The 55933-nt window shown below is 72.4% G+C and carries 50 protein-coding genes (2 of these 50 cut by a window edge); 15 read left to right on the plus strand and 35 right to left on the minus strand.

Going from position 1 to position 55933, the window contains the following annotated elements; translation table 11 throughout:
* The 11 genes from pyrF to ACZCAH_RS03455 form a co-directional block, all read right to left on the minus strand.
* Nucleotides 1–245, minus strand: partial view of an orotidine-5'-phosphate decarboxylase gene (gene pyrF, locus ACZCAH_RS03405; RefSeq protein ID WP_464339716.1) — the 5' portion only. It extends 619 nt beyond the left edge of the window; the window shows 245 of its 864 coding nt (coding positions 1–245); it begins with the start codon at nucleotides 243–245; its stop codon lies beyond the left edge, outside the window.
* Nucleotides 242–3592 (minus strand): carbamoyl-phosphate synthase large subunit, encoded by a 3351-nt coding sequence (carB, locus tag ACZCAH_RS03410; protein WP_464339717.1) that lies wholly within the window; start codon nucleotides 3590–3592, stop codon nucleotides 242–244. Before carB ends, pyrF begins: the two co-directional genes overlap by 4 nt.
* Nucleotides 3592–4851 carry a glutamine-hydrolyzing carbamoyl-phosphate synthase small subunit gene (gene carA / locus ACZCAH_RS03415; RefSeq protein ID WP_464339718.1) on the minus strand — a complete coding sequence of 420 codons (1260 nt, stop codon included), beginning with the start codon at nucleotides 4849–4851 and terminating at the stop codon, nucleotides 3592–3594. The genes carB and carA overlap by 1 nt, the downstream gene beginning before the upstream one ends.
* Complete coding sequence (locus ACZCAH_RS03420) at nucleotides 4848–5339, minus strand: PH-like domain-containing protein (RefSeq protein ID WP_464339719.1); 492 nt, start codon at nucleotides 5337–5339, stop codon at nucleotides 4848–4850. The genes carA and ACZCAH_RS03420 overlap by 4 nt, the downstream gene beginning before the upstream one ends.
* Nucleotides 5339–6664, minus strand: a complete 1326-nt coding sequence (locus tag ACZCAH_RS03425; protein ID WP_464339720.1) for a dihydroorotase — start codon at nucleotides 6662–6664, stop codon at nucleotides 5339–5341. The genes ACZCAH_RS03420 and ACZCAH_RS03425 overlap by 1 nt, the downstream gene beginning before the upstream one ends.
* On the minus strand, nucleotides 6661–7617 hold the full coding sequence (locus tag ACZCAH_RS03430; protein ID WP_464339721.1) for an aspartate carbamoyltransferase catalytic subunit: 957 nt from the start codon (nucleotides 7615–7617) through the stop codon (nucleotides 6661–6663). Before ACZCAH_RS03430 ends, ACZCAH_RS03425 begins: the two co-directional genes overlap by 4 nt.
* Complete coding sequence (gene pyrR, locus ACZCAH_RS03435; RefSeq protein WP_464339722.1) at nucleotides 7614–8222, minus strand: bifunctional pyr operon transcriptional regulator/uracil phosphoribosyltransferase PyrR; 609 nt, start codon at nucleotides 8220–8222, stop codon at nucleotides 7614–7616. Before pyrR ends, ACZCAH_RS03430 begins: the two co-directional genes overlap by 4 nt.
* 189 nt (nucleotides 8223–8411) lie before the next feature.
* Nucleotides 8412–8945: a transcription antitermination protein NusB gene (locus ACZCAH_RS03440; protein ID WP_464339723.1), complete on the minus strand. Its 534-nt coding sequence runs from the start codon at nucleotides 8943–8945 to the stop codon at nucleotides 8412–8414.
* Complete coding sequence (gene efp / locus ACZCAH_RS03445) at nucleotides 8942–9502, minus strand: elongation factor P (protein ID WP_329746820.1); 561 nt, start codon at nucleotides 9500–9502, stop codon at nucleotides 8942–8944. Before efp ends, ACZCAH_RS03440 begins: the two co-directional genes overlap by 4 nt.
* 75 nt (nucleotides 9503–9577) lie before the next feature.
* The gene (locus ACZCAH_RS03450) at nucleotides 9578–10198 is read right to left on the minus strand and encodes a MarR family transcriptional regulator (protein WP_464339724.1); all 621 of its coding nucleotides are present in this window, start codon (nucleotides 10196–10198) and stop codon (nucleotides 9578–9580) included.
* 90 nt (nucleotides 10199–10288) lie between these two features.
* Nucleotides 10289–11893 carry an ABC-F family ATP-binding cassette domain-containing protein gene (locus ACZCAH_RS03455; RefSeq protein WP_464339725.1) on the minus strand — a complete coding sequence of 535 codons (1605 nt, stop codon included), beginning with the start codon at nucleotides 11891–11893 and terminating at the stop codon, nucleotides 10289–10291.
* A gap of 198 nt (nucleotides 11894–12091) precedes the next feature.
* Here ACZCAH_RS03455 and ald point away from each other — a divergent pair, with 198 nt between their 5' ends.
* Complete coding sequence (ald, locus tag ACZCAH_RS03460; RefSeq protein ID WP_464339726.1) at nucleotides 12092–13207, plus strand: alanine dehydrogenase; 1116 nt, start codon at nucleotides 12092–12094, stop codon at nucleotides 13205–13207.
* Between the two features lie 185 nt (nucleotides 13208–13392).
* Here the strand turns inward: ald and ACZCAH_RS03465 are convergent, their stop codons facing one another.
* The 6 genes from ACZCAH_RS03465 to ACZCAH_RS03490 all read right to left on the minus strand — a co-directional run bounded on the left by ACZCAH_RS03465 (nucleotide 13393) and on the right by ACZCAH_RS03490 (nucleotide 18483).
* On the minus strand, nucleotides 13393–13725 hold the full coding sequence (locus tag ACZCAH_RS03465; RefSeq protein WP_329746824.1) for a metal-sulfur cluster assembly factor: 333 nt from the start codon (nucleotides 13723–13725) through the stop codon (nucleotides 13393–13395).
* Between the two features lie 91 nt (nucleotides 13726–13816).
* On the minus strand, nucleotides 13817–14578 hold the full coding sequence (gene sufC / locus ACZCAH_RS03470; RefSeq protein WP_464339727.1) for a Fe-S cluster assembly ATPase SufC: 762 nt from the start codon (nucleotides 14576–14578) through the stop codon (nucleotides 13817–13819).
* A gap of 74 nt (nucleotides 14579–14652) precedes the next feature.
* Nucleotides 14653–14991, minus strand: coding sequence for a non-heme iron oxygenase ferredoxin subunit (locus ACZCAH_RS03475; RefSeq protein WP_464339728.1), 339 nt, complete (start codon nucleotides 14989–14991; stop codon nucleotides 14653–14655).
* On the minus strand, nucleotides 14991–16322 hold the full coding sequence (gene sufD / locus ACZCAH_RS03480; RefSeq protein ID WP_464339729.1) for a Fe-S cluster assembly protein SufD: 1332 nt from the start codon (nucleotides 16320–16322) through the stop codon (nucleotides 14991–14993). Before sufD ends, ACZCAH_RS03475 begins: the two co-directional genes overlap by 1 nt.
* Nucleotides 16322–17749, minus strand: coding sequence for a Fe-S cluster assembly protein SufB (sufB, locus tag ACZCAH_RS03485; RefSeq protein ID WP_464339730.1), 1428 nt, complete (start codon nucleotides 17747–17749; stop codon nucleotides 16322–16324). The genes sufD and sufB overlap by 1 nt, the downstream gene beginning before the upstream one ends.
* Nucleotides 17746–18483, minus strand: a complete 738-nt coding sequence (locus ACZCAH_RS03490; protein ID WP_464339731.1) for a helix-turn-helix transcriptional regulator — start codon at nucleotides 18481–18483, stop codon at nucleotides 17746–17748. The genes sufB and ACZCAH_RS03490 overlap by 4 nt, the downstream gene beginning before the upstream one ends.
* 223 nt (nucleotides 18484–18706) lie before the next feature.
* Between ACZCAH_RS03490 and ACZCAH_RS03495 the strand changes: the two genes are divergently transcribed.
* The 5 genes from ACZCAH_RS03495 to map all read left to right on the plus strand — a co-directional run bounded on the left by ACZCAH_RS03495 (nucleotide 18707) and on the right by map (nucleotide 23432).
* The gene (locus ACZCAH_RS03495) at nucleotides 18707–19801 is read left to right on the plus strand and encodes a glutathione S-transferase family protein (RefSeq protein ID WP_464339732.1); all 1095 of its coding nucleotides are present in this window, start codon (nucleotides 18707–18709) and stop codon (nucleotides 19799–19801) included.
* Between the two features lie 39 nt (nucleotides 19802–19840).
* Nucleotides 19841–20716, plus strand: coding sequence for an ABC transporter ATP-binding protein (locus tag ACZCAH_RS03500; protein ID WP_464339733.1), 876 nt, complete (start codon nucleotides 19841–19843; stop codon nucleotides 20714–20716).
* Nucleotides 20713–21546, plus strand: coding sequence for an ABC transporter permease (locus ACZCAH_RS03505; protein ID WP_464339734.1), 834 nt, complete (start codon nucleotides 20713–20715; stop codon nucleotides 21544–21546). The genes ACZCAH_RS03500 and ACZCAH_RS03505 overlap by 4 nt, the downstream gene beginning before the upstream one ends.
* Before the next feature lie 75 nt (nucleotides 21547–21621).
* Complete coding sequence (locus ACZCAH_RS03510) at nucleotides 21622–22614, plus strand: COX15/CtaA family protein (RefSeq protein WP_464339735.1); 993 nt, start codon at nucleotides 21622–21624, stop codon at nucleotides 22612–22614.
* Complete coding sequence (gene map / locus ACZCAH_RS03515; protein WP_464339736.1) at nucleotides 22611–23432, plus strand: type I methionyl aminopeptidase; 822 nt, start codon at nucleotides 22611–22613, stop codon at nucleotides 23430–23432. Before ACZCAH_RS03510 ends, map begins: the two co-directional genes overlap by 4 nt.
* Here map and ACZCAH_RS03520 read toward each other — a convergent pair.
* The 6 genes from ACZCAH_RS03520 to dut all read right to left on the minus strand — a co-directional run bounded on the left by ACZCAH_RS03520 (nucleotide 23386) and on the right by dut (nucleotide 32220).
* Nucleotides 23386–25290, minus strand: a complete 1905-nt coding sequence (locus tag ACZCAH_RS03520; RefSeq protein ID WP_464339737.1) for a 1-deoxy-D-xylulose-5-phosphate synthase — start codon at nucleotides 25288–25290, stop codon at nucleotides 23386–23388. The two genes, map and ACZCAH_RS03520, sit on opposite strands and share 47 nt — an antisense overlap.
* A 424-nt stretch (nucleotides 25291–25714) precedes the next feature.
* On the minus strand, nucleotides 25715–28504 hold the full coding sequence (acnA, locus tag ACZCAH_RS03525) for an aconitate hydratase AcnA (RefSeq protein ID WP_464339738.1): 2790 nt from the start codon (nucleotides 28502–28504) through the stop codon (nucleotides 25715–25717).
* Nucleotides 28505–28736: 232 nt separating this feature from the next.
* A complete protein-coding gene (locus ACZCAH_RS03530; RefSeq protein WP_464339739.1) occupies nucleotides 28737–30053 on the minus strand; it encodes a class I SAM-dependent RNA methyltransferase in 1317 nt (438 codons plus the stop codon).
* Nucleotides 30054–30206: 153 nt separating this feature from the next.
* On the minus strand, nucleotides 30207–30926 hold the full coding sequence (locus ACZCAH_RS03535; protein WP_464339740.1) for a DUF3159 domain-containing protein: 720 nt from the start codon (nucleotides 30924–30926) through the stop codon (nucleotides 30207–30209).
* Nucleotides 30923–31702 carry a DUF3710 domain-containing protein gene (locus ACZCAH_RS03540; RefSeq protein ID WP_464339809.1) on the minus strand — a complete coding sequence of 260 codons (780 nt, stop codon included), beginning with the start codon at nucleotides 31700–31702 and terminating at the stop codon, nucleotides 30923–30925. The genes ACZCAH_RS03535 and ACZCAH_RS03540 overlap by 4 nt, the downstream gene beginning before the upstream one ends.
* A gap of 2 nt (nucleotides 31703–31704) precedes the next feature.
* Nucleotides 31705–32220, minus strand: coding sequence for a dUTP diphosphatase (gene dut, locus ACZCAH_RS03545; RefSeq protein WP_464339741.1), 516 nt, complete (start codon nucleotides 32218–32220; stop codon nucleotides 31705–31707).
* 107 nt (nucleotides 32221–32327) lie between these two features.
* Between dut and ACZCAH_RS03550 the strand changes: the two genes are divergently transcribed.
* Nucleotides 32328–32846 carry a DUF3093 domain-containing protein gene (locus tag ACZCAH_RS03550; protein WP_464339742.1) on the plus strand — a complete coding sequence of 173 codons (519 nt, stop codon included), beginning with the start codon at nucleotides 32328–32330 and terminating at the stop codon, nucleotides 32844–32846.
* Between the two features lie 118 nt (nucleotides 32847–32964).
* On the opposite strand, the gene ACZCAH_RS03555 is transcribed toward ACZCAH_RS03550, so the two are convergent.
* Nucleotides 32965–33267 carry a DUF4193 domain-containing protein gene (locus tag ACZCAH_RS03555; RefSeq protein WP_329746842.1) on the minus strand — a complete coding sequence of 101 codons (303 nt, stop codon included), beginning with the start codon at nucleotides 33265–33267 and terminating at the stop codon, nucleotides 32965–32967.
* Between the two features lie 365 nt (nucleotides 33268–33632).
* On the opposite strand from ACZCAH_RS03555, the gene sepH reads away from it, so the two are divergent.
* A complete protein-coding gene (gene sepH, locus ACZCAH_RS03560; RefSeq protein ID WP_464339743.1) occupies nucleotides 33633–34925 on the plus strand; it encodes a septation protein SepH in 1293 nt (430 codons plus the stop codon).
* 84 nt (nucleotides 34926–35009) lie between these two features.
* Here sepH and ACZCAH_RS03565 read toward each other — a convergent pair whose 3' ends face one another.
* From ACZCAH_RS03565 to ACZCAH_RS03575, 3 genes are all read right to left on the minus strand, one after another.
* A complete protein-coding gene (locus tag ACZCAH_RS03565) occupies nucleotides 35010–36146 on the minus strand; it encodes an alkaline phosphatase family protein (protein WP_464339744.1) in 1137 nt (378 codons plus the stop codon).
* 8 nt (nucleotides 36147–36154) lie between these two features.
* Nucleotides 36155–36730 (minus strand): DUF5998 family protein, encoded by a 576-nt coding sequence (locus ACZCAH_RS03570; RefSeq protein ID WP_464339745.1) that lies wholly within the window; start codon nucleotides 36728–36730, stop codon nucleotides 36155–36157.
* A gap of 98 nt (nucleotides 36731–36828) precedes the next feature.
* The gene (locus tag ACZCAH_RS03575) at nucleotides 36829–39567 is read right to left on the minus strand and encodes a GNAT family N-acetyltransferase (protein WP_464339746.1); all 2739 of its coding nucleotides are present in this window, start codon (nucleotides 39565–39567) and stop codon (nucleotides 36829–36831) included.
* A gap of 102 nt (nucleotides 39568–39669) precedes the next feature.
* On the opposite strand from ACZCAH_RS03575, the gene ACZCAH_RS03580 reads away from it, so the two are divergent.
* The 4 genes from ACZCAH_RS03580 (at nucleotide 39670) to ACZCAH_RS03595 (ending at nucleotide 44893) form a co-directional block, all read left to right on the plus strand.
* On the plus strand, nucleotides 39670–42126 hold the full coding sequence (locus tag ACZCAH_RS03580) for a DNA gyrase/topoisomerase IV subunit A (protein ID WP_464339747.1): 2457 nt from the start codon (nucleotides 39670–39672) through the stop codon (nucleotides 42124–42126).
* A gap of 14 nt (nucleotides 42127–42140) precedes the next feature.
* Nucleotides 42141–43283, plus strand: coding sequence for a DUF998 domain-containing protein (locus tag ACZCAH_RS03585; RefSeq protein WP_464339748.1), 1143 nt, complete (start codon nucleotides 42141–42143; stop codon nucleotides 43281–43283).
* Between the two features lie 42 nt (nucleotides 43284–43325).
* Complete coding sequence (locus ACZCAH_RS03590) at nucleotides 43326–44201, plus strand: D-hexose-6-phosphate mutarotase (protein ID WP_464339749.1); 876 nt, start codon at nucleotides 43326–43328, stop codon at nucleotides 44199–44201.
* A 431-nt stretch (nucleotides 44202–44632) separates the two neighbouring features.
* Nucleotides 44633–44893 (plus strand): hypothetical protein, encoded by a 261-nt coding sequence (locus ACZCAH_RS03595; RefSeq protein ID WP_464339750.1) that lies wholly within the window; start codon nucleotides 44633–44635, stop codon nucleotides 44891–44893.
* A gap of 130 nt (nucleotides 44894–45023) precedes the next feature.
* On the opposite strand, the gene hisF is transcribed toward ACZCAH_RS03595, so the two are convergent.
* Together hisF and ACZCAH_RS03605 are read right to left on the minus strand one after the other, a co-directional pair.
* On the minus strand, nucleotides 45024–45809 hold the full coding sequence (hisF, locus tag ACZCAH_RS03600) for an imidazole glycerol phosphate synthase subunit HisF (protein ID WP_464339751.1): 786 nt from the start codon (nucleotides 45807–45809) through the stop codon (nucleotides 45024–45026).
* Nucleotides 45806–47923, minus strand: a complete 2118-nt coding sequence (locus ACZCAH_RS03605; RefSeq protein ID WP_464339752.1) for a DNA gyrase/topoisomerase IV subunit B — start codon at nucleotides 47921–47923, stop codon at nucleotides 45806–45808. The genes hisF and ACZCAH_RS03605 overlap by 4 nt, the downstream gene beginning before the upstream one ends.
* Before the next feature lie 205 nt (nucleotides 47924–48128).
* Here ACZCAH_RS03605 and ACZCAH_RS03610 point away from each other — a divergent pair, with 205 nt between their 5' ends.
* A complete protein-coding gene (locus ACZCAH_RS03610) occupies nucleotides 48129–48347 on the plus strand; it encodes a DUF7455 domain-containing protein (protein WP_329746853.1) in 219 nt (72 codons plus the stop codon).
* Between the two features lie 125 nt (nucleotides 48348–48472).
* On the opposite strand, the gene ACZCAH_RS03615 is transcribed toward ACZCAH_RS03610, so the two are convergent.
* The 5 genes from ACZCAH_RS03615 to ACZCAH_RS03635 all read right to left on the minus strand — a co-directional run bounded on the left by ACZCAH_RS03615 (nucleotide 48473) and on the right by ACZCAH_RS03635 (nucleotide 53522).
* Entirely contained in the window at nucleotides 48473–49051 is a 579-nt protein-coding gene (locus tag ACZCAH_RS03615; RefSeq protein ID WP_464339753.1) for a GNAT family N-acetyltransferase, read from the minus strand.
* Nucleotides 49052–50317 (minus strand): RNA polymerase sigma factor, encoded by a 1266-nt coding sequence (locus ACZCAH_RS03620; RefSeq protein ID WP_464339754.1) that lies wholly within the window; start codon nucleotides 50315–50317, stop codon nucleotides 49052–49054.
* Nucleotides 50318–50626: 309 nt separating this feature from the next.
* Nucleotides 50627–51043, minus strand: coding sequence for a universal stress protein (locus tag ACZCAH_RS03625; protein ID WP_464339755.1), 417 nt, complete (start codon nucleotides 51041–51043; stop codon nucleotides 50627–50629).
* A gap of 63 nt (nucleotides 51044–51106) precedes the next feature.
* Nucleotides 51107–52297 carry a homoserine O-acetyltransferase MetX gene (gene metX / locus ACZCAH_RS03630; protein ID WP_464339756.1) on the minus strand — a complete coding sequence of 397 codons (1191 nt, stop codon included), beginning with the start codon at nucleotides 52295–52297 and terminating at the stop codon, nucleotides 51107–51109.
* Between the two features lie 55 nt (nucleotides 52298–52352).
* Nucleotides 52353–53522 (minus strand): hypothetical protein, encoded by a 1170-nt coding sequence (locus ACZCAH_RS03635; protein ID WP_464339757.1) that lies wholly within the window; start codon nucleotides 53520–53522, stop codon nucleotides 52353–52355.
* Nucleotides 53523–53671: 149 nt separating this feature from the next.
* Between ACZCAH_RS03635 and ACZCAH_RS03640 the strand changes: the two genes are divergently transcribed.
* On the plus strand, nucleotides 53672–54805 hold the full coding sequence (locus ACZCAH_RS03640; RefSeq protein WP_464339758.1) for a polyprenyl synthetase family protein: 1134 nt from the start codon (nucleotides 53672–53674) through the stop codon (nucleotides 54803–54805).
* 75 nt (nucleotides 54806–54880) lie between these two features.
* On the opposite strand, the gene ACZCAH_RS03645 is transcribed toward ACZCAH_RS03640, so the two are convergent.
* Entirely contained in the window at nucleotides 54881–55234 is a 354-nt protein-coding gene (locus ACZCAH_RS03645) for an Rv2175c family DNA-binding protein (RefSeq protein WP_464339759.1), read from the minus strand.
* Nucleotides 55235–55393: 159 nt separating this feature from the next.
* On the opposite strand from ACZCAH_RS03645, the gene pknB reads away from it, so the two are divergent.
* On the plus strand, nucleotides 55394–55933 hold the start of the coding sequence (gene pknB / locus ACZCAH_RS03650) for a Stk1 family PASTA domain-containing Ser/Thr kinase (protein ID WP_464339760.1). Its footprint extends 1560 nt past the window's final position; 540 of the gene's 2100 nt are visible here — the first part of the coding sequence; its start codon is at nucleotides 55394–55396; its stop codon lies beyond the right edge, outside the window.

The raw sequence follows: 55933 nt of genomic DNA on the forward strand, positions 1-55933 counted from the left end.
GCCGAGCCGTGACGCTCGTAGAAGGCCGACTGGGGCTTGATCGCCGCGACCCGTCCCGCGGTCGCGGCGAGCACCGCGCGGGAGAACTCCCGCACACCGTCGGCCGAATCGGGCAGGCCCCAGGCCGCGAGCAGCGCGGCGTGCGGGTCGACGCCGGCCAGGAGCGGCCCGTGCTCGGCCACGGCCCGCTGCAGGCGGGCACCGAAGGACTCCCCCGCCGGGATCCCGGCGGTGCGCTCGCTCATGCGCTTACCGCCGCGGCGCGCGCCTCGACGAGCCGACGGGTGTGCTCCTGCAGGCTGCCGACGCTGAACGGCTCCTCCGGGCGGGCCTCGATCGCCTGGACGGCGGCCTGGAACTCCTGGAGGGTCGTCACCAGCGGGACGTCCATGCTGGTCGCGGCCGCGCGGATGGCGTAGCCGTCGACTCGCGCGTTGGAGCCGGAGGGCGTGTTCAGCACCAGGGCCACCTCCCCGGACTCGATCAGTTCGATCACGCTCGCGTCCTCGCCGCGCTCCGAGGCCTTGCGCAGCACCCGGCAGGGGATGCCGCTGCGACGCAGCACCCGGCCGGTGCCGGCGGTGGTGAGGATCTCGAAGCCGAGGGCGGCGAGGCGGGCGGCCGGCAGGGAGAGGGCGCGCTTGTCGCGGTCGGCGACCGAGACGAAGACGGCGCCGGAGGTCGGCAGGCCGTTGCCGGAGATCGCCAGCTGCGACTTCGCGAACGCGAGAGGGAAGGTCGCGTCCAGACCCATCACCTCGCCCGTGGAGCGCATCTCGGGGCCGAGCACCGAGTCGACGGCGCGCCCCTCGCGAGTGCGGAAGCGCTTGAAGGGCATCACCGCCTCCTTCACCGCGATCGGGGCGTCGTCGGGCAGGTCGGCGCCGTCACCCGCGGGCAGCACGCCCGCGCCGCGCAGCTCGGAGATCGTCTCCCCCGCCATCACCCGGGCCGCGGCCTGGGCGAGGCGGACGCCGGTGGCCTTCGCGACGAAGGGGACGGTGCGGGAGGCGCGCGGGTTGGCCTCGAGGACGTAGAGGATGCCCTGGGAGAGGGCGTACTGCACGTTGAGCAGGCCCCGCACGCCGACGCCGGCGGCGATCGCGAGGGTCGAGGTGCGGATGCGCTCGAGCACCTCGTCGCCGAGGGACACCGGGGGCAGGGTGCAGGCCGAGTCGCCCGAGTGCACGCCGGCCTCCTCGATGTGCTCCATGATCCCGGCGAGGTACAGCTCCTCGCCGTCGTAGAGGGCGTCGACGTCGATCTCGATCGCGGTGTCCAGGAAGCTGTCCAGCAGGATCGGGGCCTCCGCCCGGCCTCCCTCGGGGAGGTTCCGGCTCACGTAATCGACGAGACCGTCCTGGTCGTAGACGATCTCCATGCCGCGGCCGCCGAGCACGTAGCTGGGGCGGACCAGCACGGGATAGCCCACCTCCTCGGCGACCTCGATCGCGTCGGCGAGGCCCCAGGCGGTGCCGTAGGGAGGGGCGGGCAGCTCGGCCTCGGCGAGGACGGCACCGAAGTGACCGCGGTCCTCGGCGAGGTCGATCGCGGCGGGGCTGGTGCCGATGATCGGCAGCCCCGCGGCCTCGAGGCGGCGCGCGAGGGACAGCGGGGTCTGCCCGCCGAGCTGCACGATGACACCCGCGACGGGGCCGGCGGCCTTCTCCGCCTCGTACACCTCGACGACGTCCTCGAAGGTGAGCGGCTCGAAGTAGAGGCGATCGGCGATGTCGTAGTCGGTCGAGACCGTCTCCGGGTTGCAGTTGACCATCACGGTCTCGTAGCCACCGCCGGGCAGGTCGCGATCGCCGAGCGCGATCGCGGCGTGCACGCACGAGTAGTCGAACTCGATGCCCTGACCGATGCGGTTCGGGCCCGACCCGAGGATCAGCACGGCCGGACGCTCGCGCGGCTCGACCTCGGTCTCCTGATCGTAGGTCGAGTAGTGGTACGGGGTGCGGGAGGCGAACTCGGCCGCGCAGGTGTCGACGGTCTTGTAGACCGGGTTGATCCCCAGCGCCTCGCGGACCCCCTTGATCACGTCCCCGCTCTGCCCGCGCAGCTGGCCGATCTGGTCGTCGCTCAGGCCGCGGCGCTTGGCGAGGGCCAGCAGCTCCGCGTCGAGCACGGAGGAGGAGCGGATCTCGGCGGCCAGCTCGGCGACCTGCAGCATCTGGTCGAGGAACCAGCGGTCGATCGCCGTGGCCTCGACGAGGCGGTCCAGAGTCTCCTCGGGATCGAGGATTCCCTCGGCCGCGGACCACAGCACCCGGGCGATCGCCACGAGGCGGCCGTCGGTCGGGGTGCGGGAGGCGTCGATCAGCTCGGCGACCTCGGCGGGGGCGGGCGGCTCCCCGACGTAGGAGGGCACCGCGGTCTTCACGTCGAGGGAGCGCTGGGCCTTGCCGAGCGCCTCGGTGAAGCTGCGTCCCATGGCCATCGCCTCGCCCACCGACTTCATGGTGGTGGTGAGGGTCGGATCGGCGGCCGGGAACTTCTCGAAGGCGAAGCGCGGCACCTTGACGACCACGTAGTCCAGCGCGGGCTCGAAGCTCGCGGGGGTGGTGCCGGTGATGTCGTTGCGGATCTCGTCGAGGGTGTAGCCGATCGCGAGACGCGCGGCGATCTTCGCGATCGGGAACCCGGTCGCCTTCGAGGCGAGCGCCGAGGAGCGGGACACGCGCGGGTTCATCTCGATGACCACGACGCGGCCGGTCTCGGGATGGGTCGCGAACTGGACGTTGCAGCCGCCGGTGTCGACGCCGACCTCGCGGATGATGCCGATCCCGAGGTCGCGCAGATGCTGCAGCTCCACGTCGGTGAGGGTCAGGGCGGGGGCCACCGTCACCGAGTCGCCGGTGTGCACGCCGACGGGGTCCACGTTCTCGATCGAGCAGACCACCACGCAGTTGTCGTTGCGGTCGCGCATCAGCTCGAGCTCGAACTCCTTCCACCCGAGGATCGACTCCTCCAGGAGCACCTCGGTGGTCGGCGAGTAGTGCAGCCCGTCGCCGCCGATCCGGCGCAGGTCCGCCTCGTCGTAGGCCATGCCGGAGCCGAGCCCGCCCATGGTGAAGCTGGGGCGCACCACCATCGGGTAGCCGAGCTCCTCGGCGGCCTCGAGCAGCTCGTCCATGGTGTGGCAGATCCGCGAGCGCGCGGACTCGCCGCCCACCCGCTCGACGACCTCCTTGAACTTCTGGCGGTCCTCGGCCTTCTGGATCGCGTCGAGGCTCGCGCCGATCATCTCGACGCCGAACTCCTCGAGGGTGCCGTTCTCGGCCAGCGCGATCGCGGCGTTGAGAGCGGTCTGGCCGCCGAGCGTCGGCAGGATCGCATCGGGACGCTCCGCGGCGATGATCGAGCGGATGATGTCCGGGGAGATCGGCTCGACGTAGGTGGCGTCGGCGACCTCGGGGTCGGTCATGATCGTGGCCGGGTTCGAGTTGACGAGGATGACGCGCAGGCCCTCCTCGCGCAGCACGCGGCAGGCCTGGGTGCCGGAGTAGTCGAACTCCGCCGCCTGGCCGATGACGATCGGACCGGAGCCGATGACGAGGACGGACTGGATGTCTGTGCGGCGGGGCATCAGGACTCCTTCTGCGAGGTCTGGCCATCCGCGACCGACGCGGACGAAGCGGCGGGGGCGGAGGTCGGCGCTCCGGCGCGCCGTTCGCGGACGAGGTCGGCGAGGCGGTCGAAGAGGTACGAGGCGTCGTGCGGGCCGCCGGCCGCCTCGGGGTGGTACTGGACCGAGAAGACGGGGCGGTCGAGGCAGCGCAGCCCCTCGACGACGTCGTCGTTCAGCCCGACGTGGGAGACGACCACGCGGCCGTAGCGGCCGCCGTCGTGCGGGGCGAGGTGCTCGCCCTCCAGGGGGACGTCCACGGCGAAGCCGTGGTTGTGGGCCGTGATCTCGACGGTGCCGGTCTCGCGGTCGAGCACGGGCTGGTTGATGCCGCGGTGGCCGAACTTCAGCTTGTAGGTGTCGAAACCGAGGGCGCGGCCCAGCAGCTGGTTGCCGAAGCAGATGCCGAAGAAGGGCAGGTCCGCGTCGAGGACGCCGCGGAGCAGCTCGACCTGGGCGTCGGCCGCGGCGGGATCGCCGGGGCCGTTGGAGAAGAACACCGCATCGGGCTGGATCGCGAGCAGGTCCTCGAGGGAGGTGCTCGCGGGCAGCAGGTGCACGCGGAGGCCGCGCTGCAGCATGCTGCGCGGTGAGGCGCCCTTGATCCCGAGGTCGACGGCGGCGACGGTGCCGATCGCCTCGCCCTCGGGCTCGAGGACGATCGGCTGGGCGATCGTGACCTCGTCGACGAAGCTCGATCCGCTCATCTCGGGCTGCGCGCGCACCTGCGCGAGCAGCGCCTCCTCCCCCTCCTCGAGGACATCTCCCGAGAAGACGCCGCCGCGGAGGGAGCCGGTTTCCCGCAGGATGCGGGTGAGCATGCGGGTGTCGATGTCGCTGATGCCGACCACGTCGGCGCCGACCAGCAGCTCGTCGAGGGTCTGCTCGGCGCGGAAGTTGGAGGCCAGGCGGCTCGCCTCGCGCACGGCGTAGCCGCGCACCCACACGGTGCGGGACTCCATGTCCTCGGAGTTCGCGCCGGTGTTGCCGATGTGCGGGGCGGTCTGGACCACGATCTGGCCCGCGTAGGAGGGATCCGAGAGGGTCTCCTGGTAGCCCGTCATGCCGGTGGAGAAGACGACCTCTCCGAGGCGGGCGCCGCGGGCGCCGTAGGCGGAGCCGCGCAGCACGGTGCCGTCCTCGAGGATCAGCAGGGCGCGCTCGCGACGGGCGCGGCGGGACGGGGACGCGGGGTCCCTCGGGGCGGTGGCGGTGGTCATGCGTGCTCCTTCCGGGAGAGCAGGAGGTCGTGGTCGGCGCGGCGGTCGAGCCGCAGGCCGGTGTCGAGGAGCTGGTCGCCGAGGCGCCAGCGGAGGACGAGGAGCCCGTCGCCGCCGACGAACTTGCCGGCCATGCCGGGGCTCGTGGTGATCTCGGCGAGGGCGGAGGAGGGCACGGTCAGCGGGGCGAGGCCCTGACGTCGGATGTGCCAGGTGCCCTGCTCCCCCACCTCGACCGAGGCGGTGGCGCGCTGTCCGAGCCCGTGGGCGACGACCCGCTCGAGCGGCTGCTCGGCGAGGACCGTGTCCACGTAGACGGCGTCGAAGGGTCCCGCCGCCCGCTGCTCGCCGAGGGCGGCGAGATCGCGGCTGTCGGGTGCCGGGAGATGCTGCTGCGAGCGGCGTCGTCCGCGCCAGCCGAGCACCATCAGCCCCAGGAGCAGGACGAAGACGAGGACCAGGAGCAGGACCGGGACGAGGCGGTCCATCAGGCGCCCGCCAGCGCGCCGTCGCGGACGGTGATGCGTCCGGCGTGGACGGTGAGGCGGTTGCGGCCCGGCAGCTCGCGCCCTGCGACCGGGGAGTTGCGGCTGCGGGAGGCGTGCTCGGCGGGGTCGACGGGCTGCGAGGGGCGCGGGTCCCAGACGAGCACATGCGCCGGGGAGCCGGGCTCGAGCGGTCGGCCCTGGTCCTCGTCGCGACCGATCTCGGCGGGCTTCTCGCTCATCACCCGGGCGACGTCCCGCCAGCTCAGCCGCCCCTCGTCGACCATGGTCGCCTGGACGAGGGAGAGGGCGGTCTCGAGCCCGGTCATGCCCATCGCGGCCTGGTCCCACTCGCGGTCCTTCGCGTCCCGCGGGTGCGGCGCATGGTCGGTCGCGACGATGTCGATCGTGCCGTCGGCGAGCCCCGCCCGCACCGCCTCGACGTCCGCCGCGGTGCGCAGCGGCGGGTTCACCTTGAAGACCGCGTCGAAGCCGCGCACCTCCTCGTCGGTGAGCAGCAGGTGGTGCGGGGTGACCTCGGCGGTCACCTCGATGCCGCGCTGCTTGGCCCAACGGATGATGTCGACGCTGCCCGCCGTCGACAGGTGGCACACGTGCAGGCGCGAACCGACGTGCTGGGCGAGCAGCACGTCGCGGGCGATGATCGACTCCTCGGCGACCGCCGGCCAGCCCGCGAGGCCGAGCTCCGCGGAGACGACGCCTTCGTGCATCTGGGCGCCCTCGGTGAGCCGCGGGTCCTGGGCGTGCTGGGCGATGACTCCGTCGAAGGACTTCACGTACTCGAGGGCGCGGCGCATCAGCACCGGGTCGTGCACGCACTTGCCGTCGTCGCTGAAGACCCGCACCCGGGCGCGGGAGGAGGCCATCGCGTCCAGCTCGGCGAGGCGCTCGCCCTGCAGGCCGACGGTGACGGCGCCGACGGGCCGGACGGTGCACCATCCGGCCGTCTCGCCCTGGCTCGCGACCTGCTCGACCACGCCGGCGGTGTCCGCGGTGGGGGTCGTGTTGGCCATCGCGTGCACGGCGGTGTATCCGCCGCGGGCCGCGGCGCGGGTGCCGGTCTCGACGGTCTCGGCCTCCTCACCGCCGGGCTCGCGCAGGTGGGTGTGGAGGTCGACCAGACCGGGCAGCACGATGCACCCGTCGGCGTCGACCACCTCGGCGCCCGCGGGCGCTTCCAGGTCCACTCCGACGGCGGTGATCTCTCCGCTCTCGAGGAGGAGGTCGGCGACGTCCTCACCGTAGGGGCGGCCGCCCCGGATCAGCACGACGGGCACGGCAGTGGTGGTGGAGACGGCGGAGTTCATCGGGCGTCCTCCCGGGTGTCGGTGGCGAGCAGGTGGTACAGGACCGCCATCCGCACGAACACGCCCGAGGCGACCTGTTCGACGATGACGCTGCGGGGGCCGTCGGCCACGTCCCCCGCGATCTCGAAGCCGCGGTTCATCGGCCCGGGGTGGAGCACGAGGGAGTGCTCGGGCAGCGCGGCGGCGCGGGCCGTGGTGAGCCCGTAGCGGCGGGCGTACTCCCCCTCGGTCGGGAAGAAGCCGCCGCCGACCATCCGCTCTCGCTGGACGCGGAGCATCATCACGGCATCGGGCCCGGTGGCCAGCGCCGTGTCGAGGTCGTAGGTGATCTCGCAGGGCCAGGCGCCCGCGCCGACGGGCACCAGGGCGGGCGGGGCGACGAGGGTCACCCGGGCGCCGAGCAGGGTCAGCAGCAGCACGTTCGAGCGGGCCACGCGCGAGTGGAGGATGTCGCCGACGATCACCACGTGGAGGCCCGCGAGGTCCGCCCGGGGATCCCCGGGACGGAGGTGGCGGCGCAGGGTGAAGGCGTCGAGCAGCGCCTGGGTGGGATGCTCGTGGGCACCGTCCCCGGCATTGACGATCGGCTGGTCGATCCAGCCGGCGTGGGCGAGCTGGTGCGCCGCGCCCGAGGAGGCGGAACGGACCACGACGGCGTCGGCGCCCATCGCCTGGAGGGTCAGCGCGGTGTCCTTGAGCGACTCCCCCTTGGACAGGCTCGAGCCCTTGGCGGAGAAGTTGATGACGTCCGCGGAGAGCCGCTTCGCGGCCGCCTCGAAGCTGATCCGGGTGCGGGTCGAGTCCTCGAAAAAGAGGTTCACGACGGTGGTGCCCACGAGCGTGGGCAGCTTGCGGATCTGCCGGGACTGGGTCTCGGCCATGTGCTCGGCGGTGGCGAGCAGGTCGAGGGCTTCGGTGCGGTCGAGGTCCGCGATGGAGATGACGTGCCTCATGCGCGTGCCTCCCCCGGGGTCGCCGCGGGACGGACGATGTCGACCGCGTCGATCCCGTCGGTCTCGGCGAGCTGCACGTGGACCCGCTCGCTGCGCGCGGTGGGCAGGTTCTTGCCGACGTGGTCGGCGCGGATGGGGAGCTGCCGGTGGCCGCGGTCCACGAGGACGGCGAGGCGCACGGCGGCGGGCCGGCCGATGGCCCCGAGGGCGTCGAGGGCGGCGCGGACGGTGCGGCCCGAGTAGAGCACGTCGTCGACCAGGACGACGGTGCGCCTGTCGATGCCGCCCTTCGGGATCCGCGTGGGACCAGGGACCCGAGTGCGCTGGGTGCGCAGGTCATCGCGGTACATGGTGATGTCGAGGCTGCCGACCAGGTCCTCGAGGGGACGCTCCCCGCCCTCGGAGCGGGCGATGCGCTCGGCGAGCCGATGGGCGAGCGGCACGCCGCGATGCGGGATGCCGAGGAGGACGAGGTCGTCCGCGCCGTGGCCGCTCTCGAGGATCTCGTGCGCGATCCGGGTGAGGGCGCGGCGGATCTCCTCAGCGCCCAGGACGCGCAAGGCCTCCGGATCCGGAGGGGCGTCGGTGTCGTGCGGGATGGTCATGCGTCTCCCTTCCACGCCTCACGGGACGTGTCGTTAAAGGGTGGTGATGCTCTGCCGGGCCGTCCCGGGGTGACCCGGTGCGCGGACCCGTGCGAGCCGTGCTGCGCGGCCGAGTCTAGCGTCCGCCGCGGCGGCGCCCCGACCTCGCCCGCCCCTCGGACGGGGCGGGGAGGAGGGGCCAGCAGGTCCTCAGGACGTCAGGCCCCGGATGTCGAGCAGGCGCTGGAGCAGCCCGTTGACGAAGCGCGGCGAGTCGTCGGTCGAGAGCACCTCGGCGATCTTGGTGTACTCGCCGATGATCGCCCCGCGACCGGCGCTCTCCTCGCCGTACAGCACCTCGGCGCTGCCCAGGCGCAGGATCGCGCGGTCCACGGCGGGCATGCGGTGCAGCGGCCAGTCCCGCGAGTGGGTCTCGAGGTCCTCGTCGATGTCGGTCGCATAGGGCGCGTACAGCTCGACGAGGTCGCGCGAGCGCACCGGCAGCGGGGTCTGCGCGGCGGTGATCCGCTGCCGGTCCCGGAGCACGTCGAGGACGTCACGGCGCTGGGCGTCGGCCTCGAAGAGCACGTCCAGCGCGCGGATCCGGTCGCGCGAGCGCGCGCCGAGACGATCCGCGGGCGCGGGGATCGTGCGCTCGAACTCGATCTCCCCCTCCATCACCGGGAGCGGGAGGCCGGGTCCCTTGGGGGCCGGGGCCCCCTCGGGGCGGGGGGCATCGGTCACTTGACGCGCTCGATGTAGTCGCCGGAGCGGGTGTCGACCTTGACCTTGTCGCCCTGGTTGAGGAACAGGGGCACCTGGATCTCGCGGCCGGTCTCCAGGCGCGCGGGCTTGGTACCGCCGCTGCTGCGGTCGCCCTGCAGGCCCGGCTCGGTGAACTCGATGGTCAGCACGACCGAGGCCGGGAGCTCAACGAAGAGCGCCTCGCCCTCGTGGAAGGCGATGATGACGTCCTGGCCCTCGAGCATGAAGTCCTTGGCGTCGGCCACGGTCTCGCCGGAGACGTTGGTCTGCTCCCAGTTGCTGGGGTCCATGAAGACGTACATCTCGCCGTCGAGGTACGAGTACTGCATGTCGCGGCGGTCGACGGTGGCGGTCTCCACCTTGACGCCGGCGTTGAAGGTCTTGTCGACGGTCTTGCCGGACAGGACGTTCTTCAGCTTGGTGCGCACGAAGGCCGGGCCCTTGCCGGGCTTGACGTGCTGGAACTCGACCACGCTCCACAGGCCGTTGTCCTGCTTGAGGACCATTCCGTTCTTGAGGTCGTTCGTCGTCGCCATGGGTCTCCTCGGAAGTCGTCGGGGCGTCCCAAGGATACCGTCACGCCGCCCCGCTCCCCCGGGGCTCCCGGTGGATCAGCGCTCGGAGGTGAGGTCGATCATGCTGAGCAGTCGCTCGGCGAGCGGGTGCGCGGCGGACTCCTCCCGCCACCCTCCGGTCTGCACGGCGCGGGAGACGGTCTGCTGCGTGACGCCGAGGCGCTCGGCGAGCTGAGCCTGCGTGGCCGTCGGATCCTCGCGCAGGGCTCGCACCGCCCGCCACTGACCGCGGTTGCGGGTGCGGACCATCCAGCCGATCAGGCGCAGCACGGCCTCGGCGTCCTCGGCGGTGCCGGCCTGGCGCGGATCGGCGGCGCGGACGGCGACGGGCACGGTGGAGGTGACCTCCGCGGCCCGGAGGGCCTCGGCCGCGGCGGAGGCCGCTCCCCCGGTGAGCTCCCGCACGGAGGCGGGCAGCGGCGCGGGCACCGTCCCGATCCCGAGGCCGACGGCGAAGCCGCCCGTCTCGAAGGTCCGCAGCAGGACCTCGAGGGCGATCTCGGAGCGCGGGGCCAGGGCGAGGACGTGCCATCCGGCGGTGCGCTCGGCCGGCAGGGCGAGCGGCAGCGGGGCGAGGGCCGCGAGCAGCGCGGGGACCGGGTCCTCGCCGCCGCGGCGACGGAGCGCCCGGGTCGCGGTCAGGGACAGCAGGTGCATGGCGGCCTCCTCCGGCACGGACGGCGCTCTGCCGCTGTGCCGGACGATACAGCGGAAACCCGCTGAGCTCTCCAGGACGCGCCGGGCCGATCAGGCGAGCTCGATGAGCTCCATGTACGAGGCGTTCCAGAGGTCCTCGACCGCGTCGGGCATGAGCAGCACCCGCTCCGGGGAGAGCGCCTCGACGGCGCCCGGATCGTGGGAGACCAGGATGACGGCCCCTTCGAAGGCGGACAGCGCCCCGAGGATCTCGGCGCGGCTGGCGGGGTCGAGGTTGTTCGTCGGCTCGTCCAGCAGCAGCACGTTCGCGCTGGAGACGACGAGGGTCGCGAGCGCCAGGCGCGTCTTCTCGCCGCCGGAGAGCACGCCGGCCGGCTTGTGCACGTCCTCGCCGGTGAAGAGGAAGGAGCCCAGGATCTTGCGCGCCTCGACCTCGGGCAGCTCATAGGCCGCGGTCATCATGTTCTCGAGCACGGTGCGCTCGAGGTCGAGGGTGTCGTGCTCCTGCGCGTAGTAGCCGACGCGCAGCCCGTGCCCGGGGAGGATCTCCCCCGTGTCGGACTCGTCGGCGCCGGCGAGGATCCGCAGCAGGGTGGTCTTGCCCGCGCCGTTCAGACCGAGGATCACGACCCGAGAGCCGCGGTCGATCGCGAGGTCGACGTCCGTGAAGATCTCGAGGCTGCCGTAGGACTTCGAGAGTCCCTTCGCCATGAGCGGGGTCTTGCCGCACGCGGCGGGCTTGGGGAAGCGGAGCGAGGCGACTTTGTCGCTGCGGCGCTCCTCCTCGACCCCGTCGAGCATCCGCTCGGCGCGCTTGAGCATGTTCTGGGCGGCGACGGCCTTGGTGGCCTTCGCCCGCATCTTCTCGGCCTGGGCGGTGAGGGCGCTGGCCTTCTTCTCGGCGTTGCTGCGCTCGCGCCGGCGCCGCTTCTCGTCGTCCTCGCGCTGGCGCAGGTACTGCTTCCAACCCATGTTGTAGATGTCGATGACCTGGCGGTTCGCATCGAGGTAGAAGACCTTGTTGACCACCTGCTCGACGAGCATCACGTCGTGGCTGATGATGATCAGCCCGCCGCGGTAGGTCATCAGGTACTCGCGCAGCCACACGATCGAGTCGGCGTCGAGGTGGTTGGTCGGCTCGTCGAGGATCATCGTCGTCGCCTGCGAGAACAGGATGCGGGCGAGCTCGACGCGACGGCGCTGGCCGCCGGAGAGGGTGCCCAGCGGCTGCTCGAGGAGACGGTTGGGGATGCCGAGGTTCGCCGCCATGCGCTTCGCCTCCGCCTCGGCCGCGTAGCCGCCCGCGGCGTCGAGCTCCGCCTCGAGGCGGGGATAGCGGTTCATCGCCTTCTCGCGCTTGGCCTCGGAGAGGGACATGTCCCCCATCTCCTCCTCGGCACGGCGCAACCGGCGCAGCACGTCGTCGAGACCCCGCGCGGAGAGGATGCGGTGCAGCACCGGCTCGGTGTCGTCGCCGGAGTGGGTGTCCTGCGGGAGGTAGCCCAGCTCCCCGCTCACCTCGACGCTCCCCTCGGTGGGCTGCAGGGTCCCCGAGAGCACCTTCGTGAGCGTGGTCTTCCCGGCGCCATTGCGGCCCACCAGCCCGACGCGGTCACCGTCGGTGATCTGGAAGGACACCCCGCTCATGAGCAGTCGGGCGCCGACGCGGACGGCGAGGTCGTGCACGGTGATCACGGCGGGTACTCCTAGCGAGCGGGGGCGGCCCGGAGGAGGGCCGGATCGAGTCTAGGGCCGGGGCGTCGCGGGGTCCCGCGGATTCCTGCCGACGGTGCCACGGACCACAGCGGATCCCGCGACCCGGCGCGCTCCGGGATGTCATCCTGGGTCCGTGGCCGTGACCACGGCCACGGAGGCTCAGCAGAGAGGCTGGACATGCGCATCGGGGTGCCCCGCGAGGTCAAGAACAACGAGAACCGGGTGGGTCTGGGGGCCGCCGGCGTCCACGAGCTCGCGGTGCGCGGGCACGAGGTCCTCGTCGAGACCGGAGCCGGTCTCGGCTCGCGCGTGAGCGACGAGGACTATGTCGCGGCGGGCGCGAGGATCCTGCCGACGGCCGACGAGGTCTGGGAGCAGGCCGAGATGATCGTCAAGGTGAAGGAGCCGCTCCCCGAGGAGTACGGGCGCCTGCGGAGGGGCCAGATCCTCTTCACCTACCTGCATCTGGCGGCGGATCGCGGGCTCACCGAGGCCCTGCTCACCTCCGGCACCACCGCGATCGCCTACGAGACGGTGCAGCTGCCGGATCGCTCCCTGCCGCTGCTGGCCCCGATGAGCGCGATCGCGGGCCGTCTCGCGGCACAGGTCGGCGCGTACCACCTGATGGCTCCGCTCGGCGGCTCGGGCGTGCTGATGGGCGGCGTCCCCGGCACCTCCGAGGCGAACGTGCTGGTCGTGGGCGGCGGTGTGGTCGGCGAGCAGGCCGCGATGATGGCGCACGGACTGCACGCGAACGTCACCGTGATGGATCTGAACGTCGCGCGGCTGGGCCAGATCGCGACGATGCACCACGGCGGGATCCTCACCCGCTACTCGACGACCCTCGACCTCGCCGAGCAGGTCGAGCGGGCCGACGTGGTGGTCGGCTCGGTGCTGATCCCGGGCAAGCGCGCCCCGAAGCTCGTGACCGACGAGATGGTGTCCCGGATGAAGCCGGGCTCCGTCCTCGTGGACGTCGCGATCGACCAGGGCGGCTGCTTCGAGAACTCCCGGCCGACCACGCATTCCGATCCGACCTTCCGCGTGCACGACGCGGTGTACTACTGCGTCGCGAACATGCCCGGCTCGGTCCCGGTCACCGCGACCGCGGCGCTCAACAACGCGACGCTGCCCTACATCCTTCGTCTGGCCGCCTCGGGCTGGCGGGACGCGCTGCGGGCCGACGGCGCTCTCGCCCTGGGCCTGCACACCCACGAGGGTGCGCTCACCCATGCGGGCACCGCCGAGGCGCACGAGCTGGAGCTCACGGAGGCGACCGCGGTCATCGGCTGACCCAAAGCGGAGGCTCCGCTGCCCCGCCCCCGCCCAAGGGGCTCCGCGGCCCCGCCCCCGCCCAAGGGGCTCCGCGGCCCCGCCCCGCCGCAGAAATGCCACAGACTTGGGGGAATTCTTCGCGAATTCCCCCAAGTCTGTGGCATGACCCGCCGGTCACCGCGCGCGGGGGCGGGGAGGGCGGCTCAGAGGTTGAAGCCGATGGCGCGCAGCTGCTCGCGGCCGTCCTCGGTGATCTTCTCCATGCCCCACGGCGGCATCCACACCCAGTTGATGCGGTGGGACTCCGTGATGGGATCCAGTGCCGCGAAGGTCTGCTCCTCGAGCAGATCGGTCAGCGGGCAGGCGGCGGAGGTCAGGGTCATATCGATGACGGCGCTGCCGTTCTCGACGGTGATGCCGTAGACGAGTCCGAGGTCGACGACGTTGATCCCGAGCTCGGGGTCGATCACGTCCTTCATGGCCTCGGTGACGTCCTCGACGGTGACCGTCGAGGCCGGGGTCTGCTGGTCGGTCATGGGTCCTCCCGGTGGGGTGCGAGCGCTCGGCCCGCGGCGTGGGATGGGCTCCGTCGGTCCGGACGCGGCGGTCCGGACCGACGGACGGGGGTCAGCTGTCGGCGCCGACGAGGAAGCGGTCGTAGCCCTCGGCCTCGAGACGCTCGGCGAGCTCGGGGCCGCCCTGCTCGGCGATCTTGCCGTTCACGAAGACGTGGACGAAGTCCGGCTTCACGTAGTTGAGGATGCGGGTGTAGTGGGTGATCAGCATGATGCCCACCTCGGTGTTCTCCTTCGCGCGGTTGACGCCCTCGGAGACGATGCGCAGCGCGTCCACGTCGAGGCCGGAGTCGGTCTCGTCGAGGATCGCGATGGAGGGCTTGAGCAGCTGCATCTGCAGGATCTCGTGGCGCTTCTTCTCGCCGCCGGAGAAGCCCTCGTTGACGTTTCGCTCGGCGAAGACCGGGTCCATCTTGAGGTCGTCCATGGCGCCCTTGACGTCCTTGATCCAGGTGCGCAGGGCAGGGGCCTCGCCGTCGACCGCGGTCTTGGCGGTGCGCAGGAAGTTCGAGACGGTCACGCCGGGGACCTCGACGGGGTACTGCATGGCGAGGAAGAGACCCGCACGGGCGCGCTCGTCGACGCTCATCTCGAGCAGGTCCTCGCCGTCGAGGAGGACCTCGCCGGAGGTGATCTCGTACTTGGGGTGGCCGGCGATGGCGTAGGCGAGGGTGGACTTGCCCGAGCCGTTGGGGCCCATGATCGCGTGGGTCTCGCCGCCCTTGATGGTCAGGTCGACGCCCTTGAGGATCTCCTTGGTGCCCTCAGGGGTCTCGACGGTGGCGTGGAGGTTCTTGATCTCCAGGATCGACATGTGGGGTTCTCCTTGACCAGGAAGCTGGTGACTACGTGGGGGCTGGGGTCGGGCGCCGCGGGGCACCCGGAGGATCAGGTGGCGGGGGCGGCGGTCGGATCCACGAGGATCGCGCCGGTGCTCTCGTCGATGCGCACGGGGAAGACCCGCACGGGCCGGACGGCCGGGAGCTGCAGGGGACGACCGGTGACGAGGTCGAACTGGCTGCCGTGCTTCCAGCACTCGATGGTGCATCCCTCGACGTCGCCGTCGCTCAGCGCGATCTCGTCGTGCGAGCAGAGGTCCTCGAGGGCGTGGACGCCGCCGTCCTCGTCGCGCACCAGCGCGATCTCGATGCCGCCGGCGACGACGTCCATCGCCTCACCGGGGTCGAGGTCGGCGAGGGCGGCGACGGGGACGAAGGCGTCCGACATTAGTTCATGCTCCGGGCGAGCTCGTCCTCGATCGCGGCCGAGAGGCGCTCGCGCACCTCGGGGACGTCGATCTGCTGGATGATCTCCGCGAAGAAGCCGCGCACCACGAGGCGACGGGCCTCGACCTCGGAGATGCCGCGAGCGCGCAGGTAGAACAGCTGTTCGTCGTCGAAACGACCGGTCGCCGCGGCATGGCCGGCGCCCTCGATCTCGCCGGTCTCGATCTCCAGGTTCGGCACCGAGTCGGCGCGCGCCCCCTCGGTGAGCACCAGGTTGCGGTTCAGCTCGTAGGTGTTCGTCCCCTCGGCCGACTTGCGGATCAGCACGTCGCCGACCCATACGGACCGCGCGCCCTTGCCCTGCAGCGCACCCTTGTAGGCGACGTTGGAGGTGCAGTTCGGGGCGCTGTGATCGATGAAGAGCCGGTTCTCGAAGAACTGGCCCTCATCGGAGAAGTACAGGCCGAGCTTCTCGATCTCGCCGCCGGGGGCGGCGTACTCGCCGATCGCGTTCAGGCGCACCGCGCCGCCGCCGAGGGTGACCGCGACGTGCTTCAGGCGGGCATCGCGTCCCACACGGGCGTGGTGCTGTGCAATGTGCACGGCGTCGTCGTCCCAGTCGTGGACCGAGATGACCGTCATCTGCGCGTTGTCGCCGACGACGATCTCGACGTTCTGCGCGTACTGCGCGGAGCCGGTGTGGTTCAGGACCACGATCGAGGAGGAGGACTCCTCTGCCTCGAGCACCAGGTGGGCGTTGCCGCGCCGCTCGGCGCCGCGCCCGGTGATGTCGACGCGGAACGGCGTGTCGTACGCGGCGTTCTTCGCGGCCACGAGGTGCAGTGCCTGCTCGGTGCGGGCCGAGGCGACGGCGGAGGTGCGGTCCTCGGGCACCAGGACGGTGCCGCGCGGCGCCTGACCGGGGGCCAGGACTCCCGGCTCCGGGGCGCCCTCGGGGACGCTCACCGCGTAGTCGACGGCGAAATCGCCCTCGCGATCGTCGGTGGCGACGTCCTCGAAGAGCGGCGCGAAGCGGCGCAGCGGGGAGAAGCGCCACTCCTCGACGTCGCTGCGGGGCACGGCGTGGTCGGCGACCTCGAAGGAGCGCAGCCGAGCCCCGCGGTTCGCCGCGGCGTGCGCGGCGGACAGCCCCTGGCCCGGGAGGGAGAGGTTCTCCGCCTCCAGCTCGGGGGCGGCCGTGGTGTCGGTGCCCTCGAGGGCGGTTCCGACGGCGACGGGGGCAGCCCCCGCCGCATGGCCGACGGCCTCGTTCGCGGTGGGGTCCCCGGCGCTCTCGGGGCCCTTCACATCGGTGACATCGGTCGAGGTCATCAGCCGACTGCTCCTTCCATCTGCAGCTCGATCAGGCGGTTCAGCTCGAGGGCGTACTCCATCGGGAGCTCGCGGGCGATGGGCTCGATGAAGCCGCGCACGATCATCGCCATCGCCTCGGTCTCCTCCATGCCGCGGCTCATCAGGTAGAAGAGCTGCTCCTCGGAGACCTTGGAGACGGTGGCCTCATGGCCCATCTGGACGTCGTCGACGCGCACGTCGACGTAGGGGTAGGTGTCGGTGCGCGAGATGGTGTCCACCAGCAGCGCGTCGCACAGCACGGTCGAGGCGGAGTGCTCGGCACCGGGCATGACCTGGACCAGGCCGCGGTAGGAGCTGCGGCCGCCGCCGCGCGAGACCGACTTCGAGACGATCGAGCTCGAGGTGTGCGGCGCCATGTGCACCATCTTCGAGCCGGTGTCCTGGTTCTGGCCCTCGCCCGCGAAGGCGACGGAGAGGGTCTCCCCGCGGGCGTGCTCGCCCATCAGCCACACGGCCGGGTACTTCATGGTGACCTTCGAGCCGATGTTGCCGTCGACCCACTCCATGACGCCGCCCTGCTCTACGGTGGTGCGCTTGGTGACCAGGTTGTAGACGTTGTTCGACCAGTTCTGGATGGTCGTGTAGCGGACGCGGGCGTCCTTCTTCACGACGATCTCGACGACGGCGCTGTGCAGCGAGTCGGACTTGTAGATCGGCGCGGTGCAGCCCTCGACGTAGTGCACGTACGAGCCCTCGTCGGCGATGATCAGCGTGCGCTCGAACTGGCCCATGTTCTCGGTGTTGATCCGGAAGTAGGCCTGCAGCGGGATCTCCACGTGCACGCCCTTGGGGACGTAGACGAAGGACCCGCCGGACCACACGGCGGTGTTCAGTGCCGAGAACTTGTTGTCTCCCGAGGGGATGACGGTGCCGAAGTATTCCCGGAACAGCTCCGGGTGCTCCTTGAGCGCGGTGTCGGTGTCCAGGAAGATGACGCCCTGCTCCTCCAGGTCCTCACGGATCTGGTGGTAGACGACCTCGGACTCGTACTGCGCGGCGACACCGGCGACGAGGCGCTGCTTCTCCGCCTCGGGGATGCCCAGGCGGTCGTAGGTCTCGCGGATGTCCTCGGGCAGGTCCTCCCAGGAGGTGGCCTGCTTCTCGGTGGAGCGGACGAAGTACTTGATGTCGTCGAAGGCGATCCCGGAGAGATCCGGGCCCCAGGTCGGCATCGGCTTCTTCTCGAAGAGCTTCAGCGCCTTCAGGCGGCGCTCGAGCATCCACTCGGGCTCGCTCTTGCGGGCGGAGATGTCGCGCACGACGTCCTCGGACAGACCGCGGCGCGCGCTGGCCCCGGCCGAGTCCTCGTCGTGCCATCCGAAGGCGTAGTTGCCGATGGAGTCGATGATCTCGTCCTGTGTGAGCTTTTCTGGTGCGCTCGTCATGATGTCCTTCCCTCGGTGAGCGGAATGTGAGTCGTGCAGACGTGGGCGCCCTGGGCCAGGGTGGCCAGGCGCTGGACGGGGGCCCCGATGATGCGGGAGATGAGCTCGGACTCGGCCTCGCACAGCTCGGGATGGTCGGCCGCGACGTCAAGGACGGGGCAGCGGCCGTGGCAGAGCTGGGCCGTGACGAGCGTACGCGGGATCTCCCCCGGACGTCCGCCGGCGGTCGGCAGCGGGACATGCAGCGGGCGCACCGTGGTGGCGTATCCGCGGTCGGTGAGCAGCTCGGCGAGCAGCTCGATCCTCCGCGAGCGGGAGACCGTCTCCCCCGCCGCCTCCCGGCGCTCGACCTCAGCGGAGAGCGCGATCTCCCAGTCGGCGATCCGGCGGGCGGCGAGCTCGGCGATCGCGTCCTCGCCGCCGCGGCGGGCGAGCTCGGCGACCGCGAGGACGGCGAGCTCGTCGTAGCCCCCGGGGAGCTTCTCGTGCCCCGCCTTGGACAGCACGAACGTCTTCGACGGACGACCACGCCCGCGATGGGCGACCGGGACCTCGTGCTCCTCGATCACCCCGTCAGCCTCGAGGAGAGCGAGGTGCCGACGCACGGCGGCGCTGGTGAGCTCGAAGCGCTCGGCCAGCTGGCGGGCGGTGATCGGCCCGTGCGCGGAGATCGCGTCGATCAACCGATCCCGGGTGGCGTGCGGCCCGGCGGGCTCCTGCTGGGGAGTCGTCATGTCCTCGGCGCCTCCTCCGTCTCGACCGTCGGCGACCCCACCGATTTTACAACATGACGCTTTCCAAAACCCTGCCCACCCATGTGCCACGAACCACCCAGGGCGCCCTTACCCGGAGGTGACGCGTCTTGCCCCCAACTGCTACGCATTTCAATTATATTGGGAAAAGTCCGCGGATGCGGGCCCGCCCCGCGCACCGCGCCGTCGAGCACCGGAGGGAACCATGAACAGCACCGAGAGCCGACCAGAGCACCAGGCCGCCGCACCCGAGAACGGCGAGGAGCATTCGACGCGAGGCGCCTACGTGAGCGCGGGAAAGGCCTTCGACCGCGACATGACCTACATCGACGACCGGATCACGCGCGACGGCCGCGACGGCTGGCCGGTAGAGGCCGGTCGCTACCGGCTGATCGCCGCCCGCGCCTGCCCCTGGGCGAATCGCACCCTCATCTCCCGTCGGCTCCTGGGCCTCGAGGACGTGATCTCCGTCGGCATGCCCGGTCCCACGCACGACAAGCGCTCCTGGACCTTCGATCTCGATCCCGGCGGCGTCGACCCGGTGCTCGGCTACGAGCGCCTGCAGCAGGCCTACTTCGCCCGCTTCTCCGACTACCCGCGCGGGATCACCGTCCCCGCCGTCGTCGACGTGCCCTCCCGGGCCGTCGTCACCAACGACTTCCAGCGCATCACCCTCGACTTCGCGACCGAGTGGACCGAGCACCACCGCGAGGGCGCTCCCGACCTCTACCCGGAGCCGCTGCGCGAGGAGATCGACGCGCTGAACGCGTGGATGCTCCACCGCGTCAACAACGGCGTGTACAAGGTGGGCTTCGCCGGCTCGCAGGAGGACTACGAGCGCGAGTACGCCCTCCTGTGGGAGGCGCTGGACGAGCTCGAGGAGCGCCTCGGGCGCAGCCGCTACCTCCTGGGCCCCTCGATCACCGAGGCGGACGTGCGCCTCTTCCCCACCCTGATCCGCTTCGATCCCGTCTACCACGGGCACTTCAAGGCCAACCGGCAGACCCTCGCCTCCATGCCGAACCTGTGGAACTACACCAGGGACCTCTTCCAGACCCCCGGCTTCGGCGACACCGTCGACTTCGAGCAGATCAAGCGGCACTACTACTACGTGCACGAGGACCTCAACCCCACGCAGATCGTGCCGCTCGGCCCGGCGCTCGAGCCGCTGATGGCGCCCCACGATCGCGATCGCCTCGAGACCGACACCTGGGGGCCGGGAGGCACCGCCCCCGAGCCGCCGCTCGCGGCCGAGGTCGTCGATCCCGCGCACACGCCCCTGCACGTCGCCGGTCGCTGAGCCGCCGACCGACGACGGGGGCCTAGCATGGGCGGCGCCATGACCGACCATTCCCCCGCCCTCGTCGTCGAAGGCCTCGCGCTCTCCTTCGGCCCCGTCCGCGCCCTCGACGGGGTCGACCTCGTCGCCCGGCACGGGCGGGTCACCGCCCTCCTCGGCCCCAACGGTGCCGGCAAGACGACCACCATCTCCTGTGCGACGGGCCTGCTGCGGCCCGCGGGCGGGACCGTGCGGGTGCTCGGGGTCGACCCCTGGCGCTCCACCGCCGAGCACCGCGCGCAGGTCGGCGTGATGATCCAGGACGGCGGGCTCACCTCCGGGGCACGCGCCCTCTCACTGCTGCGCTACGGGGCCTCGCTGCACTCCCACCCCCTCGACGTCGACGAGGTCGCGGAGTACCTGGGGATCACCGACTTCGCGGACACCCTCGTGCGCCGCCTCTCGGGCGGTCAGCGCCAGCGGCTCGCCCTCGCGCTCGCGATCATCGGGCGGCCCCGCCTCGTCTTCCTCGACGAACCGACGGCGGGCATGGACCCCGAGGTCCGTCGTCGGGTGCGCACCCTCGTGCGCGGCCTCGCCCAGCAGGGCACCGCCGTGGTCCTCACCACCCATCTGATGGAGGACGTGGTGGGGTTGGCCGACGAGGTGTGCGTGATCGCGCGGGGCCGCACGGTGGCCGCCGGGACGGTCGCGGAGGTGATCGAGGACCATCGCGGCTGCGGTGCCGACGGGTCGGTCACCGCCCGGCTGAGCGCCATCGCCCCCGCCGCCCGGGCGAGCCTCGAGAAGGATCTCCGCGCGCTCGCCGCGCGCCACGGCGCGCACCTCGAGCTGGGCGCCGCCGGGGCGGCGGACCTCGAAGCGGTGCTCCTCGACCTGACATCCGCCGCGCCCACGACGGAGGAGATCCGATGACCGCCCCCGACCTCTCCGCCGACTCCCGGGCGGGCGATCCCGCCGCCTCGACCTCCGAGGCCGCGTCGGACGCCCCGTCCTCCGCCCCGGCACCGGCCCCGAGACACCGCAGGATCCTCGCCCATGCGCGTCTGGAGGCGCGCACCCTGCTGACGAACGGCGAACAGCTGATGGTCGCCCTCGCCGTCCCGGCCTTCGTGCTGATCGGTCTGCGGCTGCTGCCCGTCGGCCGGCTCGACGGCGTCGCCCCGATCGACACCGCAGTCGCCGCGACCCTCGCGACGGCGCTGGTCTCGACGTCCTTCACCTCCCAGGCGATCCAGACCGGCTTCGACCGCCGCAACGGCGTGCTGCGCTGGGTCGCCACCACCCCGCTCGGGCGGGACGGCTATCTCGCCGGGAAGGTGCTGGCGACCCTGCTGGTGCACGTGCTGCAGGGAGCAGTGCTCGGCCTGCTCGCCCTGGCCCTGGGCTGGCGTCCGGAGCTGTGGGGACTGGTCGCGGCCCTCCCGGTGTGGCTGGTCGGCACAGTGGCCTTCGGCGCCCTCGGCCTGCTGCTCGCGGGTCGACTGCGCACCGAGGGCGTGCTCGCCGCCTCGAACCTCGTCTTCGTGCTGTTCGTCGTGGGGGGCATCTCCTTCCCGGTCACGCAGTACCCCCGTTTCCTGCGCGGGCTCGTCGACCTGCTCCCCTCAGGAGCTCTCGGCGAGCTGCTGCGCGCCTGCCTCGCGGGCTCCCCGTTCTCGATCGGCTCCGTGCTCGTGCTGGCGATCTGGGCCGTGGGCGCGAGCCTCGCGGTGATCCGCTGGTTCCGCTGGACCGACGCCTGAGGGCTCGTCCGACGTGCCCCGGGTCACCGCGCGGGGCACAGCAGATCCTCGGGCGGGCTCCCTAGAATCGAGGGCATGCCCTCCGCCCCCGTCGCCCCCGCGGCTGCCGCGCGCGCTCCCGAGCGCCACGGCAGCGTGACCACCCTTCCCGACGCCCGGCTGGACTGGGGGCCGCGGCGCCGAGCCCGTCTCGCCCAGGTCGTGTTCTGGGGGAACCTGATCAGCCAGATGGGCATCATCCTCTCGGGCGGAGCGGTGCGGCTGACGGGCAGCGGGCTGGGTTGCTCGACCTGGCCCAACTGCGAGCCGGGCACCTTCACGCCCGAGCTGACCCTCGAGTCCGGGATCCATCCCTTCGTCGAGTTCGGGAACCGGATGCTGACCGGCGTGCTGTGCGTCTTCGCCGCGGCGCTGCTGCTGGTGACCTGGCGGTGGCTGTCCCACAAGGGCGTCGGCTTCCGTCGCCTGGCCTGGGTGCCGCTGCTCGGCACGATCCTGCAGGCGCTGATCGGCATGGTGGTGGTCTTCGCCGACCTCCACCCCGGTGTGGTCAGCCCGCACTTCCTGATCTCCCCCGTGCTGGCGGCGACCTCGATGGTGCTGCTCGTCCGGCTCTACGACGGGGACGGTCCCGTGCGCCGGGCCGTGCCCCGTGCAGCGGTGTGGATCTACGTCCCCCTCGCCGCGGTGGGCTTCCTGGTGCTGGTCCTCGGCACGATCGTGACCGGCACCGGGCCGCATTCGGGCGATTCCGGGGAGGTCACCCGGATCATGCTCGACCCGGTGCTGATCTCTCGGGTTCATGCGCTCTCGGTCTACCTGTTCTGCGCCCTCCTGATCGCCCTGCTCGTGGTCCTCGTCCGCACCGGAGCCCGCCGCGAGGCCCGGGTCGCCGCGTGGTGGCTGCTGGGCATGACCTTGATCCAGGGCGTCATCGGCTATGTCCAGTACTTCACCGGACTCCCCGAATCGGTGGTCTTCCTGCACCTGATCGGGGCCGCCCTCTTCGGTGCCGCCATCGCCTGGGTCGGGGCACGGCTCGTCACCTGGCAGGAGGAGCCGGCATGATCCTCGGTCGCCGCCGCCGCTCCTCCACCGCCGAGCTGCCCACCCTCGAGCAGGCCCGGCCCGCCGGCGAGTTCGTGGCCTCGGTGCTCTCGCACCTGCGGGATACCGTCGAGGTCGGGTGGAACCTGCTCGAGGTCGACGCCGAGGCGCATCGCCTGATCCGCGAGGCGGGGGCGATGAGCTGCTATCTCGACTATCACCCGGCCTTCGGCGCCTCGCCCTTCGGGTACGTCATCTGCACCTCGCTCAACGACGGCGTGCTGCACGGACGCCCCTACGACCGGGTGGTCGAGGACGGCGACCTGCTCTCCCTCGATTTCGCGGTCTCGCTCGAGGGCTGGGTCGCCGACTCCTGCCTGACGATCCCCGTCGGCACCCCGCGGGAGGAGGACCTCCAGCTCATCCGGGACACCGAGCAGGTGATGTGGGCCGGGATCGACCAGGTCACCGCCGGGGCGACCGTGGGCGACATCGGAAACGCGGTCATGCACCGGGCCCACGCGCTGGGCTACACGATCAACGACCGCTTCGGTGGGCACGGCGTGGGCCGCACGATGCACGAGGCACCGTTCGTCCCGAACCACGGCACCCCCGGCTCGGGCGCCGAGCTGGTCGCGGGGCAGCTGATCACGGTCGAGCCCTTCCTCGTCCCGACCACCTCGGAGCTCCGGGTCGACGAGCGCGACGGCTGGACCCAGCTCTCCGCCGACGGGTCCCGCGGTGCGCACGCCGAGCACACCCTGCAGGTCACCGACGGGGCGCCGGTCGTGCTCACCGCCCGGGCGGACGACCCCTCCCCTCGCAGCTCGCTCGGCTGAGCACGGCGCGCAGGGTCGCAGCGATCCCGTCGGCGTCGAGGCCCTGAGCGGACAGGATCTGGTCGCGCTTGGCATGGGCGATGAACTCCCCCGCGACGCCCAGGGTGCGCACCACCGGAGCGGGATGCGCGAGGGTCGCGCGGGACTGGAGCCGCACGGCGAGAGCCGCGCCGACGCCGCGCTCGGCGAGGCCGTCCTCGAGGGTGACGACGGCGCGGGCACGACCGGCGAGGTCCACGAGAGGGTCCGAGAGCGGCAGGGCCTGCACGGGATCGATCACCAGGACGTTGAGGTCCTTGCGCTCGGCGAGCAGTTCCTCCGCGGCCTGGATGGCGCGGGGTGCGAGGGCGCCGATGCTGACCAGCAGCAGGTCGATCGGCGCCTCGTGGTCGCCGGCGAGCACGTCACCCGCGGGGATCCGCGTGCGGGCCGGCAGGGCGGGCGGGCAGGCGCCCTTGGGGAAGCGGATGATCGAGGCTCCCGGAGAGTCGAGCGCGGCGGGGACCGCCTCCTCGAGTCGCTCGGCATCGCGCGGCGCCCACAGCGACAGACCGGGGACCTGCGTCGCGAGAGCGAGGTCCCAGATGCCGTGATGGCTGGGGCCGTCGTCCCCGGTCACCCCGGCGCGATCGAGGGTGAGCACGACGTCCTCGTGGTGCAGGGCGAGGTCCAGGAGCAGCTGGTCGTGGGCACGATTGAGGAAGGTCGCATAGAGGGCGACGAGCGGTCGGCGCCCGCCGGCCGAGAGGCCCGCAGCGGTGTCGAGGGCGAGCTGCTCGGCGATGCCGACGTCGAGGACGCGTTCGGGCATCTCCCGCTGCATCGGGGTGAGGCCCACGGGGTCGATCATCGCCGCGCTGAGGGCGACCACGCGCTCGTCGGCGCGAGCGGCGTCGAGCACCGCTCGTCCCAACCGGGCGGTCCAGGTGTCCGCGGCCGCAGCGGCTTCCTCCTGGTCCTCGAGGGCGAAGGGGCCGGTGGAGTGCCACTGGTCGACGAGGTCGGACTCGGCGCGGGCGAAGCCGGCGCCCTTGCGGGTCACGACGTGGACCAGCACACCGGCGCGGTCCTCGGCCTCGGCCAGCATCCGGGCGCGGGTGAACGCCTGTGCGAGCGCTCCGAGGTCATGACCGTCCACGGGGCCGACGTAGCCCAGCCCGAGGGCGGTGAACACGTCCTCGCCCGGGGCGACGTCACCCGCGCGGAGCGCCGCGAGATGAGTGGCGAGACCTCCGACGGTCGGAGCATAGGAGCGCGTGTTGTCGTTCAGGACCACGACGGTGCGGGAGCCGCGGTCCGTGGCGAGCTCGTTGAGCGCCTCGAGTCCGACACCGCCCGTGAGCGCCCCGTCGCCGATCACGGCGACCGTCACCTCGTCCGCCCCGGCGAGCCGGTGAGCGCGGTCGAGACCGTGAGCCCAGGCGATCGACCCCGAGGCGTGGGAGTTCTCGACCACGTCATGCGGGGATTCGGCGCGGTCCGGATAGCCCGAGACGCCCCCCGCGCTGCGCAGGCCGGCGAGGTCGGCACGACCGGTGAGCATCTTGTGCACGTAGGCCTGATGACCGGTGTCGAAGACGATCGGCTCGGCCGGTGAGCGGAACTCGCGGTGGAGGGCGATCGTCAGCTCGACCACGCCGAGGTTCGGGCCCAGGTGCCCTCCGGTGCGCGAGCAGATCTCGAGCAGGCGGCGACGGAGGGTGCGGGCGAGACCGGGGAGCCGATCGACGGGGAGCCGACGGAGCTCCTCCGGGTCCGACGGGATCGGCACGTCGACGGGTTCCGCAGTGGCCGACGACGGCGGTGTCGTCCGGGGGCGCGGAAGTCCGGTGAGGGAGCGCTGCTGGGTGGTGGGCACGCGCGGTCCTCTCTGGGGTGCGGGGGGCGGGACTCCCTCAGAGTACGTCGTGCTGACCAGGATCGACGGCCGACATGGTCACATCTGTGCACATCTTCACCGGGGTTTCACGGACACCGCCCAGCGTCTGCAATGGCGTGCAGATCGGGTGATCAGGGGTGCTCGTGCGGGACGCTGGAGACCCGCGCGGACCCGTCCACGACGGCGGCGCCCCGCCCGGCGTTTGCCGGACGGGGCGCCGTCCCTCGCAGGACGTCGATCAGGCTGTCAAACTCTGCCTGATCTCCTACCGCTCGTCCCTCGCAGTACGTCGATCAGGCCGGAAACTACTGCCTGATCTCCTACCGCTCGTCCCTCGCAGTACGTCGATCAGGCCGGAACCTACTGCCTGATCTCCTACCGCTCGTCCCTCGCAGTACGTCGATCAGGCGACGAGCGAGCGGAGGACGTACTGCAGGATGCCGCCGTTGCGGAAGTAGTCCGCCTCACCGGGGGTGTCGATGCGGACCACCGCGTCGAACTCCACGACCGAACCGTCCTCCTTGGTCGCGGTGACGGCCACGGTCTTCGGGGTCGAGCCCTCGTTCAGCGCGGTGACGCCCGTGATGTCGAAGGTCTCGGTCCCGTCGAGCCCGAGCGAGTCGGCGCTCTCCCCCGCCGGGAACTGCAGCGGCAGCACGCCCATGCCGATGAGGTTCGAGCGGTGGATGCGCTCGTAGCTCTCGGTGATGACGGCCTTGACGCCCAGGAGCTTGGTGCCCTTGGCGGCCCAGTCGCGCGAGGAGCCGGTGCCGTACTCCTTGCCGGCCAGCACGACCAACGGGATGTCCTCCGCCGCGTACGCCTGCGCCGCGTCGTAGATGAACTCCTGCTCGCCGGTCAGGAAGTTCTTCGTGTACCCGCCCTCGACACCGTCGAGCAGCTGGTTCTTGATGCGGATGTTTGCGAAGGTGCCGCGGATCATCACCTCGTGGTTGCCGCGTCGCGACCCGTAGGAGTTGAAGTCCTTGCGGGCCACCCCGTGCTCCTGCAGGTACTTCCCGGCCGGGGAGTCGAGCTTGATGGAGCCCGCGGGCGAGATGTGGTCCGTGGTGGTCGAGTCGCCGAGCTTGGCGAGCACCCGCGCGCCGCGGATGTCCTCGACCGGCTCGGGGGTCTGGCCCATGCCCTCGAAGTACGGGGGCTTGCGCACGTAGGTGGACTCGGCATCCCAGTCGAAGGTCGCGCCCTCGGGGGTGTCCAGGCCGCGCCAGCGCTCGTCACCGGTGAAGACGTCCTGGTAGTCGGCGGAGAACATCTCCTGGGTGATGTTCTCGCCGATCACGCGCTCGACGTCGGTCGGGTTCGGCCAGATGTCGCGCAGGTAGACGTCCTGGCCGTCCTTGTCGGTGCCCAGCGGGTCGTTCTCGAAGTCGAAGTCCATCGTGCCCGCGAGCGCGTAGGCGATGACCAGCGGCGGGGACGCCAGGTAGTTCATCTTCACGTCGGGGTTGATGCGGCCCTCGAAGTTGCGGTTGCCCGAGAGCACCGCGGTGACCGCGAGGTCCTTCTCGGCGATGGCCTCGGAGATCTCCGCATCCAGCGGGCCGGAGTTGCCGATGCAGGTGGTGCAGCCGTAGCCCACCAGGTGGAAGCCGAGCTGCTCGAGGGCGGGCCACAGGCCGGCCTTCGTGTAGTAGTTCGTGACGACCTGCGAGCCGGGGGCCATGGAGGTCTTGACCCACGGCTTGGCCGCGAGGCCGCGGTCCACGGCGTTCTGGGCCAGCAGGCCGGCGGCCATCATCACCGAGGGGTTCGAGGTGTTGGTGCAGGAGGTGATCGAGGCGATCGAGACGATGCCGTGGTCGATCTCGAAGTCCCTGCCCTTGACCTGGACGGGGTTCGAGGCGCGGCCGACGACGTGATGGTGCTCGGGGGCGCCGCCGCCGGACTCGTTGTCGGATTCGGGGGTGGCCGGGTCGGAGGCCGGGAAGGAGCCGTCGCCGTCCGCCTCGACCGGGTGGTCGGTCGCGTAGGACGGCAGAACCTCGCGGAAGGACTCCTTCGCCTCGGTGAGGACGATGCGGTCCTGGGGGCGCTTGGGGCCGGCGATCGAGGGGACCACGGTGGAGAGGTCCAGCTCGAGGTACTCGGAGTAGGCGACCTCGACGCTCGGGTCGTGCCAGAGGCCCTGGCGCTTGGCGTAGGACTCGACGAGCGCGAGCTGCTCCTCGGAGCGGCCGGTGAGGCGGAGGTAGTCGACGGTCACGTCGTCGATCGGGAAGATCGCGCAGGTCGAGCCGAACTCCGGGCTCATGTTGCCGATGGTCGCGCGGTTCGCGAGCGGGACCTGGGAGACGCCCTCGCCGTAGAACTCGACGAACTTGCCGACCACGCCCTGCTGGCGGAGCATCTCGGTGATGGTGAGCACCACGTCGGTCGCGGTCGCCGCGGCGGGGATCTCGCCGGTGAGCTTGAAGCCGACCACCTTGGGGATCAGCATCGACACGGGCTGGCCCAGCATCGCGGCCTCCGCCTCGATGCCGCCGACGCCCCAGCCGAGCACGCCCAGGCCGTTGACCATGGTGGTGTGGGAGTCGGTGCCGACGCAGGAGTCCGGGTACGCCCGCAGGACCGGCGCCTTCCCGTCGACGGACACCTCACGGGTCATCACGGTCCGGGCCAGGTACTCGATGTTGACCTGGTGGACGATGCCGGTGCCCGGGGGGACGACCTTGAAGTCGTCGAAGGCGGTCTGGCCCCAGCGCAGGAACTGGTAGCGCTCGCGGTTGCGCTCGTACTCGAGCTCCATGTTCTTCTCGAGCGCGTCTAGGCGGCCGGCGACGTCGATCATGACGGAGTGGTCGATGACCATCTCGGCAGGGGCGAGCGGGTTGATCTTCTCGGGGTCGCCGCCGAGGTCCTCCATCGCCTCGCGCATGGTGGCGAGGTCGACGACGCAGGGCACGCCGGTGAAGTCCTGCATGATCACGCGGGCCGGGGTGAACTGGATCTCCGTCGCGGGCTCGGCGGAGGGATCCCACGAGGCCAGGGCGCGGACGTGATCGGCAGTGATGTTCGCGCCGTCCTCGGTGCGCAGCAGGTTCTCGAGCAGGACCTTGAGGCTGTAGGGAAGCTTCTCGGCGCCCGGCACGGCGTCGAGGGCGAAGATCTCGTAGTCGGTCCCGCCGACGGCGAGCTGCTGCTTCGCGTGGAACGAGTCGATGGTGCTCATGGAAGAACTCCTCGGTTGATGGGCGACCCCCTCATCGTAGGCGCGCGCACCGACGGCGGCAGGCGAACGCGCCGACCGCCGATCCGGACGAGTGTGCAGGTGAGGTGGTGGTCCGCAGGGGTGACCCCGGCAGATATCTTGAAGTCAAGATAAATTCTACCACGGATCGGGGCCTCCAGCTGACAGGTCGTCAGCTCGGCCCGGGGCGGGTCGGCCGCCTGCCCAGACCGGTTCAGACCCGCTCGAGGACCGCGACCGACTCGATGTGGTGCGTGTGCGGGAAGAGGTCGAAGGCCCGCAGCTCGGTGAGGCCCCAACCCTTCTTCTCGATCGCGGCGAGGTCCCGGGCGAGGGTGGAGGGCTCGCAGGACACGTAGACGATCCGCTGCCGCACCACCGCGGCGAGCAGGTCCATCAGCTCGAGCCCCGCGCCGTTGCGCGGCGGATCCAGGACCACCACGTCGACCCCGCCGCGTCGGGCGCGCACCCAGTCGGTGACGTCGGCCGTGCCGGTCGACACCTGCGGGAGGTCCTGGAGGTTCTCCGCGGCGAGCTGAGAGGCCCGTCGGTTCCCCTCGACGGAGACGACGGTGCCGTCCCGCCCCACCTGCTCGGCGGCGACGGCGGCGAACAGCCCCACCCCGCCGTAGAGGTCCCAGGCGCTGCCGCCGCGCGGTGCGCGCAGCGCCGTCGAGACGGCCTCGCTGAGCAGCTCGGCGGCCCGGCGATGGGACTGCCAGAACCCGGTCGCCGAGACCGCGAACAGCCGATCGCCGACGCGCTCGCGCACCATGCCGTCACCGCGAAGCGGGACGAGCCCGCGAGAGGTCCGCACGGACACGTCCACATCGCCCCACTCCTCGGGGACGCGGATCGTCGCCGGGTCCAGGTCCCGGCCCACCAGCACCACCGAGGCGGGGCCGACCGAGGGGGCGACCGCGTCGATGGCCTCCACGCCCTCCGGCGCCGTCCAGGTTCCGAGGTCGAGATCGCGGATCGCGCGGGCCGCGAGCGGGTTAGCCCCGAGCGGGTGCACGTCGTGGGAGCGCCAGCCGCGCATCCCCACGTGCCCCTGCTCGTCGACCGCGAAGCGCATGCGCGTGCGCCAGCCGAGTCCGTCCATGTCGTGGGTGGCCGGCTCGACCTGCACCTCCTCGATGGGATAGCTGCTCACCCCGGCGCGGCGCAGGAGCTCCTGCATGACCTCGCTCGCGATGCGGCGCTGCGCGGGCAGGGCGATGTGGGACCACTCGGCACCGCCGATCCCCTCGGCGGAGGCCTCCTCCCACACCGTCGGGACGCGATCGACCCCGGGCTCGAGGACCTCGACCGCCTCGGCGCGCCAGAAGCGCGCATCGGGCTTCTCGGCCGGATCGTCGAGGAGGCGCGCGATCACCGTCTCCCCCGGTGCGGTCCCGCGCACGAACACGACCCGGCCTTCATGCCGGGCCACGAAGGTGCCCCCGGCGGCGGGCGCACCGACGGAGAGGGTGAGGAGTCGTCCGTCCGGCGCCGGGCCGCTCGCGTCGCGTTCGGGGTCCGTGCTCATCGGTCCACTCCCTCTCCGCCCGCGCTGGACGTCGCGGGACCGGCTCCGGTCGATCAGGTGGCTGCTCCGCTGGAATCTGACAGCGGTCATGTCGGCGACCAGTGTCCCACCACCGCGGGCGTCGCGGGGACATCCGGCGCCCGGCGCGTCCGCTCAGCCCGCGTCGGCGGCCGCGCGCCGCGCGAGCAGCGCCCGGTGGAGCAGCCACACCAGGTAGGCGATGACGGCGAAGGCCGGGAGCCCCATGACCAGCTTGGCGACGCCGAGCGCGGCGACCTGGCCGGTGAGGAGCAGCGGGACCTGCACCGCGAGCTTGGCGACGTAGAGCCCGAGGAAGAGCAGCGTCGCCCGGGTGTAGACGCGGCGCGCGTCGGGGTCCTCGGCCCAGTCCTGCACCCGCGGGTCCAGCGCTCCGACCACGAGACCCACGAGAGGCCGCCGAGCGAGCAGCGAGACCAGCAGCACGAGCACGGAGACGGCGTTGATCGCGATCCCCGGGGCGTAGAAGTCGGTGCCGTCGCCCGAGCGGATGGCGAGGACGGCGCCGAGGGCGACCCCGAGCAGACCGCCGAGCACCGTGGCCGGGCTCTGCCGCTGGACCAGGCGCACCACGAGCAGCACGGCCACGACCCCGACCGCGGCCAGGGCGGCGGCCATCACCGAACGGGTCACCAGATACAGCACGAGGAAGACGAGGGTCGGCAGGACCGACTCGGCGACGCCGCGCGGCCCGCCGATCGCCTGGGCGACCGAGAACTCCTCCTGTCGCAGCACGCCGCCGAGGCCCGTGCTCGGGGCCGACGAGCCCTCCGCCGACGGCTCCGGCGCGGGAGTCGCCCCGGGGTGCTGCGGCTCGGTGCCGGGGGCGCTCATCCGACCTCGGTGATCTCGGGGCCGCGGGCCAGCGGGTCGAGCGGGCCCTCGGCGATCTGGGCGAGGCCGGGACGCTGGCCGGGAAGGTGCAGGGGGATCAGTTCCTGGGGGGCCATCGCCTCGGTGCCGCGCACGACGACCAGGCGGGAGATCAGGGTCTCGAAGCGCTCGGCCTGGGCGCGGTCACCGAGGGCCTTCCCGGTGAGGATCGCGCGCAGGAACCAGCGCGGACCGTCGACGCCGAGGAAGCGCGCCGGGCGGTAGCCGGTGCGTCCGTCAGCGCGCTTGACGGGCAGGCGGGTGATCAGCTCGGTGCCGAACACGCCGGGACGGGTCTCGGCGGTGCCGCCCTGCTTGACCACGGAGTCGCGCAGCGAGGTGCGCACCTCGTCCCACAGTCCGCGGGACTTGGGGGCGGCGAAGGCCTGGACCTGGAGGGAGGATCCCTCGATCACGAGGTTCGCGCCGGTGACGTTGCCGCTGCGCTGGTCGACCTCCATGCGCAGTTCCATCCCGTCGATGGTGGGGACGAGCAGCGCTCCGAGGTCGATCCGGTCCTCCTCGGGGGCGTCGTGGGCGTCGAAGGGCCCCGCGTCGAGGTGGTCCGGTCGCTCGACGGTGTCGTCGCCGTCGGCGGGTCGGTCCGCGCCCGAGGACCGGGTCTCGCCCTCGGTGTCGGCCTCCTCGCCCGGCGTCCCGGGGTCGTCGGTGTCCAGCGCGTCCAGGCCCTCGATCTCCTCGACCTCGGCCTTCTTCCTGCGGGAGAACAGTCCCATCCTCATCCCTCCTGCTGCTGTTCGCGGTCGGACACGGCGGCGGCGAGCCCACCGCTCGAGCCGAAGCCCGCCTGCGCCCGGTCCGTCTCGTCCAGGTCCTCAACGTCCTCGAGCACGGGGGCGAGGAAGGGCACCACGACCAGCTGGGCGATGCGATCCCCGACCCGCAGCGCGACCGACTGCTCGAGGTCCGTGTTGTGCAGGGCCACCTTGACGGGCCCGCGATACCCGGCGTCCACGACGCCGGGGCCGTTGAGCACCGTGACGCCGTGCTTCGCCGCGAGCCCGGAGCGCGGGCAGACGAGGCCGACCGTGCCGGCCGGGAGCGCGATGGCCAGGCCGGTGTCGACCAGGGCGCGACCTCCGGGCGGGATCACGACGTCCTCGGCGCTCGCGAGATCGAGGCCGGCGTCGTCGTGATGGGCGCGATGGGGCAGTGGAGTCCCGGGGGCGCGACGGACCCGCAGGGTCGTGCCGCGCGGATCCGGGGAGCCGGGGGCTGAGGGCATCTCGGGCATGGGGTCCAGGGTAGGCGCTGGGACGACCGGTGCGCGCGACGGCCCTCGGCGACCTGTGCCCGGGACCTCCCCGCGGGCACCCCGGACGGGCGTGAGAACATGGCGGCATGTCCGCCGATCCCGCCGATGCCGTGTCCCCGCGTCCCGCAGGAGATCCCCCCGCGATCGGGGAGGACGGTCGACTCTTCCATGAGCGCCTGCTGCCCGGACCCGGCACCGCGGCGGTCGTCGTGCTGCTGGCCGCGGTGGTCGGCATCGCCGTGGCACCGCTCGGGACCATCGGGGCCCTCGTCGCGGGCGCGCTCGCCCTGATCGTCGGCGCCGTGGTCATCGTCCTGGCCTCGCCCGTGCTCGAGGTCGCGGGCGGCGAGCTGCGCCTGAGCCGGGCGCACATCCCGGTGGAGCTGCTCGGCGAGCCGGAGGTGCTTCGCGGCGAGGACTGGCAGCGGACGATGGGGCAGGATTTCGAGCCCCTCGCCCACCACTGCACGCGGCCCTGGGTCGCGCGGGGCCTGCGCATCGCGGTGCTCGACGCCGAGGACCCCACGACGGCGTGGGTCGCCTCCACCCGTCGGCCCGAGGACCTCGCGCTCGCGGTGCGCACCGCGCAGGCCACCGCTCGCTGAGGTGCCGACTCCGCCCGGGAGCTCGAGCCCGGCCCGGAGCACGGGGCCGGCTCGGACCGGAGACGACGACGGCGCCGCCCCTCAGGGGGACGGCGCCGTGATCGGGGCGGGTGCTCGCTCAGGCGGCGGCGCACTCCTTGCAGATGATGAGGGTGCCCTCGACGTGATCGATCTGGCTGCGATGCTTCACCAGGAAGCAGCTCGCGCAGGTGAACTCGTCGGCCTGACGCGGGAGGACCCGGACGGAGAGCTCCTCGCCCGAGAGATCGGCGCCCGGCAGCTCGTAGGAATCCGCGGCCTCAGCCTCGTCCTCATCCACCACCGGGGTCGCGGCCTCGTTCCGGCGACCCTTCAGCTCCTCGATCGAATCCTCGCCGGACTCGTCGTCGTTCTTGCGCGGTGCGTCGTAATCAGTGGCCATCTACGGTCCGTTCTGGGTTGTCTCGAGTGTTCTCGGAGGGTCGTTCGACCTGTGGGGCGGGGGCCGTCCGTCGTCGTGGAACGCCGGCCGGTCCCCCGGTGGTCGACGCGCTTCCCAACGCGGAATGCGGCGGCATTATTGCAGAGAGGCCTGCGGGACTCAACAGGATGCCACCCGGAGCACGACACGCGGCGATCCGAGCCCTTGAGCGGGCCCGATGAGCAGGCTCGCGCGGTAAGGTCGCGGCCTAGCGGACGCACGGCCCGCGGGGTGCCCACGCCCCACAGCCCCCCGCCGCGCCCCGACGTGGGTGCGCACTCGGCGACCGCAGGACGCATGCCAGGGCAGCGACGGAGAGGACGACGATGCGAGAGCTCGAGCTCGACGGGATCCATGACGACGGGGAGCACCTGATCCTCGTCGACTCGGAGGGGACCCGCTTCACAGTGCGCATCGACGCCGCCCTGCGCGCCGCCGTCCGCACCGACCGCCCCGCCCTCGGTGCGATCCAGGCGGCCTCCTCCGCTCCGGTGCGCCCCCGCGAGATCCAAGCGATGCTCCGCGCGGGCCGCAGCGCCGAGGAGATCTCCGAGTCCGCCGACATCCCGCTCGAGCACGTGCGCCGCTACGAGGGGCCCGTGCTCGCCGAGCGCGAGTGGACGGCGCAGCGCGCCGTCACCTTCCCCGTCGGCCGGGGCGGACCCGCCCTGCTCGAGGTGGTGCGCGAGCGTCTCCTGGCCCGCGAGGCCGCCGGCGATACCGCCTGGGACGCCTGGCGCCGCCCCGACGGCACCTGGACCCTCGAGCTGACCTTCGCGGCGGGGGGACGCACCCGTCAGGCGCAGTGGATCGCCGACCTCGAGACCCGCACCGTCACCCCGATCGACGACGAGGCCCGCTGGATCAGCGATGAGGACGCCCCTCCCGCGCCCACCCGCGGCCCGGCCCGCCTGATGGCCGTCAAGAGCGCGGTGTACGACGTGGAGAGCGACGACTCGATCGACGAGACCACCGGCGCTCCCCGTCGCAGCCGGAACACCTGGCCCGGCGCGCGCCCCGGCCGGACCGATCAGCCGGGGCGGCCCTCGGCCTTCGAGGAGGACGAGCTCGAGGCGCTCAACGCCCGTCGCGGACTGCGTTCGTTGCCGCCGCTGGACGACGGCGGCACGGTGTGGTCGAGCCTCGCGGACGAGGAGACCCCGGAGACAACGCCCGCGCGCGCCACCGGCAGCGACGAGCCGGGGGACCTCGAGGAGATCGCCGATCCCGCCGACCGTGAGGCGCTCGCCGAGCACGACGCCACGCGCCCCGCGACCGGGATATCCGAGCGGGACGAGGACCAGGATCCCGTGGCCGAGGACGACATCGAGGCCGCCGGGCCGGAGGCGGACGAGACCGCACCGGAGACGTCGGCGGAGCAGGAGGACCCGGCCGAGGGCTCCGCCCCGATCGGCGCGGTGCACCACCAGGAGACGGTCGACCTCACTCCGCTGCCCGGCTTCGACCATCTCCCGTCGACCCGGAGCGCCTCGGACGAGTCCGAGGACCCCGCCGCGGAGGACGCCCCCGCGAAGCCGGCGCGCCCCGCGCGCTCCAAGTCCAAGCGCTCCTCGATCCCCAGCTGGGACGAGATCGTCTTCGGCTCGAAGCACGACTGAGGCCGGCAGAGCTGAGGGCGGCCGGTCCGCCTCGTCCCGGATCTGCCCTGGCTCTGACCTGCCCCCGCGCGGACCCGCCCTCGCTCAGACCGTCACGGTCAGCAGCGGGACCCAGGACTCTGCCGCGGTGAGCGATCCGTGGACGCCGATCAGCGTCGGCGCCCCGGCGGGCCGCCGGGAGGAGTCCTCGATGCTCCACCGACCCCGGGCGAGCAGCTGCACGTCACCGAGGCGCCCGGCCACGCGCGGGTCCGGTGCGTGTCCCGCCGGGCCGAGGAGTCCGATGCGCAGGACCTCCTCCCGCTCGAGCACGAGCGCCCGCTCGCCGAGGAGCTCCCGCAGGGCGCCGGCCAGATCGGCCTCCGCCCCGGGCACCGCGAAGAGCGTCGCCGCCCGCGGCTCCCCCGCGACCTCCGCGATCAGGCGGTGGACCGCCGGATGCTCGGCCAGGTCGATCGTGCGCTGCGGCGAGGTGTCGACCATGCCGTGATCCGCGGTGACGTGGAGCCGCGTGCCGCGCGGCAGGCGACGCAGCAGGGCACCGAGCAGCGCGTCCGCCTCGGCCAGCGCATCCCGCCACGCCTCGGAGTCGATCCCGTGATGGTGTCCGGCGTGATCGACCGCGTCGTGGTGCAGGTGCACGAGCCCATCGGACCCGGCACGGTGCAACGCCGCGCGCACCGCCTCGACCCTGTCACCGCGGCCGTGCGCCAGGAAGTCCCACCCCCGGTAGGCCGCTCCCGTGAGGTGCGAGCGCTGATGCTTCGCGGGCGCGACCTGCACCGCATATCGCGTCCCCGCCTCCACCGGGGTGGGCAGCGGCATCCACTCCTCCGGCCGGACCCGCGGGTCCCCGGTCAGCTGGTTCACGACCGTGCCCGTCGCCGGATCGCGGGTGAGATAGCCGATCACGCCGTGCTCGAGCGGGCTGAGTCCGGTGTGCAGCGACACCATGGCGCTCGCCGTGGTCGACGGGGCGACCGTCCGGATGCGGCGGATCTCCCCCTCCAGGCGCCTCAGCGTGGGGGTGAGCGAGCGGTGCTCGTGGAGCAGGTCCGCCCCGACGCCGTCGAGCAGGAGCACGAGGTCCCGACCGGGCTGCGGGCGGTGCAGCAGGGGCGGCAGCACGTCGAGCAGTCCGGGGTGCGCCCCCTCGGCGAACGGCGGGGGCAGCAGGTCCCCCGGCCACTCCATGGGGCCGGGGAGGGTCGATGCGGTCACCGGGGCGGTCAGTCGTCGAGGGCGTCGACCGCGTCGAGCAGGGCGCCGTGGAAGCGGAGCGCCTCCTGCACGGCGCGGGGGCCGTCCGCGAGGGCGCTCACCCGCAGGGCGAGGTCGGCGGGGGCGACGGTGCCGGTGTACCCGTGGTCGATCTGGCACGACGGGTCGTCGCAGACGGCGCGCTCGAGATCCACGCGGTGGGAGCCGCTCCAGGAGATGCCGAGCGTGATCTCGGCCTCCGTGCCCGGCGCCTCCTGGCCGTCCGTGTCGAAGACCTGGCTGAGACCGGTCGCCGACACCCGGCGCAGCCGGATCCGCTCGGTGGTGGAGACCACCTGGCTCGGGTTGAGCTGATCCTCGGGGTCGTCGTCGAGGTGGGTGACCAGGAGATGGGCGGCGGTCAGCACCACCACGGTGAGATGCCTCCGGACCTCGGGACCGTCGAAGGTCGTCTCGGGACGCACCAGATGGGCGAGCACCGGGGCGCCGCGCAGGGAGCGCTCGATGCTCTGCCCCGCGATGTGGGGGAAGTAACCGGCGCTCTCGAGCTGGTCGATCAGGTCGTCGGGCAGTACGGGGGTCATCGGCCCAGTCTGTCACGCTCCTCCGGCGCGGTGCAGGGCTCCTCGACGGGCGGCACGACCGGTCCGGACCGGGTGCGAGCAGGCGGGCGGCGCCGCCCTCAGAACCCGGCCGGGCCGGCGAGCGCGCGCCGGATCCCGTCGGTGCGGTTCGGGGCGGGGGCGAGCCGTCCCTCGGCGCCGACGACGGCGACCCCGTCCTGGCCGACGAGGACCGGGTACAGCTCGAGGCGGGAGAGCTCCGGGAGGTCCTCCGCGAGCATCCCGATGCGCACCAGCAGATCGGCGAGCGCCGCGCGGTCCGCGGAAGGCAGCCCGCGGGTGCCGTCGAGCTTGACCGCCGAGGCCGGGGCGCGCGTCAGCCGCGCCGCGGCGGCCTCGCTGAAGGGCGGGATCGCGTAGGAGATGTCGTCGAGCAGATCGGTCGCGTCGCCTGCGACGGAGAGGCTGACGACGGGCCCGAGCGAGGGGTCCTCGATGCTGCGCACCACCATCGCCACCCCGGGCGGGGCCATGGCCTGCACGGCGAGGGCCGCACTCGAGAAGGACAGGTCCTGGCGCATGGACTCGAGAGCGTGGCGCAGCTGCACCTCGTCGGGGATCTCGAGCCGCACCCCGCCGAGGTCCGCGCGATGACGCAGCACCGGGTCGGTGCTCTTGAGGGCGACGGGATAGCCGATCCGCGCCGCGACCTCGACCGCCTGCTCGTCGTCCCGCACCGGGACGGCCTCGAGCAACGGCACGCCGTACGCCGCCAGCAGCTCGGCGAGGTCCTCGGCGGCGAGCTCGACCTCGGCCGTGGCGCCCTCGGGCAGCAGGCGGTCGATCAGGGCGCGGGCCGCTGCGCGGTCGACGTCCTCCCGCCGCGCGGGCTCGTCGTCGTCGGCCGCGGGCCGCAGCGTCGCGGCGAGCATGCCGGCACCGGCACGCACCACGCCGAAGGGCGTCGCGTGGACGGGTGGGAGTTCCGAATCGGCACGCACCGCGGCCTGCACGGCGGCGAAGCGCTCGGCGCTGGTGATCAGGCAGACGAGCAGGACCACCTCGGAGTGTCGGGCGATCTGCGCCATCTGCCGGATCAGCTCCGTCGGATCGGAGGTGAGCGGGTCGAGAACCCCCGCGATCACCAGGTCCACCTCGCCGAGCGCCGCCATCGAGGTGAAGGCGCGCTGCACGAGGCGGGGGTCCGGGGCGAGCGGGACCGAGCGGTTGTCGGCGACCACGTCGAGCCCGGCCTCGTCGGCCGCTCCGCGCAGGGCCGCACCGAGCGCGGCGGTGTTGGAGAGCAGTCCGGTGCGCGGCCCCGGCGGGAGGCCCTGGCGTCCGAGCGCGTCGACGACGTCGAGCAGGTGGTCCACCCCCTGCGCCTGCACCACCCCGGCGGAGTCGAGCACCTGGTCGAGGGCGCGGCGCGGGAGCTCGGAAAGCCGGACGTCGTGCCCGGGCGGTCCGCTCGTCGCGAGGCCCGGTGGGCGCAGCACGATCACGGGCGTGCGCCGTGTGATGCGACGGGCAAGACGGGTGAACTTGCGGGGGTTGCCCATCGACTCGAGCGCCAGGGCGATCACCCCCACCTCCTCGGCGTCCTCCCAGTACTGCAGGGTGTCGTTGAGGGAGACGTCCGCCCGATTGCCGGCGCCGACGAACTCGTGCAGGCCGATGCCGCGCGTGTCGGCCCCCGCGAGCAGCAGAGCGGAGAGGGCACTGGACTGCCCGGCGAGCGCGACGCGGCCGGGACGCGGCATGGCGGGGGCGAGGGAGAGGCTGATGGCGTCCTCGCCCGTGCGCAGGAAACCGAGCGATCCGGGGCCGAGCAGGCGCATGCCGTGGCGTCGGGCGCGGGCGACGAGCTCCCGCTGCAGGGCCCGTCCGCCGTCGCTGTCGGAGAAGCCCTCGGTGGGGATCACGACGGACCGGACGCCGATCTCCGCGCACTCCTCGATCGCCCCGAGACAGGCCTCGGGGCGCAGGGCGATCACGGCCAGGTCCACCGGTCCCGGGACGTCGCCGATCCGGGCGCGGGTGCGATGCCCGCGCAGCTCGAACGACTCACGGGAGACGACGTGCACGGCCCCGGTGTAGCCGGAGCCCTCGAGGGCGGTCAGGAAGCGCCCGCCGACGGAGTCGTCCCGGGAGGAGACGCCGACGAGGAGCACCGAGCGGGGATGCAGCAGGAGCTCCATGGCCCGCGCCTCGGCACGGTGCTCGCGCTCGGCCATGACCTGCAGGGAGCGTGCCGTGGGATCGATGCGGAAGGTGACCTGCACGACCCCGTCGTCGAGGGTGCGCTCGACGTCGAAGCCGGCATCGGTGAACACCCCGATCATCCGGGCGTTCTGCGGGAGCACCTCGGCGACGAAGACCCCGATCCCCCGTTCGCGGGCGGCGGCCGCGAGATGCTCGAGCAGCACCGAGCCGAGCCCGGTCCCCTGTCGCGAGTCGGCCACGTTGAAGGCGACCTCGGCCTCCCCCGGTCCGGTGCGGTCGTACCGGGCGACGGCGATGATCTCCTCGCCCACCTCGACCACGAAGGCCACCCGGTCGCGATGGTCGACGACGGTGAAGCGCGCCAGGTCACGAGGGGACAGCCGCGGCATCGGCGCGAAGAACCGCAGGTACCGGGACTGCTCGGACTGGGCGACGTGAAAGGCCTGGAGGGCGTCGGCGTCGGAGGGCCGGATGGGGCGCAGGTGCGCCGCGGTGCCGTCGCGCAGGGCGATGTCCGCCTCCCAATGGGCGGGATAGGCGAGCCGCGAACGGCGGCCCTCGGCGGGACCTCCCGGGCTCGCGGTCCCCGGGCGGCGGCGTCCGGGACGCCGGTCCTCACGTCGCTCGACCATGTCCGGATCCTATCGTCGCAGGCCGTGCGCGGGACGGTTCTCACGTCCCGCGGGCGGCCCCGCTGCCGGGATCGGTGCCGGTCATGCGCGATGATGTCCCCCATGGCCCGATCACGAAGCACCCAGCCCCCCGGCGCGGGAGACGCGGTCGACGAGACCATCGTCGACATCGACGTCACCAGCGAGATGGAGTCCTCGTTCCTCGAGTACGCCTACTCGGTGATCTACTCGCGGGCCCTGCCGGACGCGCGCGACGGCCTCAAGCCCGTGCAGCGCCGCATCCTGTACATGATGAGTGAGATGGGCCTGCGCCCCGACCGCGGCCACGTCAAGAGCCAGCGCGTCGTCGGCGAGGTGATGGGCAAGCTCCATCCCCACGGCGACACCGCCATCTACGACGCTCTGGTGCGGATGGCGCAGAGCTTCAACATGCGCCTGCCGCTCGTGGACGGGCACGGCAACTTCGGCTCGCTCGACAACGGTCCGGCGGCGCCGCGCTACACCGAGGCGCGCCTGGCCCGGGCGGCGCTGCTGATGACGGAGTCCCTGGACGAGGATGTCGTGGACCGCGTCCCGAACTACGACAACCAGCTCACCCAGCCCGAGGTGCTCCCGGCCCAGTACCCGAACCTGCTGGTCAACGGAGCCTCGGGGATCGCCGTCGGCATGGCCACGAACATGGCCCCGCACAACCTCGTGGAGGCGATCTCGGCGGCCCGGCACCTGATCGATCATCCGGAGGCGACGCTCGAGGAACTGATGCGCTTCGTCCCGGGTCCGGATCTCCCGACCGGCGGGCGCATCATCGGGCTGGACGGGATCCGGGACGCGTACCGCACGGGGCGCGGCTCCTTCAAGATGCGCGCCACCACCCGCATCGAGAACATCACCTCGCGGCGCAAGGGCATCGTCGTCACCGAGCTGCCGTACCAGGTCGGTCCCGAGAAGGTCGCCGAGAAGCTGCGCGACGCGGTCCAGGCCAAGCGGGTCCAGGGCATCACCGACTACCAGGACCTCACCGACCGTCATCACGGCCTCCGGCTCGTGCTCACCGTGAAGTCGGGCTTCGAGCCCGAGGCGGTGCTCGAGCAGCTGTACCGGTACACGCCGCTCGAGGAGTCCTTCGGGATCAACAACGTGGCGCTCGTGGACGGGCAGCCGCGCACCCTGGGCCTCAAGCAGATGCTCGAGGTGTTCGTCGACCACCGGATCACCGTGGTGCGCCGCCGTACCGAGCATCGCCTGGCGAAGCGGAAGGCGCGCCTGCACCTGGTCGAGGGCCTGCTGCTCGCGATCCTGGACATCGACGAGGTGATCCAGATCGTCCGCACCAGCGACGACGCGGAGATCGCGCGCGGTCGTCTGATGCAGGTCTTCGACCTCACCGAGGTGCAGGCCGAGTACATCCTGGAGCTGCGCCTGCGGCGGCTGACCAAGTTCTCGCAGATCGATCTCGAGGCGGAGCGCGACGAGCTGCGCCGGGAGATCGAGGCGCTCGAGGAGATTCTGGGATCCGACGAGGTGCTGCGCCGGCTGGTCTCCGACGAGCTGGCCGCCGTCGCCGCGGAGCACGGCGATGCCCGGCGCACCGTGCTGCTGGAGTCCTCCGCCGCCCCGGCTCCCACCGCGGGGGCGTCGCTCGAGGTGGCCGACGAGCCCTGCCGCGTGCTCTTCACCGGCACGGGCCTGGTCGCCCGGGCCGCCGGGGAGGAGACGCTGCGCCGGGACGGGCAGCGCGGGGCGCATGACGTGATCGTCTCGGACGTGCTCACCTCGACCCGCTCCCCGGTGGGCGTGGTCACCGATCGCGGCCGTCTGCTGCGACTTTCCGTCGTGGACCTGCCCACGCTCGCCCCGACGGCGGGGGCTCCCTCCCTCGCCGGCGGCACCCGGCTCGCGGATCTCGTGGACCTCGAGCGGGACGAGCGGGCCCTCGCGCTGGTCCGCGTCGCGGAGGACGACCTCTCCCGCGGCGGGGCGATCGCGCTCGGCACCCGCCAGGGCGTGGTGAAGCGAGTCCAGCTCGACTTCCCCCGCACCGACGGCTTCGAGATCATCTCCCTGAAGGATGGGGACGCCGTGGTGGGCGTGGTCGATCTCGAGGTCGACGCCGACCTGGATCTCGTGTTCGTCACGTCCGACGCCCAGCTCCTCCACTTCCCCGCCTCCGGGATCCGACCCCAGGGCCGGGCCGCGGGCGGCGTGGCCGGAATCAAGCTCGCCGACGGCGCGCGGGTGATCAGCTTCGGAGCGATCGACGTCACCGCTCCCGCCGACGTGGTCACCGTGGCCGGCAGCTCCGCGACGCTGCCGCTGCTGCAGACCGGCTCCCTCAAGGTCTCCCCGCTCACCGACTTCCCGGCCAAGGGCCGGGCCACCGCGGGGATGCGCTGCCACCGCTTCCTGCGCGGCGAGGACGAGCTGATCGGCGCGTGGGTCGTGCCGCATCCGGCGCGAGCCTCCTCCGAGGCGGGCCAGCCCATCGATCTGCCGGAGCCGACCGGACGACGCGACGGATCCGGCACCCCGGTGCCGGTCCCGATCGCCGCGGTCGGCTGACCGGGGCCCGGGCCGTGACCTCCGGGCGCCCCGTCGGCTCCCAGCCCGCCCAGCGCTCGGGTCCGGGACTCCCCCGTCCGACGGCGGCGAGCCGCACCGAGTCCTCGGCCCTCGCGCTCGGGCTCGGCGGGGCCGTCGTCGGACTGGCCGTGGGACTGCTCGCCCTGGACGGCACCGCTCCCCTCTCCGGGGACCGCTCGATCGGACAGGTCGCCGCGGCCTCCTCGGCCCTCACCGCGGGAACGGTCGCGGCCGTGGGCATGGCGGTGCTCCTCCCCCGACGCCACCCCTGGGTACGGACGGTGCCGCCGCTGCGCCGGGCGCTCACGATCGTCGGTCCGGCGCTGGTGTTCGCCGCCCTCGCCCTCCTGCTCACGAGCGCGATGTACGGCCTGCTGCAGCAGGCGTTCCTGGGCGTCGCCCTGGACCGCTTCGCGAGCACCTTCTGGGTCGCGGCCACCACGGGCCTGTGGGCGTACATCGTCTCCGCGAGCGCCTCCGCGCTCGACGGCAGGTCCCTCGCGACGCTGCTGATGGTGTTCCTGACAGTGGGCGTGCTCTCCTCCGCGATGCTCTCCCCCGACCCGTACTGGTGGGAGCGCTACTTCTCCCGGCTCGGCGAGGATCCGGGCTCCGCGGGGCGCACCTTCAACCTGACCCTGCTGCTTACCGGGCTCGCCTTCGTGGCGGTGGGTGACTTCGTCGCCCACGACCTGGAGCGGTGGGCGGCCGCGAGCGGGGCCGCGCCTCGGATCATCCACGTGGTGCGCGGGACCCTCGTCGTGCTCGGGCTGCTGCTCGCGCTGGTCGCCCTGATCTCCCGCGCGGTCTCCGTGCCCTGGCACGATGTCGTCGCCCAACTGCTCGTGGTGGTGTTCGGGCTCGCCCTCATCGTCTTCCCGCTCCTGCTGCGGCGGCTCCCGGGAGGGCTGCTGGTGTTCACGGCGATCGCTTTCGCGATCCTGATCATGCTGATCGTCCTGTTCGTGGGGGTCGGCTACCTGAACATGACCGCCTTCGAGATGGGCGCGGCGGTGACCATGTACGTGTGGCTGCTGCTGTTCATCCGGACCGTCTCCGCGGCCGCCGAGGGGACGGAGACCGCGGAGGTGCCCGCCGAGCCCGCCCGAGCCGACGCCGCGCCGACAACTCCCTGACCGTCCTCCGGCGGTCACCGGTCCCCGTGCGACGATGACGCCATGAACAGCACCGAGCACCCTGCTCCCTCGTCCCTCTCCCTCCCCGACGGCGTGCGCCTCGCCACCGCGCACGGCGTCGATGCCGTGCTGGTGGACACTCCCGCAGCGACCGCGGTCCTGCTGCTCGACGGCGCGCACCTGGTCAGCGCCGTGCCGGCGGGCGAGGAGGATCTCCTGTGGCTCAGCCCCACCTCGGGCTTCGGTCCCGGCGTCGCCGTCCGCGGCGGCGTACCGCTCGTCGGCCCCTGGTTCGGGCCCGGCCGAGACGGCGACCAGGAGGTCAAGCACGGCTGGCTGCGGAACGTCCGCTGGGAGCTGCGCTCCGCGACCCGCGAGGGCGAGGAGACCGTGCTCGTGCTCGACTCCCCCGCCGATCGACCGGAACTGACGGCCTCCCTCACCGTCCGGATCGGGGCCGAGCTGTCCCTCGACCTCGCGATCACCGCGGGCGAGCAGGGGCTCGAGCTCGAGGCTGCGCTCCACACCTATCTCGCCGTCGGCGACGTCCGCGAGATCACCGTCGCGGGCCTCGATTGCGCCGACTACCTCGACAACACCCGCGGCCTCGCCCCCGCCGTGCTCCCGGACGGGCCGCTGCGCCTGACCGAGGCGACCGATCGTGTCGTCGACTCCACCGCGGAGGTCGTCGTGGACGATCCCCGGCTCGGCCGACGGATCGTCTCTGCGGCCCGCGGCACCTCCCGCACCGTGGTGTGGAACCCCTTCGACACCCTCGTCACCGGTCTCCCGGACGTGCCCGACGTGGCCTGGCCCGAGTTCGTGTGCGTCGAGCCGGCCGCCGCCAAGGACGGGTTCGTCGCCCTCGCCGCGGGAGAGACCCACACCCTCGGCGTCACCTACCGCATCGAGCACTGACCCCATCTGCTCGGTCCCGGGCCCGGCCGCTTCCCACGGAGCGGCCGGGCCCTTTCGCTGTCCGCGGTCGTCGGCGCCCGATTAATCGCTGGCGTCGCCGAACGTCCCCGTGGTCGACTGGGGTCATGGAGATGCAGCAGACCCCGAACCCGACCCCGACGGTGCTCGTCGGCGGTCCGGCGGGCCGCATCACCGCCGGCTGAGGCGCACCCGCCCCGCCGCCGGTCGGCGCGGTCCCCGACCCCGACCACCCCGTTGTCGCTCGACCTCGTCGAGCGCTCCGTCGCGCCCGCCTGCCCGGCGAGCGGACTCCGCCTGAGGCCCCAGTGGGCTTCCGCCCGTCCCCGAATTGCTCGGGCATGGGCCCGGTTCGAGGACGGATCCCGTCCTCCCTCCCCCGAAGACTCGATGCATCAACCCGAGGAGATGCCATGACCACCACGACCACCCGTTCACCCACCACCACCGTCCGTCCCCTCCCCACTCCCCGCCCCGCACCGCGTCCCGCCACGTCGGCCCCCGCGTTCGCCTCCGAGACGGACGTGATCGAGGTGGAGAGGGCGCGCGCCCTCCTCACCCGGCTGCTGGCGATCCGCCGCGCGCGCCGCGAGCACGCCGCTCGGCAGGCCCGGGCGGATCAGGAGGCGATCATGCAGCGCACCATGCTCGTCACCGGGCTGCTGCACCGGTGATCCGCGCGACCGTCCGATCCCGCCGGGGTCGCACGGCTCGTCCGGACCGCCCGGATCGCCCGCCGAGTGCCACGGCAGGACGACGGCCCCCCTCCCCTCGCGGGGACCGGGCGGGCCGTCGTTCTGCGGGTCAGCGGACGGTGATGCCCTCGGCCGCCATCGCCGCTTTCGCCTCGGCGATGGTGAACTCCTGGAAGTGGAAGACGCTCGCGGCGAGCACTGCATCGGCTCCCGCCCGCACGGCGGGCGCGAAGTGCTCCGGGGCTCCCGCACCGCCCGAGGCGATCAGGGGCAGCGAAGTCGCCTCGCGGGCGAGACGGATCAGCTCGAGGTCGAAGCCGTTCTTCGTGCCGTCGGCGTCCATCGAGTTGAGCAGGATCTCGCCCGCACCCCGCTCGGTGACCTCCCGGATCCACGCGATCGCGTCGATCCCGGTGCCGCGCCGTCCGCCATGCGTCGTGACCTCGAACCCGGACCCGTTGCGAGCCGGGCCCTCCGGGGTCTCGTCGGTGACCCGGCGGGCGTCGATCGAGAGCACCAGCACCTGATTGCCGAAGCGCCGGGAGATCTCCGAGACGACCTCGGGGCGGCCGATCGCCGCCGTGTTGACACCGCACTTGTCGGCCCCGGCGCGCAGCAGCTGGTCGACGTCCTCCGCCGAGCGCACCCCGCCGCCGACGGTCAGGGGGATGAACACTTGCTCGGCGGTGCGGCGGACCACGTCGATCATCGTGTCGCGCCCGCCGGAAGAGGCGGTGACGTCCAGGAAGGTGAGCTCGTCGGCGCCCTCGGAGCCGTAGCGGGCGGCGAGCTCGACGGGATCACCGGCATCGCGCAGACCCTGGAAGTTCACGCCCTTGACGACGCGGCCCGCGTCGACGTCCAGGCAGGGGATGACCCTCACGGACACGCTCATGCGTCGATCCTCTCCATGTCCAGCTCCTCGGCGCCCTCGATGATGAACTGCTTGCGCGGAGCGACCTCGGAGCCCATCAGCAGCTCGAACATGGCGCTGGCCGCCTCCGCGTCCTCGATCCGCACACGGCGGAGGGTCCGCTGGCGGGGATCCATGGTGGTGTCCGCGAGCTGATCGGCGTCCATCTCGCCGAGACCCTTGTAGCGCTGGATCGGCTCCTTGTACCGCTTGCCGCGCCGCTCGAGGGAGATCAGCAGCTTCTGCAGCTCCGCCTCGGAGTAGGTGTAGACCAGCTCGTTCTTCTTCGACCCCCCGTGGACGATCTCCACCCGGTGCAGGGGCGGCACCGCGGCGTACACGCGCCCCGCCTCGACCAGCGGCCGCATGTAGCGGTGGAAGAGGGTGAGGAGCAGGGTGCGGATGTGGGCGCCGTCGACGTCCGCGTCCGTCATCATGATGATCTTGCCGTAGCGAGCGGCGTCCAGGTCGAAGGTGCGCCCGGAGCCCGCACCGATCACCTGGATGATCGCCGCGCACTCGGCGTTCTTCAGCATGTCGGTGATCGTGGCCTTCTGCACGTTGAGGATCTTGCCGCGGATCGGCAGCAGCGCCTGGAACTCGGAGTCGCGGGCGTTCTTCGCCGTGCCGAGGGCGCTGTCGCCCTCGACGATGAACAGCTCCGAACGCTCCACGTCGGTCGAACGGCAGTCGGCGAGCTTGGTGGGCATGGTCGAGGACTCGAGCGCGTTCTTGCGGCGCGAGACCTCCTTGTGCATGCGGGCCGAGATGCGGGCCCGCATCTCGGAGACCACCTTGTCGATGACCAGCGCAGCCTGCTCCTTCTCCCCCTTCTTCGTGGAGGTGAGGAAGTCGGTGAGGCGGTCCTCGACCACCTTGGCCACGATCTGGCGGATCGCCGGGGTGCCGAGCACCTCCTTGGTCTGCCCCTCGAACTGGGGCTCCTCGATGCGGACGCTCACCACGGCGGTGAGGCCTGCGAGGGTGTCGTCCTTCTCGATCTTCTCGTTCTTCACGTTGAACTTGACCCGCCGCGCCTGGTTCTCGACCTGCTTGCGCATCACCTTGACGAGCGCCTGTTCGAAGCCGGTCAGGTGCGTCCCGCCCTTGGGGGTCGCGACGATGTTGACGAAGGACCGGGTCGTGGACTCGTAGTCGGAGCCCCACCGCAGCGCGACATCGACCTCGCAGGTCCGCTGGACCTCGGTCGAGACCATGTGTCCCTTGCTGTCGAGCACCGGGATGGTCTCGGTGTAGTCGCCGCTGCCCTGCAGGCGGAGCACGTCGGTGATCCGCTGGTCCTGGGCGAGGTACTCCACGAACTCGCCGATCCCGCCCTCGTAGCGGTAGGTGCGGGTCGCGGGCTGGTCGGGCGAGGCCTCGGGGCGGTGGTCCGTGACCGCGATCGCGAGCCCCGGGACCAGGAAGGCCGTCTGACGGGCTCGGCGGGTGAGGTCGTCGAGGGAGAAGTGGGAGCCCTTGACGAAGATCTGCGGGTCGGCCCAGTAGCGCACGCGGGTGCCGGTGGCGCCGCGCTTGGCCTTCCCGATCACGCGCAGCTCCGCCGGGCCGTCGGCCGGGGTGAACGGCGCGGTGGGGCTCGGCTCGCCGTCGTCGGCGAAGACACCGGCCTGGCCGCGCTGGAAGCTCATGGCGTAGGTCTTCCCGGCGCGGTCCACCTCGACGTCGAGACGTGCGGAGAGGGCGTTGACGACGCTCGCGCCGACGCCGTGGAGGCCGCCGGAGGCGGCATAGGAGCCGCCGCCGAACTTCCCGCCCGCGTGCAGCTTGGTGTAGACCACCTCGACGCCGGTCAGCCCGGTGCGGGGCTCGACGTCGACGGGGACGCCGCGGCCGGTGTCCCGCACCTCGACGGACGCGTCGGGGTGGAGGATCACGGCGATCGAGTCCCCGTTGCCGCCGAGCGCCTCGTCCACGGCGTTGTCGAGGATCTCCCAGAGGCAGTGCATGAGGCCCCGGGAGTCGGTGGAGCCGATGTACATGCCCGGGCGCTTGCGCACGGCCTCGAGGCCCTCGAGGACCTGGAGGTTGCGGGCGTCGTAGGCGGTGCTCTTCGCGGTGCTGGTGGTGGACACCCTGGGATCCTACGTGGCAGGAAGCTCCGAACCCGGGAGGCCGGGGCTGCGTGGCCGCTCACAGCGCCACGAGCCGTCCGACGGCCGTCGTGAGCCCGGCCGGCGCCCGACCCGAGGCCCGCCCCGATGCGCCGGTGTTGCGCCGCGAGCGAACCGTGATCCCCGTCCCAGCCGAGCGGGGCCTCCGAGTGCTACAAAAGACCCCATGAACCTGACTCTCGAAGCCCCCCGGCTGACTGCCCACGACCGCTGCGACCGCTGCGGCGCCCAGGCGTACGTCAAGGTGCTCCTGGAGGCCGGCGGTGAACTGATGTTCTGCGCACACCATGCCCGTGCCCACCAGGATGCGCTGCAGGGCATCGCCGCCGAGGTCATCGACGAGACCGAGCGCCTGCACGCCAAGCCGGAGCCCGTCGAGGACTGACCTCACCCGTCCGTCCGAGCGTCCGCCGCGCGGACGACGCACGGGGCGCCCACCCTCTGGTGGGCGCCCCGTCGTGCGTTCAGGGGCGGGTCCGCCGACTCCGCAGGAGGTGCGGACCCGTCGGCTCAGCGTCCGAGCAGTGCCGTCGCGTCGACGGCGTACTCGACCCAGTGGCTGTCGGTCCCGTCGCGCGGATCCGTGGCGCCGGTGGCGCGGAAGCCGCTGCGCTCGTAGCTGCGTCGGGCGGTGAGGTTGCGGGCGTCGACGTCGAGCAGGAGACGCGGCCGACCCAGCTCGAGCGCGACCTGCGCCGCGCCCCGCAGGAGGAGCGCCGAGACCCCACGGCCGCGGGCTGCGGGACGCACCCACATCGAGACCAGGTGCGCGGCGTCCTCGGGGAGCAGATGCTCGGGCGTGTACCCCTCGGGCAGCACCCCGATCCCGCCGAGCACGACCTCCCCGGACCGCGCCTGCAGGTGGAGGCGGGGACCGGCGGCGTCCGCCCGCCACTGCTCCTCCGTCCAGCACTCGAGCTCCGCGAGGCTCGCCCAGAAGGCGTCCGGATCGGTGCGGAGCATCTCGAGACGCAGCGCACGGTGGGCGGCCCAGTCCTCGGGGCCGACGCGATGGATCTCCACGCCGACGGCGCCGGCCCCCGTTTCCGGGGTGCCGGCGCCGTCGAGCTGCTCGTGCGCGGTCCTCACTCAGTCGAGGTAGTCGCGCAGGACCTGCGAGCGCGAGGGGTGACGCAGCTTGCTCATCGTCTTGGACTCGATCTGGCGGATCCGCTCGCGGGTCACGCCGTAGACCTTGCCGATCTCGTCGAGGGTCTTGGGCTGGCCGTCCTCGAGACCGAAACGCATGGAGACGACGCCCGCCTCGCGCTCGGAGAGCGTGTCCAGCACCGAATGGAGCTGCTCCTGCAAGAGGGTGAAGCTCACGGCGTCGGCCGGGACGACGGCCTCGGAGTCCTCGATGAGGTCGCCGAACTCGCTGTCGCCGTCCTCGCCCAGCGGGGTGTGCAGGGAGATCGGCTCGCGGCCGTACTTCTGGACCTCGACGACCTTCTCGGGGGTCATGTCGAGCTCCTTGGCGAGCTCCTCCGGGGTGGGCTCGCGCCCGAGGTCCTGCAGCATCTGCCGCTGAACGCGGGCGAGCTTGTTGATGACCTCGACCATGTGCACCGGGATGCGGATGGTGCGGGCCTGATCGGCCATCGCGCGGGTGATCGCCTGACGGATCCACCAGGTCGCGTAGGTCGAGAACTTGTAGCCCTTGGAGTAGTCGAACTTCTCCACGGCGCGGATCAGGCCCAGGTTGCCCTCCTGGATCAGGTCCAGGAAGAGCATGCCGCGGCCGGTGTAGCGCTTGGCGAGGGAGACGACCAGGCGGAGGTTCGCCTCGAGCAGGTGATCCTTCGCGGCGCGGCCGTCCTCGGCGATGATCGCCAGCTCGCGCCCCTGCTTGGTCTTGACGATCGACTCGTCGCGCTTGAGCAGCTGCTCCGCGAAGAGGCCGGCCTCGATGCGCTCGGCGAGCTCGACCTCCTGGGCGGCGTTGAGCAGCGCGACCTTGCCGATCTGCTTGAGGTAGTCCTTGACAGGATCGGCGGTGGCGCCGGCGGTGACGACCTGCTGCGCCGGTGCGTCGTCCTCCGAGGCGTTGAAGACGAAGCCGCCGGACTCCTCGACCTTCTCGTCGGCCTCCTTGGCCTCACCGGTCGGCTCGGCGTCCTCCTCGAGGTCCTCGGGGGCGTCCTCGTCGCTCGCGGTCGCCTTGGCGGCCTTGCTCGACGCAGTCTTGCTCGGCGTCTTGGCCGAGCTCTTCCTCGCGGTGGTCTTCTTGGCGGCGGTCTTGCGCGGCGAGGCGCCCTTCGCGGTCGTCCCGCTCGACGAGCTCGCCTCCACCTCGGACTCCACCGCCGCAGCGGTCGTGTCGGTCGTGGTCTCAGCGGTCTTGGAGGAGGTCACAGAGTTCCTTCTTCCGGCAGCGCCCCCTCGGGGAGGGGAGCACCGCACTCGGGCGTTCGGTCTTCACGGCGCGGCTCGCGGTCCCCGCTCCCCCGCCTCGCCGGTCCGAAACCGGTGTGATGGCGCGAAAGGGCACGGTGCCGTCAAGCCTCACGAGTATAACCACCTCGCGGAGTCAGATATTCCCGGTGCCTGAACGGGGGCGATCGACCCGCGAGCGATCGACGGGTCGGCGGCGCGGCTCGCCGGGCTGAGCGTCCTGCGAGGCCGGCGGCCGTCCGATCCCGTGCTCCTTCGGCGGAACGCCGCTCAGGCGGAACCGGCCACGGCCTCGCGCGCTGCGTCGTCCTTCACGGTGAGCACCGGGCAGGGGGCCGAGAGCACGACGCGGCGCGCGGAGGCTCCGAGGTTCAGCTTCCCGATCGGCGACTTCCGGCGCAGTCCGATCACCAGCAGGCTCGCGGAGGTCTCCTCGACGATCTCGAGCAGGAACTCGCCGATGTCCTGATCGGGTCCGAGCCGCACGCTCACCTCGAGGTCCGCGGCGTCCTCGCCGAGCGCCTCGCGCACCGCGGGCTCCGCCGCCGCCCGCAGGCCCAGCTCGGGATCGTGGTACTGGTGGGAGGCGACGACGAGGCCCTCCCCGGTGCGACGCGCACGGCGCACCGCGGCGGCGAGCGCGGCGCGGCCCTGGCTCGAGGGCGAGTACCCCACGACGACGGTCATGCGACCTCTCCTTTGCGATGGTCACGGCGGGGCGTCGACATCGGTGCGCCCGCCCGGATCACCTTAGTCCTCCAGCAGGGAGGCGATCCACTCGTCGAGATCCGGGTGGGCCAGCAGGAAGGCGTCGTGCCCGATCGGGGAGCGTGCCACGTGGCCGACCGCTCCGGGCACGTGCTCGGCGATCTCCAGCACCAGGTCCGGCGGGAAGAGCCGGTCGGTGTCGATCGCGACGACGAGGGTGCGAGCGCGCACGCGCCCCAGGGCGGCCGCGACCCCACCACGGGCCCGACCCACGTCATGGGTGTTCATGGACCGAGCCAGCACCAGATAGGAGTTGGCGTCGAAGCGGCGGGACAGCTTCACCGCGTGGTGGTCGAGATAGCTGGTGACCTGGTGCCGGCCACCCGCCACCAGGGGGTCCTCCGTGCCCTGCGGACGGTTCCCGAAGCGTTCCTCGAGCTCGCGCGCGGTGCGATAGGTGGTGTGGGCGATACGGCGGGCGATGCCGAGTCCGCGCTCGGGCCCCTCTCCCTCGGGTGCGTCGTAGTAGTCGCCGCCGCGGAATCCGGGGTCGAGCTCGATCGCACCGATCTGCGCGATGTTCCAGGCGATCTGATCGGCGGTCGCGCGGGCCGAGCTCGCGATGACCGCCAGGCGCTCGACGTCCTCGGGATGGGAGACCGCCCATTCCACCGCGCGCATCCCGCCCATCGAGCCCCCGATGACGAGAGCCCAGCGGGAGATGCCGAGCTGGTCGCGCAGCCGGCGCTCGGCCTCGACCTGGTCACGGACGGTCAGGGAGGGGAAACGGGAGCCCCAGGGGCGGCCGTCGGCCGCCGGGCTGCTGGGGCCGGTGCTGCCCTGGCAACCGCCGAGCACGTTCGGGGCGATGACGAACCAGCGGTCGGTGTCGAGGGGGCGGCCGGGGCCGACCATCTCCTCCCACCAGCCGGGGCCGGGATGGGCCGGGCCCGCCGGTCCGCGCACATGGGAGTCGCCGGTGAGAGCGTGGAGCACGAGGACGGCGTTGGAGCCGTCCTCGGCGAGGGTCCCCCAGGTCTCGTACGCGAGGGTGACCTCGGGGAGGTGCTCCCCGCTCTCCAGCGGCAGCGCTCCGAGCGCGGCGAAGCGCCGCTCACCGTCCCCGAGGGACGGATGCCAGGCTCCGCTGCTGCGCCCCGGAGGGGCATCGGTCGGGGCCGCTCCCTTCTGCCGGGCGGAGTCGCTGCGCTCCTGTGCTCCCAGAACGATCATCGGCAGCTGTTCCTCCTTCGTCCCCGACACGGCGAGGGTCGGCGGAGGCGCCCGGTCAGGGGGCTGGCCACCACGCCGGGGGGATCGGGGTGTCGGTCATGCGTCCCAGCAAGGGTGCCAGAGTCGAGTCGGGTTCACGCCGGAGCAGCTCGTCGACGAGCGCGCCGGCGCTCGCGTAGCGGTGGTTCCACCAGGACAGCAGGACCAGCAGCGCGGTCAGACCGCGCCAGGCGTCGCGCGGTCCGCCGCGGGCTCCGGGCGGGGCGGCGTCCCAGGCGCTCGCTGCGACGACGCGCAGCGCGCTGAGCACTCGGAAGTCCCTTCCACCTGCGCAGACACTCGGGTCCGGCCTCCACTCGGGATCGCTGACGAGCACCTGCAGGAGGCGCTCGCGATCGATGCGGCGGGACTGGCCGCGCTCGACGAGCTGGGCCATGAGCTCCCAGTGGAGCCGGTCCACGGCGAGCGCGGAGAGCACCCGCGAGATGCGTTCACAGTCCGTCACACGGGCGCAGTCCTGCGGCCCCGAGCGCCCGCTGCGTAGGCGCTCGAGGGCGCTCGCTGCCTCCTCGAGCAGAAGGCCCGGGTCCTCGGCCGAGGCGAGGTCTCCGGTGGGGACGACGAGGGAGGCGCCCAGGGTCGTGAGGGCGGCGAGATCCGAAGGGCTCCCCTCCTCGGAGTTCAGATCATGGCCGTCGAGGACAGCTCGGGCGGCCGTGCGGGTCTCGGTGAAGTCCCGCAGCGGCTGGGTCGGCTCGAGGGCAGGGAGCTCCCCGGTCTCCGTGACCGGTCCGGTGGGCAGCCGTGCGGAGCGGCCGCCGGCGAGCACCCAGGCGCCCTCCACGGCGAGCCCTCCCCCGTCGGCCGCGGCGGGAGCGGGCAGGAGGGCTCCGACCCGTGCGGCGATCGCCGACACCTCCTCGGCGTGCGGCTCTCCCCGCTGTCCGTCCCCGAGCACCACCAGGATCAGGGCCCTGCGCACCCCGTGCCCGCTCAGCGCCTCGAGATGATGGCGGATCTGGTCGGCTCCCCGTGGCGCGAGCAGCTCCGAGAGAGGGGATGAGGTCACCATCGGCGCGGAGGTGGTGGTCCCCCTGCCGACGAGGATCAGGTCGTCCCACGGGGTGCGGTGCAGGGCCAGGCGCGCGGTGGCGAGCAGCTCGGCGGGATCGGGGGCGGGGCGGAGGGGGCGGCCGGCGCCGGCGGCGGGGAGGTGTGTGCTCATGTCCCGACGCTCTCGCGGCGATCCTCTCGGCGGAAGCCGCGCCGCCCCGATGTGGATGGCCACGGCGTGGGGAGGAACGATCACGACTCGGGTCCCGGGCTCTCTGGCCCGCGTGGGAGGATCGTCCGACCGTCGACTGGAGGAGTGTCATGCCCGTGTCCCCCGAGGATCTGTCCGCAGCGCAGCTCGCCGCTCTCGACGCCGGTCTCGTCGACGCCGTCGGGGCGGTCCTCGACGCGGAGCTGGCAGCGAGGCGCGCGCTGCTCGAGCCCATCGCCCCCGAGGCGGTGCAGCTCATCGACCATCTCGAGACGTACCTCGAGGGTGGGAAGCTGCTGCGCCCCCGCTTCGTGTTCTGGGGCGGGGTGGCCGCCCTGGACCGGGAGCCCGATCCCCAGGAGCTGGCCTCCCTCGCGCGCGCCGGCGCGGCTATCGAGCTGGTGCAGGCCGCCGCTCTGCTGCATGACGACGTCATCGACCACTCCCCCCTGCGCCGGGGCCGGCCCGCCGCGCACGTCGCGGCCGCCGCACGCCACCGAGAGCTGGAGCTCGACGGCTCCGACGAGGAGTTCGGCGTCGCCACCGCGATCATCCTCGGCGACCTCGCGCTGAGCTGGTCCGAGCAGCTCGCCGCCACCCTCCGCGGGGAGCCGGCCGCCCTCTCCGCGGGCCGCGCCGAGTTCGACGCGCTGCGGACCGAGGTGATGACCGGCCAGTACCTCGACATCCTCCATCAGGCGGGTGGTTTCGCGAGCGCCCCGGACGCCGTCGACGCCGCCCTCGCGGTGATCCGCTGGAAGACGGTCCCCTACACGGTGCTGCGGCCGGTGCGCACCGGTGCCGCGCTGATGGGCGCCCCTGATGCCGTGCTGTCGGCTCTGTCCGACTGGGCCGTCGAGATCGGCACCGCCTTCCAGCTGCGCGATGACCTGCTGAGCGTGGTCGGGGCGCAGGACGCGACCGGCAAGCCGATCGGCGGCGACATCGTCGAGGGCAAGCGGACCGTGCTGCTGGCCCGCACCGAGCAGGCGGCCGACGACGCCGGCCGCACCCTGCTGGACGGCGTGGTGGGACGCTCGGGGGCGAGCGCCGCGCAGATCGAGCAGGTGCACGAGCTGATGGTGAGCACCGGTGCGGTCGCCGCCGTCACCCAGGACGTGCGCGACGGCGCGCTCCGCGGGCGGCGGATCCTCGAGCGGACGCCGGGGCTCGGAGCACTCGGTGTCGCCGGGCTGCAGCGCATCGCGGATCACGCGACCGACGTCGAGACCCTCACCGCCTGACGAGGCTGCCGAGGCCGACGAGCCTGGTGAGCCCGACGGGCCCCCGCGCCACGGTGCGCGGTCGGGGCGCGGAGCTCAGAAGGCGAGCGCCTGGGCCCGACGGCGCACCTCGCCGCGCTGGCCCAGGCGCAGATGATCGATGGGCCGCCCCGGGAGGGTGTCGTCCTCCGAGAACAGCCAGGTGAGCAGCTCCACGTCGTCGTAGCCACCGTCGCGCAGCACGGTGATGGTCCCCGCGAGATGCGGCGTGATCTCGTCCTCGACCAGCAGCAGCGCCGGGATCATCCGCACCACGGGCTCGCCGCGCCGTATCGCGATCAGGTGGCCCTCGTCGACCAGGCGACGCACCCGGGACACCTCCACGTCCAGTCGCTCCGCGACATCCGGGAGGGTCAGCCAGTCGGTGATCAGTTCCTCGAGCTCGTTCACCCGGCAAGAGTGCCACGACGAAGCCCGCGTGCGCACCTCGCCGGCCCCGGAAACCGCACGGCCCCGCGTCGCTCCCCCGTTCGGCGCGCCGCACCTCACACCAGGGCGCGCCGTGTGTCGATCCCCATCCTGTGCGGCCCGGGGACCTACAGTGAGCAGGTGAGCTCGGCGACGTCGACTTCCCCCGGCATCAGCCAGCTCCTCGACGACCGCTACCGGGTCGAGGAGCCGATCGCGCGCGGCGGAATGGCGACCGTCCACCGCGGCCATGACCTGCGCCTGGACCGGGTGGTCGCGCTCAAGATCATGCACCCGCATCTCGCGATGGACGAGGACTTCCGCCGTCGCTTCGGGCGCGAGGCCCGCGCCGCGGCGCGGCTCGCGCATCGCAACGTCGTGGGCGTCTTCGACCAGGGTGCCGACGCGGACCGCATCTACCTCGCGATGGAGCTGATCGAGGGTCCGACCCTCCGCGCCCGGATCTCCGAGGAGGAGCGGCTCACGGTCGGCGCCGCGCTCGACGTCACCGCGCAGGTGCTCGAGGCGATGGTCGCGGCGCACGGGGCCGGAATCGTCCACCGCGACATCAAGCCGGAGAACATCCTGATCGACCCGCACGGTGTGGTGAAGGTCGCGGACTTCGGCCTCGCCCGGGCGATCGGCACGTCCAACTCCTCCGCCTCCACCACGCTGCTGGGC

The organism is Brachybacterium sp. B718/18, assembly GCF_055454375.1.

Bases quoted from the DNA above. Each gene is read 5' to 3' on its own strand.
- carB (WP_464339717.1), bottom strand. From the start codon at position 3,592: ATGCCCCGCCGCACAGACATCCAGTCCGTCCTCGTCATCGGCTCCGGT.
- carA (WP_464339718.1), bottom strand. From the start codon at position 4,851: ATGACCACCGCCACCGCCCCGAGGGACCCCGCGTCCCCGTCCCGCCGC.
- ACZCAH_RS03420 (WP_464339719.1), bottom strand. From the start codon at position 5,339: ATGGACCGCCTCGTCCCGGTCCTGCTCCTGGTCCTCGTCTTCGTCCTG.
- ACZCAH_RS03425 (WP_464339720.1), bottom strand. From the start codon at position 6,664: ATGAACTCCGCCGTCTCCACCACCACTGCCGTGCCCGTCGTGCTGATC.
- ACZCAH_RS03430 (WP_464339721.1), bottom strand. From the start codon at position 7,617: ATGAGGCACGTCATCTCCATCGCGGACCTCGACCGCACCGAAGCCCTC.
- pyrR (WP_464339722.1), bottom strand. From the start codon at position 8,222: ATGACCATCCCGCACGACACCGACGCCCCTCCGGATCCGGAGGCCTTG.
- efp (WP_329746820.1), bottom strand. From the start codon at position 9,502: ATGGCGACGACGAACGACCTCAAGAACGGAATGGTCCTCAAGCAGGAC.
- ACZCAH_RS03450 (WP_464339724.1), bottom strand. From the start codon at position 10,198: ATGCACCTGCTGTCCCTGACCGCGACCCGGGCGCTCCGTCGCCGCGGC.
- ald (WP_464339726.1), top strand. From the start codon at position 12,092: ATGCGCATCGGGGTGCCCCGCGAGGTCAAGAACAACGAGAACCGGGTG.
- ACZCAH_RS03465 (WP_329746824.1), bottom strand. From the start codon at position 13,725: ATGACCGACCAGCAGACCCCGGCCTCGACGGTCACCGTCGAGGACGTC.
- sufC (WP_464339727.1), bottom strand. From the start codon at position 14,578: ATGTCGATCCTGGAGATCAAGAACCTCCACGCCACCGTCGAGACCCCT.
- ACZCAH_RS03475 (WP_464339728.1), bottom strand. From the start codon at position 14,991: ATGTCGGACGCCTTCGTCCCCGTCGCCGCCCTCGCCGACCTCGACCCC.
- sufD (WP_464339729.1), bottom strand. From the start codon at position 16,322: ATGACCTCGACCGATGTCACCGATGTGAAGGGCCCCGAGAGCGCCGGG.
- sufB (WP_464339730.1), bottom strand. From the start codon at position 17,749: ATGACGAGCGCACCAGAAAAGCTCACACAGGACGAGATCATCGACTCC.
- ACZCAH_RS03490 (WP_464339731.1), bottom strand. From the start codon at position 18,483: ATGACGACTCCCCAGCAGGAGCCCGCCGGGCCGCACGCCACCCGGGAT.
- ACZCAH_RS03495 (WP_464339732.1), top strand. From the start codon at position 18,707: ATGAACAGCACCGAGAGCCGACCAGAGCACCAGGCCGCCGCACCCGAG.
- ACZCAH_RS03500 (WP_464339733.1), top strand. From the start codon at position 19,841: ATGACCGACCATTCCCCCGCCCTCGTCGTCGAAGGCCTCGCGCTCTCC.
- ACZCAH_RS03505 (WP_464339734.1), top strand. From the start codon at position 20,713: ATGACCGCCCCCGACCTCTCCGCCGACTCCCGGGCGGGCGATCCCGCC.
- ACZCAH_RS03510 (WP_464339735.1), top strand. From the start codon at position 21,622: ATGCCCTCCGCCCCCGTCGCCCCCGCGGCTGCCGCGCGCGCTCCCGAG.
- map (WP_464339736.1), top strand. From the start codon at position 22,611: ATGATCCTCGGTCGCCGCCGCCGCTCCTCCACCGCCGAGCTGCCCACC.
- acnA (WP_464339738.1), bottom strand. From the start codon at position 28,504: ATGAGCACCATCGACTCGTTCCACGCGAAGCAGCAGCTCGCCGTCGGC.
- ACZCAH_RS03530 (WP_464339739.1), bottom strand. From the start codon at position 30,053: ATGAGCACGGACCCCGAACGCGACGCGAGCGGCCCGGCGCCGGACGGA.
- ACZCAH_RS03535 (WP_464339740.1), bottom strand. From the start codon at position 30,926: ATGAGCGCCCCCGGCACCGAGCCGCAGCACCCCGGGGCGACTCCCGCG.
- ACZCAH_RS03540 (WP_464339809.1), bottom strand. From the start codon at position 31,702: ATGGGACTGTTCTCCCGCAGGAAGAAGGCCGAGGTCGAGGAGATCGAG.
- dut (WP_464339741.1), bottom strand. From the start codon at position 32,220: ATGCCCGAGATGCCCTCAGCCCCCGGCTCCCCGGATCCGCGCGGCACG.
- ACZCAH_RS03550 (WP_464339742.1), top strand. From the start codon at position 32,328: ATGTCCGCCGATCCCGCCGATGCCGTGTCCCCGCGTCCCGCAGGAGAT.
- ACZCAH_RS03555 (WP_329746842.1), bottom strand. From the start codon at position 33,267: ATGGCCACTGATTACGACGCACCGCGCAAGAACGACGACGAGTCCGGC.
- sepH (WP_464339743.1), top strand. From the start codon at position 33,633: ATGCGAGAGCTCGAGCTCGACGGGATCCATGACGACGGGGAGCACCTG.
- ACZCAH_RS03570 (WP_464339745.1), bottom strand. From the start codon at position 36,730: ATGACCCCCGTACTGCCCGACGACCTGATCGACCAGCTCGAGAGCGCC.
- ACZCAH_RS03575 (WP_464339746.1), bottom strand. From the start codon at position 39,567: ATGGTCGAGCGACGTGAGGACCGGCGTCCCGGACGCCGCCGCCCGGGG.
- ACZCAH_RS03580 (WP_464339747.1), top strand. From the start codon at position 39,670: ATGGCCCGATCACGAAGCACCCAGCCCCCCGGCGCGGGAGACGCGGTC.
- ACZCAH_RS03590 (WP_464339749.1), top strand. From the start codon at position 43,326: ATGAACAGCACCGAGCACCCTGCTCCCTCGTCCCTCTCCCTCCCCGAC.
- ACZCAH_RS03595 (WP_464339750.1), top strand. From the start codon at position 44,633: ATGACCACCACGACCACCCGTTCACCCACCACCACCGTCCGTCCCCTC.
- hisF (WP_464339751.1), bottom strand. From the start codon at position 45,809: ATGAGCGTGTCCGTGAGGGTCATCCCCTGCCTGGACGTCGACGCGGGC.
- ACZCAH_RS03610 (WP_329746853.1), top strand. From the start codon at position 48,129: ATGAACCTGACTCTCGAAGCCCCCCGGCTGACTGCCCACGACCGCTGC.
- ACZCAH_RS03625 (WP_464339755.1), bottom strand. From the start codon at position 51,043: ATGACCGTCGTCGTGGGGTACTCGCCCTCGAGCCAGGGCCGCGCCGCG.
- metX (WP_464339756.1), bottom strand. From the start codon at position 52,297: ATGATCGTTCTGGGAGCACAGGAGCGCAGCGACTCCGCCCGGCAGAAG.
- ACZCAH_RS03635 (WP_464339757.1), bottom strand. From the start codon at position 53,522: ATGAGCACACACCTCCCCGCCGCCGGCGCCGGCCGCCCCCTCCGCCCC.
- ACZCAH_RS03640 (WP_464339758.1), top strand. From the start codon at position 53,672: ATGCCCGTGTCCCCCGAGGATCTGTCCGCAGCGCAGCTCGCCGCTCTC.